Here is a 57,671-nt window from a genome sequence, read left to right as displayed (position 1 = left end):
ATCCGGCACCCCGAATTCGCGGGCGCGCAACAACAAGAACAAGCTGGACGGGAAGCCCAACGTGAACAAGCCCAGCACCAGCAAATAACGCCGGAACGCCAACGGAAACGTCCCGATCCGCCAATCGAACGGCACGGCGGGCCGCGCCTCGCGCTCCACATCCTTGAGGCACAGGGTCAGCGCCACCGTCAGCAAACCCGGCACGGCGGTCCATAGCAAGACCTGCCGCAAATCGGCTTTTTGCTCCAACAACCACGCCGCCATCAAGGGACCGGCCACCGCCCCGACATTGTCCATGGCGCGATGGAAACCGAAAGCCAGCCCACGCTGCCCAGGCGCGGCGGACAAGGCCAGCAGGGCATCGCGGGGCGATGAACGCAAGCCCTTCCCCATCCGGTCGGCCAAACGGAACCCCATCGCCACCGGCCAGGACTGGGCGAAAGCCAGCATGGGCCGCGACACCGCCGCGATGCCATAGCCCGCCACCACCCAGCCCTTGGCCGAACGGCTACGATCCGCCGCCCGCCCCGACACCAGTTGCAACAGGCTGTTCACCGCCAAGGCCGAACCCTCGATGAAACCGAAAATCCGGGGTTCGACCTGCAACACCACGGCGAAATAGATCGGCAGCAAGGGATAGACCAGTTCGCCGGCGGTATCGTTGAGAAAGCTGATGCAGCCCAACATCCAGACGGTGGCGGGCAATTGGAGGACGGCGCGGGGGATCATGGGGGGAATCGACTCGCAGGGAAGGCCGACGGGGCCGCGGGCGCGGAAACGGCGTGCCCGTGGCGGGCACGCCGGGCGGGCTCACAGGCGATCCAATTGCAGCTCGTTCTGGCGTTCGGGGGAACCGCGCTTCTGTTTTTCTTGCTGCTGTTGCTTCAGTTCCATCTCGTGTTCACGTTGCATGGCGGTCTTGCGCGGCATGCGTATCTCCGACCACGCGGTGAACGAACCCATGAACAACAACAACGCGATGGTAGTGGACCAGAGCCGGTCCGGTTCCTTCATCCAGAACAGGACCCATTTGGGCTTGATGAGGCCGACGATGAAGATCAGCGGCGCAACCACCACCGCCATGATTTGTAGGAAAAATGCCATGTCATGCTCCTTGGGGATAAGGCCGAATTTCGCCAGCGTTTGAGACAAAAGCCCCGCCGCGAACGTTCCCGCACCGGGCCGGTGCCCCGCATCGGGCCGCGATTAAACACGAAATCGGGCGGAGGGACCAGACGGCGCGGGGGACGATGGCGCGACCGGCGTCCAAAGCCGGCTTTGGACGCCAAAATAGTTTCAGGACGGACGCGGCGTCAAAGGCTCGGACTCGAACGCCACCCCGGCCCAGCCGTGCTTCATGAAGGCGCGGATGTTCTTGTGGCCCTCGCCGTCCGGGTTGGGCAAGACCTCGTCGCGGTAGTATTCGCCGAACAAGGCCAGGGTCGCGGCTTCGGGCAGGCCGTGGCGCCGGGCGAAAGCGAAGATTTTGCAGGAACCCTCGTTGATTCCCGGTTCGTTGGTCAGGCGCTCCGTCCCGAGGCCGTTGTGGAACCGCGCCGGGCGGTAGTCGTAATGGGCAGCGATCATGTCCAGGGTCTCCCGGAAGGCGACCGGCTGACCGGCGGCGACTTGGGCGAGGAAGGCTGCGAGTTCGGGGGGGGTGGCGGTGTTCACGGGCATCGGAATCCTGAAATAGCGGGTCGGAAAACGCTCCGGGCCGGTCCCCGCGGAAGCCGGGCCGGGCGAAGCGGGCGCATGATACTACGGTTTTAAACCGGCTCCGCCCCCCGAACCACTGGCGGGGCTTCCCGCAACTGGCTTATCCTTCCGCGCCCGCTGGCGTTCAAGGAATCACCCAAGCCCATGTCTTTCATCATTCTCGACCGCGACGGCGTCATCAACGAAGACTCCGACGCCTATATCAAATCCCCCGAGGAATGGATTCCCATCCCCGGCAGCCTCGAAGCCATCGCCCTCCTGAGCCGGAAGGGCTTCAGGCTCGTGGTCCTGACCAACCAATCCGGGCTGGCGCGCGGCTTGTTCGACGCCGCCGCCCTGGACCGCATCCACGCCAAGATGCTCGCGGCCATCGCCCAGGCGGGCGGGCGGCTGGAAGCCATCTTCCACTGCCCGCACGGCCCCGAGGACGGCTGCGCCTGCCGCAAGCCCAAACCCGGCCTGTTCCGGGCCTTCGCCGAGCGCTATGGCGTGGATTTGCACCAAGTCCCGGCGGTGGGCGATTCCTACCGCGACCTGGAGGCGGCCTGGGCGGTCGGGGCCACGCCCATCCTGCTGGAAACCGGCAAGGGCCAACGCACCCTGGCCCGCCATCCCGACTTGGACATACCCATCTTCCCCAACCTCTATGCAGCAGCCCAGCATCTCATCCATTACCATGCTTAGCGTTTATCTCCGTTCGTCCCTCTTTTTCGCCGGGCAATTCCTAGCCACCCTTTTGATCGGACCGGCCATGCTGATGCTGAAGCCGTTCCGTTTCGAGACCCGCTACGCCGCCGCCAACCTCTGGGTGCGGTTCTGCCTCTGGCTGTTGAAGACCGTGTGCGGCCTCCGCTACGAAGTCCATGGCCTGGAGAACATCCCGGCCCGCAACGGCGTCGTCATCTGCAAGCATCAATCGGCCTTCGAGACGATTGCCTTGCAGGCGATCTTCCCGCCGGTGGTGTTCATCCTGAAACAGGAACTGCTGCGCATCCCCATCTGGGGCTGGGCCATGGCGACCCAGGAACCCATCGCCATCGACCGCCAGGCCAAATCGCAGGCGCTCAAGCAAATCCTCCGGGATGGCGCGGCCCGCATCCAGGCGGGGCGCTGGGTGGTGTTGTTCCCGGAAGGCACCCGCGTCGCGCCCGGCCAGAAAGGCCAGTACGGCGGCAGCGGCGGGATGCTGGCCCACCGCGCCGCCTGCCCGGTGGTGCCGGTGGCGCACAACGCCGGGGAATACTGGGCCAAGAACGGCTTCTTGAAATTCCCCGGCGTGATCCAGGTCCGCATCGGCCCGGCCATCGACGCCGCCGAGGTAGGCGGCGGCGAGGTCAACCGCCGCGCCGAAGCCTGGATCGAAGCGCAAATGGCCGAAATCACCGGCTCCGGTCCCTATGCCCAAGCGGCATCGGCACCGCGGGAAACCACCGGATAAGCGCCGCTTCGACAGGGCGGGTTCCATCGCGACCGGAACGCGCCCTCCCCCCCGCGTCACCAGAGCTTCACGCTTCCTTGCGCCGCCCTTCACAATGGTCCACTAGCATCCTGCCCCGCTCCATGGCGGCGGCACGGCCAGCTTCCCCAACGCCAAACACCCGCGCCGCCACCCCGGACCCCACCGCAACGACAAAACCAAATCAAGGTAACTTCGCATGAACCCACGTCACATCGCATCGGCGGTCGCATTGATCCTGGCGGGCTGCGGGATCGGCCATGCCACCGGCACCGGCAACAAAGTCCACCTGAAAATCGTCGCCATCAACGACTTCCACGGCCAATTGGAATCCCCCGGTAATTTCCGCAACCTGCCGACCGACGCCAGCGCGACCATTCCGGTCGGTGGCATCGACTGGCTGGCCGGCTCCATCGCCGACCTCAAGGCCAAGAACCCCAACACCGTGGTGGTGTCGGCGGGCGACCTGATCGGGGCCACCCCGCTGCTGTCCGCGCTGTTCCACGACGAACCCACCATCGAGACCATGAACCGGGCCGGCCTCGAAATCAACGCCGTCGGCAACCACGAGTTCGACGAGGGCAAGGCCGAACTGCTGCGGATGCAGAACGGCGGCTGCCATCCGACCGACCCCAATAGCTGCCAAGGCGCGGCGGTGGGCACCCCGGTCCCGTTCGAGGGCGCCGCCTTCCAATTCCTGGCGGCGAACGTGGTCGAAAAAGCCACCCGCCAGACCATTTTTCCGGCCTACACCATCAAGCAATACGAAGGCGTCAAGGTCGGCTTCATCGGCGTGACCCTGAAGGAAACCCCGACCATCGTCACCCCCAGCGGCGTGGCCGGGCTCAAGTTCAAGGACGAGGCCCACACCATCAACCAAGCCAGCCGCGAATTGCTGGCGCAGGGCGCGAAGGCGGTGGTGGTGTTGATCCACCAGGGCGGCACCCTCCCCGTCACCCAGGCGGCGGCGACCATCAACACCTGCGACGGCAACCTGGACGGCTCCCCCATCAAGTCCATCGTCGCCGGACTCAACAACCGCATCGACCTGGTGATTTCCGGCCACACCCACCAAGCCTACAACTGTAGGCTGCCGAACCGGGTGGGCCGTTCGATCCCGGTCACCAGCGCCAACAGCCAGGGCCGGGTCTATACCGATATCGACATGGTCCTGAACAAGACCTCCGGCAACGTCATCAGCGTCAACGCCACCAACGTGGTCGTGGACCGCCGCAACGCCGCCATCACCCCCGACGCCGGCATCAAGCAGATCGTCGATGGCTACAAGTCGCTGGCCGGTCCCATCGCCAACCGCACCATCGGCAGCATCACCGCCGACCTGACCCGCGCCAACAGCGCGGGCGGCGAGAACGCCATGGGCGACGTGATCGCCGACGCCCAATGGGAAGCCACCCAGGCCCCCGGCTTCGGCGGCGCGGTGGCCGCGTTCATGAATCCGGGCGGCGTGCGGGCCGACCTCCTGTTCGCGGGCAGCGCCGCCGGCGAGGGCGATGGCAACGTGACCTTCGGCGAAGCCTTCACCGTGCAACCCTTCGGCAACAGCCTCGTGACCCTCACCCTGACCGGGGCGCAGATCGAAACCCTGCTGGAACAGCAATTCACCGGCTGCGCCAACAACCAGCCCTTCAACCGCATCCTGCTGCCCTCCGCCAGCGTCGGCTACGCCTGGAGCGCCAGCGGCCCGGCCTGCGACAAGGTCGATCCGGCCAGCATCAAGATCGGCGGCGTCGTGGTCGATCCCGCCGCCAGCTACCGCATCACCGTCAACAGCTTCCTGGCCGACGGCGGCGACAACTTCAGCGTGCTGACCCAGGGCACCAACCGCCTGGGCGGCGCTTTGGACAGCGACGCGCTGGAAGCCTATTTCCGGGCGCATTCGCCCATCGCCCCGCCGACGCTGGACCGCATCCAGCCCTTGCCGTAATCCCCGGCGCGGCCTGAACCACGGCGGATGGGGCCGGGCGCTCCCTCCGCCTTTTTCTTCAACGGCGGAACCGCCAAGCCTGGGCGCGGCCAGCGGAACCCAAGCCGATTGCTACAATGTCGGCAATCCCACCACCACCAGCCGCCGACGCCCATGCCGCCCAACCCCGAAGCCCTCCCCGCAGCCTTGCGCCCCCCCATCGCCCTGGCCTGGACCGAATACCTCGCCCGCGCCGGTGCCGCCGTACCGGATTTCCCGCCCGAGGTCGAAACCGCCCTGCCCCTGGTCTGGTCCGCCAGCCCCTTCGTGGCCCAGGAATGCGTGCGCCGTCCCGCCCTCCTGGCCGAGTTGCTCGAATCCGGGCGGCTGCTGCGCCCGAACCGCGAAGGCGAATACACCGAGCGCCTCGGCCAAAGGCTGGAAAAAGTCGCGGGCGAAACCGATCTCATGGCCGTCCTACGCCGCTTCCGCAACCTGGAGATGGTCCGCATCGCCTGGCGCGATATCGCGGGCTGGGCCGACCTGGACGAAACCTTGGGCGATATGTCGCTGCTGGCCGAAACCTGCGTCCGCCACAGCCTGGATTTCCTGTTCCAACAGGCGTGCGCGGCCCGTGGCACGCCGGTCAACGCCCAGGGCGAGCCGCAATCGCTGGTGGTGTTGGGAATGGGCAAGCTGGGGGCATGGGAACTCAATTTTTCCTCCGACATCGACCTGATCTTCGCCTACCGCGACGACGGCATCCTGCCCGACAAGAAAGCCACCCACTATTCCGAGTTCTACGCCCGGCTGGCGCGGAACCTGGTGAAAACCCTGGACGCCGTGACCGAGGACGGCTTCGTGTTCCGGGTCGATACCCGGCTGCGGCCCTTCGGCGAGAGCGGCCCGCCGGTCATGAGCTTCGCCGCGCTGGAAGCCTATTACCAAGGCCAGGCGCGGGAATGGGAGCGCTACGCCATGGTCAAGGCGCGGACCCTCGCCGGGGATTTGGCGGCGGGGGCGGAATTGGAAAGCTTCCTGCGCCCGTTCGTGTACCGGCGCTATCTCGACTACCGCGCCCTGGGCGAATTGCGCGACCTCAAGCAGAAGATTTCCCGCGAACTGGCCCGCAAGGACCGCCAGGACAATGTGAAGCTCGGCCCCGGCGGCATCCGCGAAATCGAATTCATCGGCCAAGCCTTCCAGTTGATCCGGGGCGGACAGGAACCGCGCTTGCGGGAACGGCGGATTTTGCGGGTGCTGGACAGCCTGGGCGAACTGCGGCTGTTGCCGCCGGAGGTGGTGGCGCGGTTGCGGGCGGCCTATCGCCATCTCCGCACGGTCGAGAACCGCTTGCAGCAATACGCCGACCGCCAGACCCACGACCTGCCCCACGATCCCCGGCAACGGCTCGCCATCGCCCATGCGCTGGGCCACGCCGATTGGGAGGGTTTCAAGCGGGAACTGGATGCGGTGCGGGCCGGGGTGGATGAAATCTTCCGCCAAGTCGTGACCGGCGGGCAGGCCGAGGCGGCGGAAACCTGGGCGCTCCACGCCGAACGGGAATCGCTGCGGGCCGCGCTGGCGAACCTGGGCTGGCAGAACCCGGAACCCGCCGCCCTGCATCTGGAGCGCTTCCGCGCCACCCACGCCGTCCGCCATCTCACCCAGCGCGGCGAGACCGAACTGCGCCGCCTCTTGCCCAAGCTGCTACGCGCCACCGCCACCACGGACCTGCCGGAAGCGGCCCTGGAACGGCTGCTGGGATTGTTGGAAGCCATCGCCAGCCGCAACGTCTACCTGACCCTGCTGGCGGAAAACCCGGAGGCTTTGGCGCAATTGGTGCGCTTGGCGGCGGGCAGCCCCTGGATCGTCAACCATATCGCCCGCCATCCCCTGTTGCTCGACGAACTGCTGGACCCGCGCAGCCTGTACACGCCGCTGTCCAAGGCCGAACTGGAACGCGACCTGGCCCGGCGGCTGGAAGCGGTGAACCCGGACGACCAGGAACACCTGATGATCGTCCTGCGCCAGTTCAAACAGGCCAATGTGCTGCGGGTGGCGGCGGCGGATTTGTCCGGGGCCATCCCGATCATGGTGGTGAGCGACTACCTCACCTATATCGCCGAAACCGTGCTGGCCGAAGCCCTCGCCCAGTCCTGGCGGATGACGGCGGCCAAGCACGGCCCGCCCCCCTGCGCCGGTTCCGACCGGGCCTGCGGCTTCGCGGTCGTCGCCTATGGCAAGCTGGGCGGCTTCGAACTGGGCTATGGCTCGGACCTGGACTTGGTGTTCCTCTACGACGGCCACGGCACCACGCCCACCACCGGCGCGAAACCCGTCACCAGCGCCGAGTTCTACGCCCGCGTCGGCAAGCGCATCATCCATCTGCTCACCACCAACACCCCGGCGGGCGTCCTGTACGAAGTGGATTTGCGGCTGCGGCCCTCGGGCAATTCGGGGCTTTTGGTCAGCAGCCTGGAAGCCTACGAGAACTACCAGATGGAAAGCGCCTGGACCTGGGAACAGCAAGCCCTGGTCAAGGCCCGCTGCGTGGCGGGCGATCCCAAGGTCGGGGAGAAATTCCGCGCCATCCGCGCCCAATCCCTGCGGCGGCCCCGCGACACCGACCGGCTCCGCGCCGAAGTCCGCGACATGCGCGAGAAGATGCGGGCCAATCTCGGCTCCAAGGAACCCGGTTTCTTCAATTTGAAACAAGATGCCGGCGGTATCGTCGATATCGAGTTTCTTGTACAATTCGGGGTTCTTTCGGGCGCCCACGACCGGGAATCCCTGACCGAATGGACCGATGTGGTGCGCCAACTCGACTCCCTCACGGCGGCGGGATTCCTGGATCAGGACGCCGCTGGACTGCTGCGGCGGGCCTATTGCCAATTCCGCGAGCGCATCCACCGCGCCGCGCTGCTGGACATCCCCACCCTGGCCCCCACGGACCAATATCCGGAACTCCGCGCGGAGGTCCAACGCCTTTGGCGGGACCATATGGAGCGCTGATTCCCCCTTCCACTACAAGCACTCGGAGAAAGACTGATGGCGATGGATGACAAAGACGGCGTCATCTGGCTCGACGGCGAATGGCTACCCTGGCGCGACGCCAAGGTGCATGTGTTGACCCATACCCTGCATTACGGCTGCGGCGTCTTCGAAGGACTCCGCGCCTACCAGACGGAACGCGGCGCGGCGATCTTCCGCCTGCGCGACCACACCGACCGGCTGTTCCGTTCCGCCCACATCATGAACATGGCGATGCCCTTCGACAAGGACACGCTCGACCAGGCCCAGCGCGAGGCCGTCAGCCGCAACCAGCTGGCCAGCGCCTATATCCGCCCGATGTGCTTCTTCGGTTCCGAGGGCATGGGCCTGCACGCCAAGAACATCAAGGTCCATGTCATGGTCGCCGCCTGGGAATGGGGCAGCTACCTGGGCCAGGAGAACATGGAACGCGGCATCAAGGTCCGCACCTCCTCCTATGTCCGCAACCACGTCAACAGCGTGATGTGCAAGGCCAAGGCCAACGGCAACTACCTGAATTCCATCCTGGCGGTGCGCGAAGCGGTCGAATGCGGCTGCGACGAGGCGCTGTTGCTGGACCACGAAGGCTATGTGGCGGAAGGCAGCGGCGAGAACATCTTCATCGTGCGCCGGGGCAAGCTCTACACCCCGGACCTGACCTCGGCCCTGGAAGGCATCACCCGCGAAACCATCTGCACCCTCGCGGCGGAGCAGGGTTTGGAAGTGGTCGAGAAGCGCATTACCCGCGACGAGGTCTATGTCGCCGACGAAGCCTTCTTCACCGGCACGGCGGCGGAAGTCACCCCGATCCGCGAACTCGATGGCCGGATCATCGGCGCGGGCGGGCGCGGCCCCATCACCGCCAAGCTGCAAACCCTGTACTTCGATTATGTGCATGGGCGGCGGGAAGACCATGGGGAATGGTTGAATTACGTGGATTGAGCGAATATCCGCGAGATTAAAAAAGGGGCTGGAAAGCCCCTTTTTTTGTGGTTGATGCTTTGAAAATTTGTATTACTCCCTTCCCGTCTAAAGAACGACTAAGCTTATAGGCAATCGAACTGGACTGGGAAAGGCACGATGAACCGCTGTATCCGCATCCAACGGCTGGCCCCGCAGGACCGTGAACGGTGGCAGGCGCTGTTCTACCGCCACCAGCAGCAAAGCCGACGGCGTAGGCTGCTGGCCTTGAAGGCCCTGTGGGACGGCGAGAGCATGGCCGGGGTCTGCCGCAGCCAGGGAGTCCAGCGCAAGACGCTGGAGAAGTGGCTGGACAGCTACCTGCATGGTGGCTTCGACGCCCTGCTGGCCCCGCAAAGGCGGCCCCGCCCGCAAGCCCTGAACCCGCAGCGGCGCAAGGTCCTGCGCTACATCCTGCTCCACAAGACGCCGGCGGACTATGGCATCGACAGTTACCAATGGACGGCGGCCCACGTCCAGGGTTTGCTCGTTGAGAAGTGGGGCCTGCCGCTGAGCGCCAACCGGCTTTACGAAATCTTCGACGAACTGGGCCTCTCCCACCAGCGCGCCCACCGCGACTACGGCCCCGCCCAGCCCGCCGAGCGGGCCGGCTTCGTGGAGGCGCTCGAAAAAAAACCGCCGAGGCCGACCCCGGCACCGCCCTCGTAGCCCTCGACGAGTTCGCGCTGCTGTCCACGACCTGCACCCACTACGCCTGGGCGGAGAAGAACACCGCCCCGGCGCCGCCGAGCAACGAGAAGCGGCGGGAGAAACTGAACGGTTTCCTGGCCCTGGACCTGGGCAGCGGCCAGACCACCGTGGACTTCCAACCCCAGGCCAAAACCCCGAACGCCGTTTACGTCATCGCCCTGATCGTCCTGCGCTACGCCAGCCTGGGCTTCCGCCAGACCCTGTGCATCCTCGACAACTGCTCCATCCACAACGACTCCATGAAGGCCGCTCTGGCCGAGTTGCTGGCGGAAATCCCCCTGGCCCAGGGCATCGCCGTGCACTTCCTCCACACCCCGGCCTACTCCCCCAAGTTCAACCCGGCCGAATACCTCATCCGCCTCGTCAGGAAGAACTCCCTCTACCACCTGCCCCATGCCATGACGGTCCAGCAGCGGGCCGAGCGCGTCCATCGGCACTTGGCCCAGGCCCCTCCCCAAACACCCCAGCAGGTCAAGAACATTCTCAGCCATATCTACCGCCTGCCAAAAAGTGGGGGGTCTTAGGGCGGGAAGGGAGTATATTTAAACGCATCTGGTCAACAGAACCTAAGTTACTTTCCCCTGCCCCCGGCTATTGCTCTTGGCGGCTGCTTCTTCACGGCGCTGTTTCTTGTAGCGCTCCAAATCAAAACCACTGATTTTCCCAAGCGGCATATCCCCGAAGAACGGTATAAGGTGCTGCTCTAAACGCTGGCGTTTCTTGGGAATATCTTTACCACTCTCCTCCGCCAATTTTTCCAAATATTTGACGGCGGCTTCGCGGAAAGTTAGGGCTATTTTCCGACCCTTGGGAAGCGCAAGCCGGTCATGCTTGGCATCCTGCCGAACTTTTTCTATGAACTCCTCCGCCTGGGTCCGGGTCGTGCCGTCCGACTCTCTGCCGAGCTATAACGGAAGTGGTGTACGGGTCTGGATTGAGGGAGGGCGGCGTACCCTGCTGAAATGGGATTGACGAGATCGCGTTTCAGACTGACGAAGAGGTACGCCGATGAAAAAGATACCGCAGGAGCCTGGGGCCAGCCAGGGGCAATGGGCGATTCGCTGACGAAATTGCTGCGCCGTGGTGCCCGTGGCTTGATCGAGAAGGCCGTGGAGGCGGAGTTGTCGTCGCTCACACAATGGCCGTTGACCTTCTCCAGAGTGGAGCAATCGAGTTCCCGCACCCAATCCTCATGCACGAAGCCGCGCAAGAGGTCCGCCACCATCTCGGCATGGGAGAACAGCAACTTGTGCTGCGGTCGTGATCCAAGACCTAATTGCCCCGCTTCAAGGCGCGGGCCAAGGCATCCGCCATCGCCCCTTGGAGCTTGGGTTCTTCCGGGCGCGGCTTGCGGGGCTTGTCGCCGCCCTTGCCCGCCGTCGGCGCGGGGCGCGGATTGGGCTTGCCCGCCATCGCGCCCGCTTCCGGCTTGGTGTCGCTCTTCATGGTCAGCGAAATGCGCTTGCGGGCCACATCCACTTCCAGCACCCGGACCTTGACCACCGCGCCGGTCTTCACCACCTCGGCGGGGTCTTTCACGAATTTATCGGCCAAGTGGGAAATATGCACCAGCCCATCCTGATGCACGCCGATATCCACGAACGCCCCGAAGTTGGTGACATTGGTCACCACGCCCTCCAGGGCCATGCCGGGTTTCAGGTCTTCCAGCTTATCGACGCCTTCCTTGAATTGGGCGGTCTTGAATTCGGGGCGGGGGTCGCGGCCCGGTTTTTCCAATTCCTTGAGGATATCGGTGACGGTGGGCAGGCCGAAGCGCTCATCGGTGTAGGTTTCGGCGTTGACGCTCCGCAGGAATTCGACATTGCCGATCAATTCGCCGATGCCCTTACCGGTGCGCTCGATCAGGCGCTCGACCACGGGATAGGCTTCCGGGTGGACGGCGGAGGCGTCGAGTGGATCGTCGCCACCCATGATGCGGAGGAAACCCGCCGCCTGCTCGAAGGTTTTTTCGCCGAGCCGCGTCACTTTCTTCAAATCGGTCCGGCATTTGAACGGACCGTTCTGGTTGCGGAATTCGACGATATTGCGGCTCAAGGTCGGCGACAGGCCGGAAACATAGCGCAAGAGCGAAGCCGACGCCGTGTTCACGTCCACCCCGACCGCGTTCACGCAATCCTCGACCACGGCGTCGAGGCTCCGCGCCAACTGGGTCTGGTTGACATCGTGCTGGTATTGGCCGACGCCGATGGCCTTGGGCTCGATCTTGACCAGTTCGGCCAAGGGGTCTTGCAGGCGGCGGGCGATGGACACGGCCCCGCGCAGCGAAACATCGAGCTTGGGGAATTCCTGCGCCCCCAGTTCCGAGGCCGAATACACCGACGCCCCGGCCTCCGACACCATGATCTTGGTCACGGCCACGAGGTTGTGGCGCTTGATGAGGTCGGCGGCGAGCTGGTCGGTTTCGCGGGAGGCGGTGCCGTTGCCGATGGCGATCAGGCTGACGCGGTGTTTCGCGACCAGCCCGGCCAGGGTGGCGATGGATTCGTCCCATTGGTTTTTGGGGACATGGGGATAGATGGTGGCGGTTTCCAGCAGCTTGCCGGTCTTGTCCACCACCGCCACCTTGACCCCGGTGCGGAGCCCCGGATCGAGCCCCAGGGTGACGCGGGGACCGGCGGGCGCGGCCAACAGCAAATCCTTGAGGTTCTTGGCGAACACCCGGATGGCTTCTTCCTCGGCGGCTTCCTTGAGGCGCTGGCGCAAATCGGTGTCGATGCGGGTCAGCAGCTTGACCTTCCAGGCGTGGCGCACGGTGTCCAGCAGCCAGCGGTCGGCGGGACGGCCCCGGTCGGCGATGCCGAAGGTCCGGCTGATCGCGCCCTCGGCGGCTTGGTGGCCGGCTTCCTCGTCCTCGGCGACTTTCAGGGTGAGGTTCAATACATTCTCGTTGCGTCCGCGCAGCAAGGCCAGGATACGGTGCGACGGGAGTTGGGTCAGCGGCTCGCGGTGGTCGAAATAATCGCGGAACTTGGCCCCGGCGTCTTCTTTACCTTCGGCCACGCTCGCCACCAATACGGCTTCGCCCCACACCTTCTCGCGCAATTCGCCGGTCAGCGCGGCGTTTTCGGCGAAGCGTTCCATCAGGATTTGCCGCGCCCCTTCCAAGGCCGCCGCCGCGTCTTCAACCCCTTGTTCGGGGTTGAGGAATTTGGCCGCCTCGGCTTCGGGGTCCAATTCGGGGTTTGCCAGGAGGTCGAGCGCCAAGGGTTCCAAGCCGGCCTCGCGGGCGATCTGGGCCTTGCTGCGGCGCTTGGGCTTGTAGGGAAGATAAAGGTCTTCCAGCAGGGTCTTGGTGTCGGCGGCGTGGATCGCCGCTTCCAGTTCGGGGGTGAGCTTGCCCTGCTCGCGGATGCTGTCGAGCACGGTGCCGCGCCGCTCCTCCAGTTCGCGCAAATAGCCGAGGCGGGTTTCCAGCGTCCGCAACTGGCCGTCGTCCAGTCCGCCCGTGGCTTCCTTGCGATAGCGGGCGATGAAGGGCACGGTCGAGCCCTCGTCCAGCAAATCCACCGTGGCTTTGACCTGTTGCGCTCTGACGCCGAGTTCTTCGGCGAGGCGGGCGATGATATCCATCAAGCATCCTCGAACTGTGAAACAAAAGAGGAGCGATTTTATCAGTAAACCCAGGGTGGTTCGGCCTCCGCAATAGGGTAGGCAGATTCACCGATTGCCGGACGGGTGGAGCGGATCGAGAATGCCGGTCCAGGGAATTCTCGACAAGGAGGCATCATGGATCATTCCGGTAATTCCGCTCGCCGCATCGACCGCCATGCCGGTGCCTGGATCGTGTTGCTATGGGCCGGGCTATTGTTTGGTTGCGGACAACGCAGCCCCGCGCCGCCGCCACCGCCCGCCGTACAAGCGCCGGGCCAGGACATATCCGCCCCGCCCGCCGCGGCCTTGCCCGTCCGCCCCCCCTTGCGCGGCCTGGATACCTATATGGCCGGTTTCCACGCCGCCAAGGACAATCCGGCCCTGCAAACCGAGGCCCACCATTACTGCCACCAGATGAACGAGGAATTCTCCCAGTGCGTGCTGTTCGACGGCGCTGGCGACCAGGCCCACCTGATCGGCATCGAGTACATCATTTCCGAGCGCCTGTTCGATGCGCTGCCGGAGACCGAACGCGGCTACTGGCATCCGCACAATTATGAAATCCTGTCCGGCCAGCTCATGGTGCCGGGGATGCCGGAAATCGCCGAAATGGCCTTGCTGAGCGGCAAGCTGAACAGCTATGGCAAGACTTGGCATCTGTGGAACGCGGCCCCGTTCGGCCTTCCGCCCGATGCCCTGCCCGTCGGCCCGCCCATGTTGGAATGGTCGTTCAACCACGATGGCGAGGCCTTGCCGGGTTTGGTGGAACAGCGGGATCGGCGGATGGGGGTGGATAACAGCCAGGAACGCAGCAAGCGGGCGCAACTGGTGTCCTCGGCCCGGCCCCAGGTTGGGGTGGAGGCGCTCAAAGGGAAGTTTGTCGGCGCGACCAACCCCATTCCCGGCGTGAGCGAGCGTAAGCCGGTGTTGGAAGCGCCCAAACCACCCCAAACCCTTCCCCCCAAGATCGCACCGTCGAAACACCCTCTTTGAGGAGGCCAACCCCCATGCCCAATCCCGACGAAACCGACCGTGTCCGCCGCCACACACCGGACGAAGTCAACGCCTGGATCGACGCCGAGACCCACACCCACCTCCGTTATTACGCCGGCCAACCGAAAGAAGCGATTGCCCGCCGCATCGACGCCCTGGACCGGGAATGGGATATCGAGCGCATCCTGGAAACCAATGCCGCCGCCCTGTCCCTACTGGGCCTGTTGTTCTCCAAAACCCGCAACCGCAATTGGTTGTTGTTATCCACGGGCGTGGTCGGCTTCCTGCTACAACACGCGCTACAGGGCTGGTGCCCACCGATAACGCTGTTGCGGCGGCTGGGCGTGCGGACCCGCCGGGAAATCGACCGCGAGAAATACGCGCTGCAAACCCTGCTCGACCTTCCCGCGGCCACGGCTCAGGGTGGCCTCCCTGCGCAAATCCGCAAAGCCTGAAAGTCTTCAGAAATACCGCGCATTCACCCAGAAATGCGCGGCCACGCTGGCGAAATACCCGAGCAAAATCACCGGGAACCAGCGCAGGTGGAACCCGAAGGTATAAACGCCCTTGATCTGCCCCAGCAAACCCACGCCGGGCGCCGAACCGATGGCGAGCAGGCTACCCCCCACGCCCAGGGTCAAGGTCAGGAGCAACCATTGGCCCTCGGAAATATCCGGGTGCATCGCCAACACCGCGAACATCAGGGTGCCGTTGTCCACGAAGGCCGAAGAGAGCCCGATCAGGATATTCGCCAAGGTCGGGCTGATCTGGCCGAACAGGAATTGGGCGATGGCGTCGAGATAACCGATGAAGCCCAAGGCCCCGATCAACATCATCGCCCCATAGAAAAACAGCAAGGTATCCCATTCCAGATTGCCGATCTTCTGGAAAATATCGTAATCGCGGTCGTCCAACCAGTTGACGGCCTTGGGATCGCCCAGGCGTTCGGAGCCGTCCGGTTCGGGAGCGGTCCGCAGCAGATAGAAACTGAAGAACTGCAACAAACCCAAACCCGCCATCATGCCGGCGGCGGGCGGCAGCTTCAGGAACACATCCGAAGCCACGGTGATCGCCAGGGTCAGCACGAACAAGGCGATGATCCGCTTGGCCCCCCGCCGCAACACCACCTGCCGCCGCGATACCACCGGGCATTCCCTGGGCACGAAAAAATGCATGACCAGGGCGGGCACCAGGAAATTCACCAAGCAAGGCACCGCCAGCCGGAAGAATTCGGCGAACTCGACGATGCCGCTCTGCCAGACGAACAAGGTGGAGATGCCGCCCAAGGGACAGAACGACCCCCCGGCATTGGTCGCCACCACGATATTGACGCAGGCCAGCGCCACGAACTTGGGTTCGTGCTTGCCGACCGCCGCCGCCACCGCGCCCATCAACAGCCCCACCGCCAAACCGCTGACGGCGGTGGAAATCACGAAAGCCAAGCCGCCGGTGATCCAGAACAACTGCCGGTAGCTGAATTCGCGGTTGAGCAGCCAGACCCGGAGCGCGTCGAAAATGCCCCGGTCCTCCATGGCGTTGAGATAGGTCATGGACACCAGGATGAACAGCAGCAATTCGGCATAGGCCAGGAGGTTGCTCTCGAAGGCGGTCACGGCCGGCTTGGGATCGCCGACCAGGGCGTATTGGATGCAGATGGCGAACCAGACCAGGGCCGCGCCCATCACCATGGGCTTGGATTTCCTAAGGTCGGTGGTTTCCTCGGTCATGGCGAGGATATAGGCCAGGACCGTGATGGCGATGGCGAGATAGCCGATGAAATGGTGGGTCAGGTCGATATGGGCAAGGGCGGGCGGGGGTTCTTGGATTTCGCCGGACGCCGCGGCCAGGGGGATGGACAACAGGAAACACAAAGCCAGCGTGCGCTTGGCCATACTGAAAGCTCCTCATTCACGAACCGAAATCGATGGATTCCGCGCCATTAAATACGAAGCGCGGTAAATTTTGCGTAAAAACACCATCGCCCCCCAACCACACTTGGGAATCCCGTCCCGTCGGCCGGGCTTGGGCGCGGGCAAAGAAAAAGGCCGCTGATGCGGCCTTTTCCATGGATATCGAACCCGCCTCAAGGACGGTTATCGACGGGCTGCCCCTTCTCCGGCAATAGCAAATCGGCCCGGCTCACACCCAATGCCAAGGCCACGGGACAGGCCACCAGCACCGACGAATAGATGCCGAACACGATGCCGATGGTCAGGGCCAGGGCGAAGTTGTGCAGCGCCTCGCCGCCCAAGAAGAACATCGCCAACACCATCAACTGGGTCATGCTGTGGGTGATGACGGTGCGCGACATGGTGGCGGTGATGGCGTTGTCGATGACCTCGGTCACGCTGGCGCGGCGCATCTTGCGGAAATTCTCGCGCACCCGGTCGAACACCACCACCGATTCATTCACCGAATAGCCCAGGATGGCGAGGATGCCGGCCAGGACGCTCAGGGTGAATTCCCATTGGAAGAAGGCGAACATGCCGAGGATGATCACGATATCGTGCATGTTGGCGATGATCGCCGCCACCGAGAAGCGCCAGGCGAACCGCAGCGACAAATAGGCCATGATGCCGAACGCCACCAGGAGCAGGGCCAACACCCCGCTCTCGTAGAGTTCCTGCCCGACCTGCGGACCCACGAACTCCACCCGGCGCAAGGTCGCCGAAGCGTCCTGGGCCTTGAGGCTGGACAGGACTTGCTCGCTCAGTTGCGGACCCTTCACGCCCTCTTTCAGCGGCAGGCGGATCAGCACTTCCTTGGAGGTGCCGAAATTCTGCACCGCCACCTCGCTCATTTCCTGCTTTTCCAGGGCGGTGCGGATGGCCTCGATATTGGCGGGCTGCGAATAACTGACCTCGATCAACATGCCGCCGGTGAAGTCGATCCCCAGGTTCAAGCCGCGGAAGACCAAGGCCAACACCGCCAGGATGAACGTCACCAAGGAGATGGCGGTGGTGACCTTCCCATAGCGCATGAACGGGATGTCATGCTTGATTTTGAAAAGCTCCATGGAACCGCCCCCTTAGATGGCTAGCTGGGTCAGCTTGCGGCGCTGACCATAGGTGAGATTGACCAGCGCCCGCGAAACCACCACGGCGCTGAAGATCGAGGTCAGGATGCCGATGCACAAGACCGCCGCGAACCCGCGTACCGGCCCCGAACCCAGCATGAACAAGGCGACACCGGCCACGAAGGTGGTCACGTTGGAATCGAGGATGGTGGCGAAGGCGCGTTCATAGCCGGCATAGATGGCGAGCTGCGGCGAGATGCCCAGGCGCAGTTCCTCGCGGATGCGCTCGTTGATGAGGACGTTGGCATCGATGGCCATGCCCACCGTGAGCGCGATACCGGCGAGGCCGGGCAGGGTCAAGGTCGCCTGCATCACCGACAACGTCGCGACCAGGAGCAAGACGTTGGAACCCAAGGCCAGGATCGAGAACAAGCCGAACACGCGGTAATACACGATCATGAATATCGCGATGGCGACGAAGCCATAGCCGTTGGAACTCACGCCGCGCTCGATGTTCTCCTTGCCCATGCTGGGACCGATGGTGCGTTCCTCGACGATATCGACCGGCGCGGCCAGGGCGCCGGCCCGCAGCAACAGGGCGAGGTTGCGGGCTTCCTCGGTGCTGTCCAGCCCGGAAATCTGGAAGCGCTTGCCCAGGCGGTCGCGGATGGTCGCCACGTTGATGACTTCCTCCACCTTGCGGTGCGTCGTCACCTTCTGGCCATCGACCTCCTTGGTCTCGGCCTTGTTCTCGATGTAGACCACGGCCATCGGCTTGCCGATGTTCTCGCGGCTGACATCGGCCATCTTACGGGAACCGGGACCGTTCAAGGTCACGAACACCGCCGCCGAACCGGATTGCTGTTCCAGGCCGGAAGAGGAATCGACGATCTGGTCGCCGGTGACGATGATCTTGCGTTGCAGCAGGAGGGGCCTGCCATTGCGGTCCTTGTAGAGCCGGGAACCGATGGGGGTCTTGCTTTCTTCGGTGGGGGTCGGGTGTTCGGTATCGACCAGCCGGAATTCCAAAGTCGCGGTCGCGCCCAGGATTTCCTTGGCGCGGGCGGTATCCTGCACGCCGGGCAACTGCACCACGATACGGTCCTCGCCCTGCTGTTGGATCAAGGGTTCGGCCACGCCCAGTTCGTTGACGCGGTTGCGCAGGGTGGTGATGTTCTGGGCCACGGCGAGGCGGCGGATTTCGCGTTGCTCGGGTTCGGTGAGGGTGCCGCGGATCACGGTGTCCTGGATGTCCAGGGCCAAGCCGCGCACTTCGCGCTTGATGATGTCCTTGGCTTGGCCCAGGGTGGCGAGGTCGGCGAATTTCACCACCACGGCCTTGCCATCGCGGTCCACCGATTGATAGCGGACCTTGCTTTCCCGCAGCAGGGAGCGGATGTCCTCGGCGTAGCGTTCCTCGGCCTGGGTCAGGGCGGCGTCGGTATCGACCTGCATCAGGAAATGCACGCCGCCCCGGAGGTCGAGGCCCAGGTACATGGGCTTGGCGCCCAAGGCGCGGAGCCAATCCGGGGTCGCGGGGGCGAGGTTGAGCGCCACCACGTAGTTGTCGCCCATGCCGGTTTGCAGGGCGTCGGCGGCCTTGATCTGGTTATCGGTCTGGGCGTAGCGGATCAACAAGCGCTTGTCCGCCAGTTCGACCGATTTGGGTTTCAGCCCGGCGTCGCCCAGGAGTTTTTCGACCTTCTCGACGGTGGTCTGGTCCAGCTTCGCGCCCCTGGACGGGGAAAGCTGGACCGAAGGGTCTTCGCCGAATAGGTTGGGCAGCGCGTAAATGACCGCGAGCGCCAGCACGGCGAGTATCAAAAGGTTTTTCCAAAGTGGAAAGCTGTTTCGCATGGTTGCTGCCTAATAGCGGGCGATGCCGGGGGAAGGCATCCGCGATGGAAGGACTCCCGTTTATTATTTTTCGGCCTTCTTCCTGGCCTTGTAGGTGCCCTTGGGAACCAGGGACGCGATGGCGTGGCGCTGCACGTAGATATGGACGTTGTCGGAAAGCTCGAGCTGGACGAAGCTGTCGTCGAGGTCGGAGACCTTGCCCAGGATACCGCCGGTGGTGACGACCTCCGCCCCCTTGCCGAGGCTGTCGAGCATCTTTTTCTGTTCCTTGTTGCGCTTTTGCTGGGGCATCACGAACAGGAAGTAGAACACCGCCAGGATGCCCAGCGGCAAGATCAAACCGGCCAGACCCGGTGCCTGCGCGGCCTGGGCGGGTGCCTCGGCCATTGCGTCGGAAATGAAGAAACCCATGATCGATCCTTTGCTTAGCGTTGGATAAAGCGCGGCATTATGGCACAAAATCCGCAACGATTTCTCTCCGCCGACGAAGCCGGAACCGGGTGGCGGCCACGGCCCTAAGCTTCGCCGTTCCGTTGCCGGGCGTAGAAATCGGCGACGAAGCCGTCCAGGTTCCCCGCCCCGATGGCCGCCCGCAATCCCGCCATCAGTTCCTGGTAATAGAACAGGTTGTGGATGGTATTGAGCCGGGCGCCCAAAATTTCCCCGCATTTGTCGAGGTGGCGCAGATAGGACCGGCTGTAATGGCGGCAGGTATAGCAGCCGCATTCCCCGTCCAGGGGCCGGGTATCGCGCTGGTATTGGCTATTACGGATACGGATCGCGCCGTTGCGGGTGAAGAGATGGCCGTTGCGGGCGTTGCGGGTGGGCATGACGCAATCGAACATATCGATGCCGACCCGCACCGCCTCGACGATATCCTCGGGCGTGCCCACGCCCATCAGATAGCGTGGCTTGTCCTGGGGCATCCGGGGCATCAGGGCGTCCAGCACCCGCGCCCGGTCTTCCTTGGGTTCGCCCACCGACAAGCCGCCGATGGCATAGCCGTCGAAGCCGATGGCCCGCAAGCCCTCGACCGATTCCAAGCGCAGCGCCTCGTATACGCCACCCTGCACGATACCGAACAAAGCCGCCGGGTTGTCGCCATGGGCCACGCGGCTGCGCCCGGCCCAGCGCAGGGAGAGCCGCATCGATTGCGCCGCCTGCTCGTAGGTGGCGGGATAGGGCGTGCATTCGTCGAAGATCATCACGATATCGGAACCCAGCTCGCGCTGCACCGCCATGGATTCCTCCGGTCCCAGGAACACCTCGCTCCCATCCACCGGCGAGCGGAAGCGCACCCCCGCCTCGCCGATCTTGCGCATAGCCCCGAGGCTGAACACCTGGAAGCCGCCGGAATCGGTGAGGATCGGCCCCTGCCAGTGCATGAAGCCGTGCAGATCGCCGTGCAACCGGATGATTTCGGTGCCGGGCCTGAGCATCAGGTGGAAGGTGTTGCCGAGGATGATATCGGCCCCGAGGCCGGCGAGTTCCTCCGGCGTCATCGCCTTGACGGTGCCGTAGGTGCCCACCGGCATGAAGGCCGGGGTGCGCACCCGGCCCCTGGGAAACACCAGTTCCCCCTGGCGGGCCGCGCCGCAAGTGCTGCTTATGTTGAATTCCATGGGATTTTTCCGGGGTCGGAAACGAAATCGGCCCACCGGATGGGTGGGCCGAATCGTAAGCGGGTTGCTTAGTGTTGGTGCCGATGGTCGGATTTGAACCGACACGACTTGCGTCACCACCCCCTCAAGATGGCGTGTCTACCAATTTCACCACATCGGCAGCTAGACAGGCTGGGCTAAGAAAAGGACTTATTGCGCTGGCGGCGCGGGAGGGGTGTCGGTGGCCGCCGGTACATCGGATTTCTTAGCGGGTTCCTCGACGATGGGAGGAAGGTCGCGCTGGGCTGGATTTTCCGTCTGCGGAACATCCATGATGTCATGCCCCTTATTATCGAGGTTCCCGGCCATGTATGCAAGGCTTAAGCTGGTCAGGAAGAAAATGGTTCCCAGGATCGCCGTGGTGCGCGACAGGAAGGAGGCCGCGCCACGGGCACCGAACAACGTGTTGGAACCGCCGCCGAAACCGACGCCCGCGTCGGCACCGCGCCCTTGCTGCAACATCACCAAGCCGATGACCGCCGCCGCCACCAAGACATGAAGAATCGTTAAGACCTGATACATAACCGGAAATCTACCTAATTAAGCCGCGAGGCAAATTGCGAGGAAGGATTTGGCATCCAAGGAAGCGCCGCCGACCAAGCCACCATCCACATCGGGCATCCCGAACAGTGCTTCGGCGTTATCGGCCTTGACGCTGCCACCGTAGAGGATTTGGAGACCTTCCGCCACGTCCGCGTCGAGCTTGGCGATTTGGCCGCGGATATAGGCGTGGACTTCCTGGGCTTGCTCGGTGGTGGCGGTGCGGCCGGTGCCGATGGCCCACACGGGTTCGTAGGCGATGACGGCTTTGGACAGGGAAGCCACGCCGCACAGGTCGAGGACGGCCTGCAATTGTTCGTCGATCACGGCGAAGGTCTTATCCTGTTCGCGTTCTTCCAGGGTTTCGCCGACACAGAAGATGGGGGTGATGCCGTGTTCGATGGCCTTGGCGTAGCGGGCGGCGACCAGGGCGTTGGTTTCGCCGTAGACCAGGCGGCGCTCGGAATGGCCGACGATGGCATAGGCGCAACCGAATTCCTTGAGCATGGACGCGGAGATTTCGCCGGTGAAAGCGCCTTGGTCCTGGTCGGCCACGTTCTGGGCACCGAGGGCGATGGATTGACCGGCCAGCATCGCGCCGAGTTCGGGGATGAACACATAGGCGGGACAAACACCCACCTGGGCCTTGGCGTCGGCGGGCAAGCCCGCGAGCAGGTCCGCCAATAACTGCTGCGCGGTCGCGCGGGTGCAGTTCATTTTCCAGTTTCCAACCACCAAGGGACGGCGCGCCATAGCTAGCTCCTGAGTTGAGTAAATCGCGGAAGCTTACTGAGTTAAACAGCGCATTTCAAGCTAAGAGCGCATCGGGCCGGGTAGCTGGGCGTGAAACTCCGTTTTCCCCACATCCGACCCGCCCGCAGCGGGCCTAGATGGCATGTCAAATGGATGGGATCGCTGTTAATCCAGATTTATGATAAGGAGAATCATGCCAACTATGGCTTGATCTGGACAAGCCGGGCCCGATTAGCGCTATCAAGAACCACGCCCACCACAATAAAGCCACACATTCTAGCCAATCCACAAGCAGCATTTCAACGTAAATAAGTCACTGAATTTTGCTGCAATCGGGCTTAGGCTTGGCTGTGACTTATTGGGGTTGCTTTCCGGGCGGAACCGCCCTGGCAGCCTACCGGCCAAGCCGAGGCCCGCCGAGCCCCTTCCCAATCCCCCCAACCTCCAACCAATACACGAATCCATAACCTCTAAAGCCATAGGTGAAAACAAATCCCAGAAACCCAGGAATCCCCATGATCCCCTACTACCTCGCCATCTACGCCATCGGCACCGCGATCATCCTCTATTTCGCCCGCGAAACCAAAAGCTTCCTGGCCAGCCATGCCAGCATCGACCACCCGGACGGGCTCGAAGCCTTCAAACGCCTCGCCCGGCGCAATATGACCATGGCCCTGCCCTATGGCTTGTTCATGATCGTCGGCGTCGCGCTCGGCCTGCATATCGTGCTACAGGACAACCTCGCCGGATTCAGCCTGTTCGCCGCCGCCAATATCCCGTTCATGGCGGCGGCCCTGGCCCTGCGTAGGCTGGAAATCCAAGCGCGGGAACTCCCCTGTACCGATCCCGTTTTCATCGTCGAATACAACCGGGTTTCGCGCTCCTGGCTGCAAGACCTCTGGCCCAAGTTCTGAAATACCCGGCCAGGACGGCTTTCCCGCCCGTCCTGGCTCCCTGTCCCGCCGTGGCATAATAGGGGCCATCCGCCCATCCACCAGCCCCCCATGCCCCCGACCTCCGAACCGCGCATCACCCGCGCCCGCATCCTCGCCCTGGCCCAGGAGTTCGGCTTCCAGAACATCGGCATCGCCGGCATCGAACTCGCCCAGGCCGAACAACGGCTGGCGGATTGGCTCAAGGCCGGATTCCACGGCGCGATGGACTACATGGAACGCCACGGCAGCAAGCGCGGCCGCCCCGCCGAACTGGTGCCCGGCACCGTGAGCGTCATCAGCGCCCGCATGGACTACCTGCCGGAACCCCGCGCCCAAATGTGGCAAAGACTGGAAGACCCGGACAGCGCCTACATTGCCCGCTACGCCCTGGGCCGCGACTACCACAAGCTTTTGCGGAAACGCCTGCAACAACTGGCCGAACACATCGCCCAGGAAATCGGTCCCTACGGCTACCGCGTCTTCACCGACAGCGCCCCCGTGCTGGAAAAACCCCTGGCCGCCCAGGCCGGACTCGGCTGGATCGGCAAGCACACCAACCTCATCGACCGCAAGGCCGGTTCCTTTTTCTTCCTGGGGGAAATCTACACCGACCTGCGTCTGCCGCCCGACGCGGAGACCACGGCCCATTGCGGCAGTTGCGCGGCCTGCCTCGCTATCTGCCCCACAAAAGCCATCGTCGCGCCCTACCAATTGGATGCCCGCCGCTGCATTTCCTATCTCACCATCGAGTGGCGCGGCCCCATTCCCTTGGAATTCCGGGAAGCCCTGGGCAACCGCGTCTACGGCTGCGACGATTGCCAATTGGTCTGCCCTTGGAACCGCTATGCCCAACCGACCCAGGAGCCCGGTTTCCTGCCCCGGCACGGGCTGGAGACGGCGGGCCTCGTTGAATTATTCGGCTGGGACGAGGCCGAATTCCTGCGGAAGACCGAAGGCTCGGCCATCCGCCGCATCGGCTACGAATGCTGGCTGCGGAATCTCGCGGTGGGATTGGGCAACGCGCCCCAGGGACCGGAAGTCCGTGCCGCGCTACGGGCGCGGACGGAACATCCTTCGGAACTGGTGCGGGAACATGTGGCCTGGGCCTTGGAACGGCAGGGCGGTTTTTAACCCGCCCTTCAATTCATATTCCGCTGGTTCCACAAATTCTCGATGAACACCAAACGGCCATTCTCGAAGCGCAGCAGTTTGGGTACGTTGCCATGGCCGGCGTCGGAGTAATACCACTCCTCGACCTCGACCGGCACCGTGCTTTGCACCGGCACCTGCACGCAGAACGTCCGGGGCTGGTTCACCACCCTCATGCCGCCCTGGCCGTCCGGCATCCTGATGGACTCGAACTGGGTCTGGCAATTGGGCACGAAATTGGTGACCAGCCGCCACTCGGTGCGGCGGTCGCCGGATTGCGGATCGCCGCATTTTTGATCGACATCGAACTTGGTCTGGCCTTCCTCGATGATCCAGCCGTTGCAGCGCCAAGCCCAGGCCTGGGCGCTCATCCCCAACAACAGCAAGCCTATGAATAAACGTCGCATGGGAAACCTCCACGGCATCGGGGCGACTCGGGTTGGCATTAGAATTTGGCGGCGGAACCCGCCTCCCAAACCCCCACCGCCGGCAAGCGGCGATCACACTGTCATCATAAAGCGGCCATGTCCACGGTAAAAATACGCAGCAGACAACAGGACGGCTCCACCCTGGTCCATGTCCTCATCGAGCATCCCATGGAAACCGGACGCCGCCGCGACGAAACCACCGGCGAGTTAATCCCGGCCCATTTCATCGAACAAGTCCTGTTCGAGCATAACGGCCGGCGGGTCGCCTTGTGCGCCCTCAGCACGGCGGTCTCGCAAAACCCCTATCTTTCGATCCGCTTCCGGGGCGGGAAATCCGGGGACAAAATCCGGGTGAGCTGGTCCGACAACCTGGGCCGACACGGCAGCGCCGAAACCACCGTGGCCTGACGCCTCAAGTTCCGCCCATCCCGGACATGGCGTAGAATCCGCGATTCGCCCCCCATCACCTTAGCATTCAGGAGCTTACCATCCATGAACCCCCCGGTCCGCGCCGCCCTCATCGGAGCCTTGCTCGCCTTCGCCGCCACCGCCCACGCCGAGGAAGGCACCTGGGAACCCTCGACCCTCAGCCCCGCCACCCTGGATAAGGTCCAAGCCAGCCTCAAGGTCTACCAGCAATGCGTCAACGACGAGACCCGCGCCCATCTGAACGACAAGATGGATTCGCGCCAGGTCGCCGACTTGATCCTGCGCAATTGCGAGGACAAGCTGAACGGCATCAAGACCGCCTTCGACGCCGAGAAGGTGCCCGCCCCGATTTCCGAGCGCTATATGCGTAGCAAGCGCTCCATGGCCGCCCAGCAAATCCTCCGTGTGGTCATGGCCCACCAGGCCATGCAATCCACCCAGGCCGCCCAATGAGCCGGGCGAGCTTAATTTTCCCCATCTGAACGCCCGCTGAACCGCCGCCCACGGTTGAATTAGGGCGCGGAAAGACCCATTTCCGGGGACTGGCGGGCATCCCGGCCCGGCCACCCTCCCGCGACGAAGGGAATCCACACAAGAACCTAGAGGTCCAGAATGCCGCCTATCGATCCCAATCTACTCCCAGCCACCCTAGACGCCGTCCATTTGGGACTGGCCGCCCTGGTGCTGGTCCAATTCATCCTCATCCTGGTCCTGCTGACGGCGGGCATCGCCGCCCTGCTGCGGCGCGACAAGCCCGTCACCGTGATGCTGGAGCGCGTCCCCGCCGAAATGCTGCCCGCGCCCTACCCCGAACCCATCCGCATCGCCATCGAGCGGGTGCCGCAAGAAATGATCCCCAAGGCCACCCCGGCTCCCGCGCCCGCGCCTACGCCCAAAACGGTGGAAATCCCCAAGCCCGAGCCGGTCATCGTCAAGGAAGCCACCCCGGAAGCCGCCCTGCAACTGCTGGGACTCCTGCAAAAGGAAGCCCGCTTCCTGGATTTCGTGCAGGAGGAAGTCGCGGGCTACAGCGACGCCGAGATCGGCGCGGCCTCCCGCGTGGTCCACGAAGGCTGCCGCCGGGTGCTGCGCCAGCATTTCGACCTGGAGCCGGTCCGCAAGGAGCAGGAAGGCCAGCGCATCACCCTGCCCAAGGGGTTCGATGCCGCCGCCGTGCGTCCCACCGGCAACATCGTCGGCGAACCGCCCTTCAACGGCACCCTGGTCCACCGGGGTTGGCGCGCCGCCCAGGTGAAACTGCCGAAAATCGCCGAAGGCCATAACGTCAACATCATCGCCCCCGCCGAGGTGGAACTGTGAGCAAGTATTCCGTAGATATTAATTCGGTCGCGACTCAAGAGGTGGAACTGTGAGCAGATACTCTGTCGGAATCGACCTGGGCACGACCAACAGCGTCGTGTCGTTCGTGGACCTGGACCAGACCGATGGCGAAAAAGCCCCGCTCGAAGTCCTCGAAATCCCGCAATTGACCTCGCCCGGCAGCGTGGGCGACAAGAAGCAATTGCCCTCCTTCATGTACCAAGCCCACGAGGCCGAAATCGCCCCCGGCGATATCGTGCTGCCCTGGAACGCCCAGCCCGAGGCCATCGTCGGCGAAATCGCCCGCCAACTGGGCGGCAAAAGCCCGATCCGGCTGGTCGCCAGCGGCAAAAGCTGGCTGTCCCACAGCGGCGTGGACCGGCGCTCGGCCTTGCTGCCGCTGCAATCGCCGGAGGAGGTCAAGCGGGTGTCGCCGCTGCAAACCGCCGTCGAATACCTCCGGCATATGCGCGACGCCTGGAACGCCCGTTTCCCGGACCAGCCCTTGGACCAGCAGGATTTGGTCATCACCGTCCCCGCCTCGTTCGACCCGGCGGCGCGGGAACTCACCGTCGAAGCCGCCCATGCCGTGGGACTCAAACAGGCGGTGCTGTTGGAAGAACCGCAATCGGCGCTGTATAGCTGGATTCAACAAAGCGAAGGCAAGTGGCGCGAACAGGTCAAGCCCGGCGATATCATCCTGGTGGTGGACGTGGGCGGCGGCACCACCGACCTGTCCCTGATCGCGGTCACCGAGGACCAGGGCAACCTGGTCCTGAACCGGGTGGCCATCGGCGACCATATCCTGCTGGGCGGCGACAACATGGACCTGGCCCTGGCCTATGTGCTGAAGGCCAAGCTCCAGGCCGAAGGCAAGCGCCTGGAACCCTGGCAGATCCAAGCCCTCACCCACGGCTGCCGCGATGCCAAGGAAAAGCTCCTGACCGGCGACGACACCCAGGAAGCCGCCGTGGTGGTGCCGAGCCGGGGTTCGTCCCTGATCGGCGGCACCCTGCGCACCAGCCTGACCCGCGCCGAGGTGGACCGCACCCTGGTCGAAGGCTTCTTCCCCAAGGTCGATCTCACCGAACGCCCGCTGGCCCAGGCCCGCACCGGCCTGACCACGCTGGGCCTGCCCTATGCCAAGGATGCCCGCATCACCTGCCATCTGGCGGCCTTCCTCGGGCGGCAGATCGGAGCCACCAGCGAATTGCAGGGCTTCGAGCCCAAGGACGGCGCCAGGATGCTCCACCCCACCGCCCTGCTGCTCAATGGCGGTGTATTCAAGGCCGAAGCCCTGGAAAAGCGCCTGCTGGACGTGCTGAATAGCTGGCTGGAAGCCGACGGCGCTCCCGCGGCCCGTTTGCTGCACGGGGCCGATTTGGACTTGGCGGTGGCGCGGGGCGCGGCCTATTACGGCTATGTCCGCAAGGGCAAGGGTGTCAGGATCAAGGGCGGCACCGGCGCGGCCTACTATGTCGGCGTCGAAAGCGCCATGCCCGCCGTGCCCGGCTTCGAGCCGCCCATCGAGGCCCTGTGCATCGCGCCCTTCGGCATGGAGGAAGGCACCGAGGCCGATCTGCCGCCCTACGAATTCGGCGTGGTGGTGGGCGAGCCGGTGCATTTCCGGTTTTTCTCGTCCAATGTACGGCGCGACGACGGGGTCGGCATCCGCTTGGATTGGTGGCCCGAGGGCGAGATCGAGGAGTTGGAAGCCATCGAAATCACCCTGACGGCCGAGAAACACCGTCCCGGCGAAGTCGTGCCGGTGCATCTGGCGGCGCGGGTGACGGAAGTCGGCACGCTGCAATTGGAAGCCGTGGCCAGGGACGGCGGCGAGCGCTGGAAGGTGGAATTCGACGTGAGGGCCAGCGGCCAGCCCGCGCCCAAGGAAGACGCCGACGCCGCGCCGGAAGCGCCGATCCTGGGTGTCGAGGCCGAACCTGCCGCCGACCCCGCGCCGGAAGAACCGCAGGAAACGGCATCCGTCGAGGAAGCCCCGGCCACCGAGTCCGAAGAAGCCTCCGGGGAAACCGCGCAAGAAGAATCCGGTGGCAAGCAGAAGGGCGGCAAGAAGAACTTCTGGGCTTCGTTCAAGGTATGAAGGGCAAGGCGCGGGATGGACTGGGTCCGTTCCGCGCCGGACCCCACGCAGGAAACCGGAGCCTTAGCAGGGCCATCGGCGGGACTCCGGGGTCGAACCCGGCCCCGGATCAAATCCCGGCCAGGGCATTGAGCTTATCTTCGTGATAAACCAGCTTGCCCTCCTCCACAGTCACCACCCCCCGCCGCCGCAAAGCCTCGAACAAGGCTTCGGCCTGGACATCCGGCTGCTTGCCGAAATGGGCGTTCAGGCTATTGAGCAGGGTTTCCCCCTTGCCCGGACGGGTTTTGGGGTGGGCCAGCAATAATCCGCAATATTCCTTCAAGCGCTGGTCGGGTTCCATGGCGGACGCCGCCACCGGCTTGGCTTCCTTCTTCGTGCCGACCCGCTCCGCCATCCGGCCCTGGCTTTTGAGAAGGCCCACCGCATGGTCCAAATCGGTATCCTCGGACACCTCATCACCTATCAATTTTCGGGTAGGCTTGAAGGCCGGAACGAATTTCGACTGACGAAGCGATGGGAACTGTAAAGAAACTGGCCGAGGAAGTAGGGCGTGGGCTGGAACAGGCCCTTCCTGGACTGCGCAAGACGGTGGTCGGGAAGCTGGCGCTGGCGGTGGGGGCGATGATCGAGGGGCGGACGCCGAACACGGTGGAGTTGGCGAACCTGCTGCCCTTGCCGACGGAGAGGCAGGACATGCGCGAGCAATGGCTGAGGCGCTTGTTGAAGAATCCGCTGCTGGGGTCGGCGGTGGTGATGGAGCCGTTCGCGCGGGCCGAACTCGCCCGGGCCGCGCGGAACGGCCAGACCGTGCAGTTGAGCCTGGACCAGACCGACCTCGGGGACCGGATGGCGGTGCTGATGGTGGGCGTGCGGGTCGGCGACCGGGCGCTGCCCTTGGCCTGGGTGGCGGAAGAGGGGCCGGCCAATATCGGTTTCGAGGGCCAGGAGCGGGTGTTGGAGCGGGTCCTGGCCTGGCTGCCGCCGGGGGCGGACGTATTGCTCTCGGCGGACCGGTTCTACCCCTCGGTGGCCTTGTTCGATTGGCTGGGCGCGCGGGGCTGGGGCTATCGGCTGCGGTTGAAAGGCAATGTGCTGGCGGACACCGGCGAAGGGGAGGAAACCACCACGGGCGGACTGGCGCGGGGCGCGGAGGAACGCTATCTGCCGGGAGTGCGGCTGTTCGCGCACGGGGTGATGACCCACGTGGGCATCCTCCACGAACCCGGCCATCCCGAGCCCTGGATCATCGCGATGGACTGCGCCCCCACGCGGGCGGCGGTGTTGGACTACGCGGCGCGCTGGTCCATCGAGCCCATGTTCTCGGATTTCAAGGGCCGGGGCTTCGGGTTGGAGGATTCGCAACTGGAACACGCCGACCGTTTGGAACGCCTGATCCTCGTCATGTCGCTGGCCATGTGGTGGTGCGTCCAGGTCGGGCGGGACGACGCCTCGGACCGTCCAACGCCGCTCGAAAAAAAGCCTGGTCGCAAACCGATGCCGGACACTGGAGCTTCAGGAAGCTCCGCCGCAGCTTGGTTTCCTGGTTCACCCGGGGCTTGCGCTACCTAAAGCGACGCCTACAAAACGACATGCCTTTGCCCGCCTTTTGCGCGGCCATGCGAAATTGATAGGTGATGAGCCTCGGACACGATGACGAAGCCTGTATCCTCGGGCAATTGCGCCATCAGCACGCCCGCCCAGAAGGTGATGCCGAAATCGGCGGCGTTCTTGCCATTGCCCGGCGTCTTGACGATCCTCAAACGGTTGGCGTTCACCACGGCGGTCAAATCGACGATCCAATCGATGGGCACCCTGGCCCCGCTTTGGGCGTAGCAAATCACCACCTGGGAATATTGCTCCAGGCTTTTCATCAGGTGGTTGATTTGGTTGGGGCAGTTTTCCAGGTCGATCAACAAGACCCGGCCCGGCGGGACTCCGGCAGCCTCGTCCGACATAGGGCGCTCCGTTGTTTTTTTAGGTCTTTGCAGAGAGCGGCGGGCCGCGACCCGCCCTACACCATCGGAAACCCCTTATGCCAATTCAAAATCCCCTCCGGGTCGAACTGGCGCTTGATGGCGTGCATCAACCGCAAGGACGCGGCATCGAGTTCCCGGTCCACATAATCCCGCTTCTCGATGCCGACGCCATGCTCGCCCGACAGCGTGCCGCGCAGACGCAAAACCAAGCCGAACATCTCGTCCAGGCAAGCATGGGCCTTGTCGTCCTCGCCCGGCTTGCCCGGATCGTAGAGCAGGTTGACATGGATATTGCCATTGCCCGCGTGGCCGAAATTGACGATGGGCAGGCCATATCGCGCCGACAGTTCGTTCAGCCCCGCGATCAATACCGGCAGTTCGGTCACCGGCACCACCACATCCTCGTTGATCTTCTTGGGCGCGATCTTCCGCAAGGTGGGCGAAAGCGCCTTGCGGGTCTGCCATAGGGCTTCGACTTCCTCTTTCGTCTCGGCCACGCGGAATTCCAACAGCCCGGCATTCTCCGCCGCGGCGCGGATGCTGTCGATCTGCGGGGCCATGGCCTCCCGGAACCCATCGACCTCGATCATCAGCAAAGCCCCAGCCTGTTCCGGCAAGCCCGCCGTCGAATAGCGCCGCACCATGTCGATGGCGTTGCCGTCGATGAATTCCAGGGCGCAGGGCACGGCGGGCTGGGCCATGATCTTGGCGATGGCCTGGGCCGCCGCGCCCACGTCGCGGTAGACCGCCCGCAGCGTGCGCTGGGTTTCCGGCAGGGGCGTGAGTTTCAGCGTGGCTTCGGTGATGAGCGCCAGCGTCCCCTCGGAACCGATCAGCAAGCGGGTCAGGTCGTAGCCGACCACGCCCTTGGTGGTGTAGACCCCGGTGCGAATTTCCTCGCCCGCGCCGGTGATGGCGCGGAGGCCCAGGGTGTTGTCGCGGGGCGTGCCGTATTTGACGGCCCTCGGCCCGGCGGAGTTATAGGCGAGGTTGCCCCCCACGCTGCAAAACGCCGCGCTGGTGGGATCGGGCGGCCAGAAGAAGCCATGCGGCTTCACATAATCCTGGATCGCCTGGTTGGTAATGCCGGGCTCGACCACGATGTAGCGGTTGTCCGGCGAGAATTCCAACACCTGGTCCATGCGCTCGAACGAGGCCACCACCCCGCCGAACAAGGGCACGGTCGCGCCGGTGGTGCCGGTGCCACGGCCACGGGCGGTCAGCGGGATTTTGTATCCGTGGCAGGCGCGGACCAGGGCGGCGGCTTGTTCATGGCTCGTGGGAAACACCACGGCCTCGGGCAGGACTTGCCGCTTGCTGTTGTCGTAGCCATAGACCCAGCAATCGGCGGGCTCGGTGAACAGGGAACCCGCGGGAAAGATTTCCTTGAGCCGGGCCAGGAAAGGAGCGGGCAGGGACATGGGTTTTACTCCTCGCCGAACAGTTGTTGGTCGATCAAATCGCACAGGCAATGGGTGATGAGCAGATGCGCCTCCTGGATGCGGGCGGTCACTTCGGCGGGAACGCGCAGCTCCAGGTCGGTTTCCCGCAGCAAGGGGGCCAGCGCCCCGCCATCGCGCCCGTTCAGGGCCAGGACGCTCATATCGCGGTCGTGGGCGGCGGTCACGGCACCCAGGATGCTGGCGGAATTGCCGCTGGTGGTATAGACCACCAGGATATCGTCGGCATGGCCCAGCGCCCGGATTTGCTTGGCGAACACCTCGTCGAAGCGGTAGTCGTTGGCAATCGAGGTCAAGGCGCTGCTGTCGGTGGTCAGCGAAATCGCGGGCAGACCGGGCCGGTCGCGCTCGTAGCGGTTGATGAGTTCGGAGGTGAAATGCTGCGCTTGCGCCGCCGAGCCGCCATTGCCGCAGGCCAGGATCTTGCCGTCGTTGAGCAGGCAATGGGCCAGCCGCGAACCGGCGGCTTCGATCAAATCGCCGAGCCGCATGAGGGTGTCGTGGTTGGTTTCGGCGTTGGCGGTGAATTGGAGGAGGACGCGGTCTTGAAGGCTCATGGTGATTGGGCTTGGATAGGGAACTATGCCGCTGGGCGCGGCCCAGGAGGGTTGGTTTTGAAGAAAATCACGCCGGCGGGATGCGGGTCTCCTACCCCGCCTGGAAGGCATCTCTGACCCATCGTACCTCGAATCCTCCCGCCGCGGGCGACAGCGCCGCCACATCGAACCGGGCGGGCCGGTCGCAGCGCCGTTCCTGGAGGAAGCAGGTCGCCGTGGTCAACAACTTGGCCTGTTTGCGGCGGTCCACGCTTTCCAGGGCACCGCCGAATTTCTGGCTGGCGCGGTAACGGACTTCCACGAACACCAAGGTCGCGCCCTCCTCCATGATGAGATCGACCTCGCCATAGCGGCAACGGTAATTGCGTTCGACCAAGCGCAGGCCCTGTTCCTGCAAAAAAGCCAGCGCCCGGTCTTCCGCCCTGCGGCCTTGGGTTTGCGCGGGCGGCTTCGCGGTCACGGAGCGGCCGGTGCCGGCGCGGCGGGCCGCATCACCGGGGCGATGCCGCGGGGTTCCGGGTTGCCGTTCTGGAATTGGGCGCATTCCAATTGGCGTTGGAGCTTGTTGCCCGCGCCCAGGGACAACACGCCCGTGGCCCCGGCGTAGCGGTATTGCGGATCGAGCTTGAGCCGGTCCAGTTCGGGCAGCAGGCGGTAGGCGTCCAGCCCCAGCGCGATCAGCTTGGTGTAGTCCGGCGGGGTTTTGTCGATCTGGGATTGCAGGGCCTGGGCCGACAAGGCATCGCCCTGGTCAGGGTTCAACAGCCAAGGCACATCGCAGAAGATGAGTCCGTTCAAATCCTGGTCGGCCTGGGGATCGGGCTTGCCGCTATGCACATGCGACGTCGAATAGACCGGAATCCCCGCGCCCTGCCCGGTGACGAGTTGGGGCAGGATCGAGCGGGCATCGGCGGCATCGGCGATCAGGAAGACGAAATCCGCCGTGGCGGGCGCGGCGGCCTCCGGCGCGGCGGGCGCGACCCCCGCCAGCAAATCCTTGACGGCGGCGGAATAGTCCTGGCCGTGCTGGGTGTATTTCTTGGTCGCCCCGACCTTGCCGCCGAGGCCGCGCCAATAGCGGTTGAAATGGTTGACCATGCGCTGCCCGAACGGCGTCGAGGGGGCCAGCACCCAGGCATTCTGCTTGCCGTCGAACCAAGCGCTACCCGCCGCCTGCTCGACTTCCTGCTCGGGCGACAGGCCGAACTGGTACAGCCGGTCGTTGGCCGCGTCGCCCGCTTGGTTGAGTCCCAGCACCGGCACCGGCAATTCGCCACCACGGGCAAGGGTGGCGACCTGCTCTTTGATCAAGGGACCGACCACGCTGGTGGCCCCCTCGTCCACCAGCTTGCGATAGGCCGCGCCGATATCGCCAGCTTCCGAATTGACGAAGCGCAGCGGCAGCTTGGCGGGATTGGGGTCGGCGAAATGGGCGGCGATCATCCCGGCACGGACGGCCTCGGCGGCGGGGGCGTAAGGCCCGGTCAAGGGCAATAACACGCCGACGAAAGGGCCGGTCGGCGGTGGCGGGGCCGGTTGCGCTTCGGGGGCCGGCGCGGGTTCGGCGTTTGGAGCCAGGGGCGGGGTCGGCGACACCGCCGGTTTCTGGCCCAGGGGCGTGACCCGCACGCCGCGCCCGGCATCGCCCGCCATCTTTTGCAGGAACGCCCCGGCGGCGGGATGGTCGGGATAACGGGTTTCCCACTCGCTCAAGGCGGAACCCAGGCCGCTGGGCGGGATGCTTTTGAGGATGCGGGTCAAGGCCATCCAGCCCCCCAGCACATCCGGCCAGGGCGGTTGCCTCTGGGCCAGGACGCTATCCGGCAGGCGCGATAGCGCGTCGTAGATGGCCTCGTTGTTCTTGTCGATGGCCTCGGTTTGGCTGAGCATCGGCCCGAGTTCCACCCGCTCGCGGGCGCTGGCCAGCATATCGCCCAACTGGTTGTAGGCCGAAGCCCGCAGTGTGTGATAATTCTGCGCCTGGCCGCTGGTGAGCTGGTCGGCGGCGACCGTATCCAGCTTGGCCATGGCTTCCCTGGCCCGGCCCGCGTTGAGGTCCAAGCGGCTTTGCAGCAACAGGAATTGGTTGCGGTCCACCCGGTCCAATTCGCGGGGATTGACCAGGTTGGCGAGTTGCCGGGCGCTGCCACCATCGCCCGCCCGTAGCGCCGCGTCGGCGGCCCGCATCAGGTAATAATCGGCATCCCCGGAAGTCTGCGCCAGATAACGGTAGCGTCGCATCGCGCCCTCGTAGTCGCCGGAACGGAACAGGCTCTCGGCCTGGGGGTCGGGTTCGGGAGCGCCGCCCAGGCCGGGCAGCGACCGGCCCGCGCATCCGGCCAGGGCCAGGACCAGCGGCAACACGGCAAACGGGCGGAAGTCTGGGCGCATCGGCGGCATTCCCTGAAGGTAAATCAAGATTTGAAAAGAGAGGCGGGCAAGTGGCGGAAATCGAGCGGGGCATACTATACCTAGTGGCGACACCCATCGGCAATCTGGCGGATTTTGGCTTCCGCGCCGTGGAAACCCTGAAAAAAGCCGACGCCATCGCCTGCGAAGACACCCGCCACAGCCGTCCCCTGCTCGACCGCTACGGCATCGACCGCCCCCTGTTGGCCCTGCACGAACACAACGAGGACGCCCAAGCCCGGCGTTTGGTCGAACGGCTCATGCGCGGCGAAACCCTCGCCCTCATCTCCGACGCCGGCACGCCCCTCATCAACGATCCGGGTTTCCCCCTGGTGCGGCTGGCCCGCGAAGCCGGGCTCCGGGTGGTGCCCATCCCCGGTCCCTGCGCCTTGATCGCCGCCCTCTCGGCCTCGGGGCTGGCCACCGACCGCTTCGCCTTCGAGGGCTTCCCGCCGCGCAAAGGCCCGGCCCGGCTGGCCTTGTTCGGGTCGCTCGCGGACGATCCCCACACCTTGATTTTCTACGAATCCTCGCACCGGGTCGAAGCGACCTTGCGCGACCTCGCCCAAACCTTCCCGCCCGGACGCCGCCTCGTCATCGCCCGCGAACTGACCAAGCTCTACGAAACCCTGGCCATGACCACGGTGGACGCGGCCCCCGCCCTCCTGGAACGGGAACCCGACATGCGCAAAGGCGAATTCGTGCTGGTGCTGGAAGGCGCTCCGCCCGCGCCGCCGGACGGCGGCGAACTCGACGCGGAACAGACGCGCATCCTCAAACTGCTGCTGGCGGAATGCTCGGTGAAGACGGCGGTGGGCTTGGCGGTGAAGATCACCGGAGCGCGGCGCGAGAAGCTATACCGGGCGGCGCTCCAATGGTCGGGGGAACAGGCGGACGCGGCTTCAAGCGCGGGATAAATGGCCGGGACGGGGGCTATTCCGGGCGTCCCTCGCGGGAATAATTCCGCAAAGGCGCCTCCTCGGGTTCGCTGGGCTTGACGGTTTTCCTATGGCCGTCGTCGGTCAGCTTGGCGACCATATCCTCCCAGGACGTGTATTTCTTGAATTCCGGGTCGCCGGCGGCGATCTTCACGGTGACTTCCTGCTTGGCCAGCGCGATGACCTCCTCGGGGGTTTTGCCGTCCACCGCCGCGACGAAGGCATCCGGTCCCGCCTCCTGGGTTTTGATCTTGTCGATGATGCCCATCGAGGTATCGAACAACACCCGCTCGTCGGTGGGCATATAGCGCTTGACCTTGACCGCCGACTTGTAAAGGGCGACCCGGTTCTTGCCGCTGACCTCGTCCGTCCTCGAAGTGAAGGCGGGCAAGAAATAAATGACCGCGAACAGCGCCATGACGGCGGCTAGGATTTTCATTGATGTTCTCCGCTGGTGTTTTTGGTGTGCGGGCGCATTATAGCCCGGATGTCGCGGGGACCGGCCAGGAACGCCCGGCACGGTCGGGACCCCGACGCGCTTGGACAACGCGATGCGTCCCCGGTTCGCCCAGGACGGCGGACCGCGCCCACCAAGCCCGGCGACGACCGATGCCGCGCCTTAGCAAAACCCGGCAACCCGCCGCACTCCGCCCATCGCGGCCGCCAAACAAACCCTTCACCCACCGCAAAACCCCATATTATCTTGGCCGATCCCAACCCCACCATCGGACTGGATTGCCATCCAGCCGACCGCTTGGCCCACCCCCCTGCCTGGGCGGTATTGTTATGGTTGCTCCTGTGGCTTCCCCCGGCGTTCGCGCAACCGGATGACACCCCTTTGGAAAAGGTGGTCCTACAACTCAAATGGTTCCACCAATTCCAATTCGCCGGGTATTATGCCGCCAGGGAACAAGGCTATTATGCGGCAGAAGGACTGGACGTGGATATCCAGGAGCGCATGCCGGAAGAAAGCCCCATCCAGCGCGTCGTCTCGGGCGCGGCCGATTATGGCGTCGGCGACTCCAATATCGTCGCCCAATATGCCAATGGCGTACCCGTCACCGCTTTGGCCGCCATTTTCCAGCACGATCCCTTGGTGTTCATTAGCAAGCGCAGCTCCGGGATCATCAGCCCTTATGAAATGGTCGGCAAGCGCATCATGTTCGATAATACCGGAGGCAATGAGGCCCCGCTGCGGGCGCTGCTGGAGCATAGCGGTATCACATCGGACAGATATACTTTTATAAAATATAACTTCGACAACGCGGCGCTACTCCTGGACCAAGCGGACGTGATGCCCGCCTACCTGACCAACGAGGTCTATTATTTCGAGCAGGAAAAAGGCATCAAGCTCAATATCATCAACCCGCAAAGCTATGGGCTCGATTTCTACGGCGATATCCTTTTCACCAGCCAGCGGGAAATCGCCCAACACCCAGGCCGCGCCGCCCGCTTCCTCCGCGCCTCGCTCAAAGGGTGGCAATATGCCCTGGCCCATCCCGAGGCGGTGATCCAAACCATCAAAACCCATTACCACAGCCGACACGGCCTGGAACAATTACGGTTCGAGGCCCGCCAATGCCGCAAGCAAATCCTGCCGGATGCCATCCCCCTGGGCCGGCTCGATATCGAGCGCCTGCGCGGTATCGCCAATATCTTCCACGGACTCGGGCTGGCCCAGTCGATGGGCGAAACCAAACTGCGCGAATTCGTCCACGGCCCCCCCAGCGCCCTGGAATTGAGCGCCGAGGAACACGCCTGGCTGGGGCGGCACCCGGTCATCCGGCTCGGTATCGACCGTGATTTCGCCCCCTACGAATGGATCGACGGCAACGGCCAATATACGGGCATGGCGGCCGATTTCATGGCCGCGATAGAAAAACGGCTGGGCGTGAAATTCGCGCTCGTCAAGGACAAGCCCTGGCACGAAATCCTGGAGATGGCCCGGCATGGGGAGGTGGACATGCTCAGCGAGGCGGTCAGCACCCCGGACCGGGAACGCTACCTCAGTTTCACCCAGCCCTATGTCACCAACCCGGTCATCATTATCAACGATAACCGCCATGGTTATATCGGCAGCCTGGATCGCCTAGTCGGCAAACGGGTATCGATACAACAGGGCTATTTCGTGCAGGAGCGCCTGGACCGGGATTATCCCTTCATTGAATTGGTGGCCGCCGATAACGTCAGGCAAGCCCTGGAATGGGTTTTGGAAGGCAAGGCCGACGCCTATATCGGAGATGCCGCCTCCGCCAGCTATACCATCAAGCAACAGGGGTTTTTGAACCTGAGCTTCGCGGGACAAACCCCTTATCAAAACGCCAATAGCATCGCGGTGGTGAAATCCCAGCCCCAATTGAAATCGATCATGGAGAAAACCCTGGCCGATATTTCCCACAGCGACCGGGCCGAAATCATCAATCATTGGATGGGCCTGCGGATCGAACAAGGCATCAGGGCGGAAACCGTGCTGAAATACGGCATCGCCCTGGCCGCGCTATTCCTGCTGTTCGCCTATTGGGTTTCGCGCTTGCGCCAGGAAGTGGCGGCGCGGCGGGAAAGCGAATCCCGCCTAGTATCGCTCTATACCCATATGCCGCTGGGTTTCGCCCTGCACGAGATCGTGCGCGATGGGCAGGGAGACGTGGTGGATTACCGCTTCCTGGAAGTGAATCCGGCCTTCGAGCGGATCACCGGGATACCCCGCGAACGCTGGATAGGCCACCGGGTCCGGGAAGTCTGGCCGGAGATCGGGGAATCCTGGATCGAATCCTGCCGGGAAATCACGGCCTCGGGCCGTTCCCAACACGGGGAAATCTTCATCCCCGGCAACCAGCGCTGGTATTCCGCCTACAGCTACAGCCCGGCCCCCGGACAGTTCGTCGCCTTGATCCAGGATATCACCGGGCGCATCGAAGCCCAGGCCGCCTTGAAGGAATCCCACAACCTGTTGCAAACCGTGCTGGAAACCCTGCCGATGCGGGTCTTCTGGAAGGACCGGCTTTCCCGCTTCATCGGTTGCAACACCTTGTTCGCCCAGGACGCCGGGCTGGACTCCCCCGCCGACCTGGTCGGCAAGGACGATACCCAACTGGGATGGCGCGAACAGGCGGAGCGCTATGTCGCCGACGACCGGCAGGTGATGGAATCCGGCGTGGCCAAGCTGCTGTACGAGGAACCCCAGCCCGACGACGCGGGCGGCATGACCTGGATACGCACCTCGAAAGCCCCGCTCCGCAACGCGGCGGGGGACATCATCGGCGTGTTGGGGGTGTACGAGGATATCACCGAGCGCAAGGAGGCCGAGGACCGCTTGCTCAAATTATCGCTGGCGGTGCGGCAAAGCCCGGAAAGCATCGTCATCACCGACCTCGGAGGCCGGATCGAATATGTCAACGCCGGCTTCGAGTCCATGACCGGCTACGTGGCGGCGGAGGTCATGGGCCGCGATATCCGCTTCCTGGGCGCGGACCCGGCCCAGGACGACAGCGCCGTGTGGGCCGTCCTCGAGCGCGGCGAGACCTGGAACGGCATCTTCCGCAACCGCCGCAAGGATGGCGTGGAATATGTCGAATCCGCCCATATCAGCCCGATCCGCCAGCCGGATGGACGCATCACCCATTATCTGGGGATCAAGGAGGATATCACCGAGAAGATGCGCGACGCCCAGGAATTGGAACGCCACCGCCACCACCTGGAGGAACTGGTGGCGAGCCGCACCGCCGAACTGACCGCCACCCGCAACGCCGCCGAAGCCGCCAACCGCGCCAAGAGCGCCTTCCTGGCCAATATGAGCCACGAGATCCGCACCCCCATGAACGCCATCCTGGGATTGACCCACCTGATCCGGCACGACCGGCCCACGGCGGAGCAACTGGACCGCCTCGACAAGATCGACGCGGCCTCCCGCCATCTGCTGGCCGTCCTCAACGATATCCTGGACCTCTCCAAGATCGACGCCGGACGCTTGGAACTGGAGGTGGTGGATTTTCCCCTGGCCTCGGTGCTGGAACAGGTCGGGGCGCTGATTTCCAGCCAGGCGGCGGAAAAGGGCCTGCGCCTGACGGTGGACGCCGGCGATGTGCCGGACTGGCTGCGGGGCGATCCGACCCGGCTGCGCCAAGCCCTGCTCAACTACGCGGGCAACGCCGTGAAATTCACCGAGCGGGGCGGCATCGGCCTCGGCGCCCATCTCGTGGCGACGCGGGAGGACGGCGGCCTGCTGGTGCGCTTCGAGGCGCGGGACACCGGCATCGGCATCGCGGCCGACCAGCTCGGCCACCTGTTCAAGGATTTCGAGCAGGCCGACAGTTCCACCACCCGGAAATACGGCGGCACCGGGCTGGGGCTGGCGATCACCCGCCGCCTGGCCCGGCTCATGGGCGGCGAGGCGGGCGTGGAGAACCGTCCTGGCGGGGGCAGCGTGTTCTGGTTCACGGCCTGGCTGGAACGGGGGCGGGAATCCAGGCCCGGCCCCCGCCATCCCAGGGCGTCCCAAGCCGAAACCTTGCGCCAACGGCATGGCGGAGCGCGGGTGCTGCTGGCGGAAGACCACGATATCAACCGGGAAGTCGCGGTGGAATTGCTGCGCGTGGCGGGGCTCGCGGTGGACACGGCGGCGCATGGCGGCGAGGCCGTGCGGAAGGCCGGGACCACCGGCTACGACCTGATCCTGATGGATGTGCGGATGCCGGAGATGGACGGCCTGGAAGCCACCCGCTCGATCCGGGCCTTGCCGGACCGGGCCGGGACGCCCATCCTGGCGATGACCGCCAACGCCTTCGCCGAGGACCGGGAAGCCTGCCGCTTGGCGGGCATGGACGATTTCATCGCCAAGCCGGTGGAACCGGAAACGCTGTACACCGCCTTGCTGCATTGGCTACCGCCCCGCAACGCGCCGGACCCCGTCCCGCCGCCGCCCGGCCCGGCCCAGTGCGATATGGAATGGGCACGGCGCTTGGCCGCCGTGCCGGGCCTGGATATCGGCACGGGCCTTGAAAATCTGCTGGGCAACAGGGAGCTGTACCTGCACCTGCTGGGGATGTTCCTGGAACAGTACGGGACAGCGCCGGAACGGTTGGCACAGCATTGGGCGGCGGGGGAATCCGGGGAAATCCAGCATATGGCCCACCGGCTCAAGGGTTCGGTCGGCAGCCTGGGCGCGCTCGGGGTGCAGGCCGCCGCCGAAAACCTGCTGGCCGCCCTCCGGCAGGGGGAAGGCGCGGAGCGGGTCGCCCCGCTGGTGGAAGCCTTGACCGCCGAACTGGCGGCGCTGCGGGATGGACTGAACGCCGCGCTGGGCCGGACCCCACAAGGGCCGGGCAGCCGCCCCTAGCCACCCAGGCCGGACCCGGCGTCCCCATCGAGCCATTCGGGGTGCTCGGCGCAGGCCGAGCGCAACAAGGCCAGCGCCGCCTCATAATCGTATAGGGTCAGCAACTGCTTGAGTTCGGCCGTCTTCCGGCCCAGGACGGCGTTCAGCAGCGGCTCCGCCTCCTGGAACACCCCGCCCGCCCGCATATCGTCCTCGGCCAGCAAACGGTACAGCCGGGCGATGACCCATCCCGCCCGGTTCCCATCCGGGGCCACCGCCACCCGCGCCTGGGGCTGCTCGGGTATCGCGCGGATCGCCTCGACCAAGACCCGGTGTTCCTGTTCCAAGGGGGCGGCCAAACCCAGGAGGACGTCCATGGGCCGGGCTTCGCGCAGGGCGGTTTCCAGGTCCAGGGCCAGGCCGCGCACCCGTTCCGCGCCAATGGTGCCCGCCGCGCCCTTGAGCGAATGCACCACCAACCGGGCGGCGGTGAATTGGCCGGTTCCGAGCAACGCGCCGAGCTTGGCGGTATCCTCGGCATGGACCTGGGCGAACAAGCGCAGCAGGCGCAGATAGCTGTCGCGCTGGCCCAGGACCCCGCGCAAACCCAATTGCGCGTCCACACCGGGCAGGGCGTTCCAAGGCTCGGCGGCGGGTTCGGACCGCGCCGGCGGATCGGCGGGTTCCGGCACCGCCCCGCCGGATTCCGGGGCGGCGCGGGAGGGCAGCCATTTCGAGACGGTGGCGAACAAGGCCTCGGGTTCCACCGGCTTGCCGATATGGTCGTTCATGCCCGCCGCGAGGCAGCGGGTGCGGTCCTCCTCGAAGGCGTTGGCCGTCATGGCCAGGATCGGCGTCCCGGCCCGGCCCGGTAAGGCCCGGATCGAACGGGTGGCCTCCAGGCCGTCCATCTCCGGCATTTGCACGTCCATCAGGATCAAATCGTAGGCATTGCGCCCGGCGAGTTCGACCGCCTGCACGCCGTTCCCGGCCAAATCCACCGAGAACCCCAAGCGGCGCAGCAGCTCCGAAGCCACTTCCTGGTTGATGGGGTTGTCCTCGGCCAGCAAGAGACGCGCGCCTCGGAATTTACGCACCATGATATCCCGCTCCTGATGGGGGACGGGAGCCGCGCGCGCGCGGTCCCCGCCGTTGAAAACCTTCACCAGCACATCATACAGGCTGGACGGCGTGACCGGCTTGGACAACACCGCCTCGAACCCGGCCTCGGCCATCGCGCGCTCCGGCGGGAATTGGGTGAAGGCGGTACACAGCACGGGGGCCGGGGGCCGGGCCAGCGGCATCTCCCGCAGCCGCCGGGCGGTGGCGAGGCCGTCGAGTCCGGGCATCCGCCAATCCAGCACCAGCACTTCGTAAGCCTCGGACCGCCGGTCGGCCGCGACCACGGCGGCCAGCGCCTCCTCGCCGCCCGCGGCCATGTCCACCCGCATCCCCATTTGGCGCAGCAAATCGGCCAAGGCTTCGCGGGCTTCCGGCAAATCGTCCACCACCAAGGCCCGCCTGTCCTTGACCCGGCCATTCAAGCGCTTGGGCTGGGACGTGCCCTTGCCCAGCCGCACCGTGAACCAGAAGGTGCTGCCCACGCCGGGTTGGCTGAGGATGCCGACCTCGCCGCCCATCATCTCGACCAGGCGGCGACTGATCGCCAACCCCAGCCCGGTGCCGCCATAGCGCCGGGTGGTGGAACCGTCGGCCTGCTCGAACGCCTTGAACAGGCGGGCCTGATGCTCGGGCTCGATGCCCACCCCGGTGTCGCGGACCTCGAAGCGCACCTGGATATCGTGTTCGGTCTCCTCGATGGCCTGGGCGCTGACCATGACGAAGCCCTGTTCGGTGAACTTGACCGCGTTGCCGGTGAAGTTCAAGAGGATTTGGCCCAGCCTGAGCGGGTCGCCCTTGAGCAGGCCCGCGAGCCTGGGCGATTCGCGGAACACGAGTTCCAAACCCTTGGCCTCGGCCTTCTCGCGCACCAAATCGCAGACCTTGTCCAGCACCCGGTCGAGTTCGAAATCGGTGTTTTCCAGCACCAGCCGGTTGGATTCGATCTTGGAGATATCGAGGATATCGTTGATGATCGCCAGGAGGTGCTGGGCGGCGTCGTTGATCTTGCCGAGATAGCCCTGCTGGCGCACCCCCTGGGCATCGCGCCGGAGCAAATGGGTGAGGCCGATGATGGCGTTCATCGGCGTGCGGATTTCATGGCTCATATTGGCGAGGAACACGCTCTTGGCGCGGCTGGCCTGCTCGGCCACATCCTTGGCGGTGGCCAACTGGGTCTCGGCGCGGCGGCGCAACAGGATGCGCCAGAGGTCGTCGCCGACCAATTGCAGTTCGTGCATATCCGACTCGTCGTAATCGGCGGGCTTGTTGCCCACGCCCAACAGCAAATGGACCTGGCCGTCGCCCATCACCGGCACGGCCATATGGCGCTGGACCGGGCCATCGGCCAGGACGTCGCCCGGCCCGTCCTGGGGGTAGGCGTTGTGGATGCACGGGCGGCGGATACGCACCGGATCGGCCCAAGGCCCGGCCTGGACCAGGGAGCGGTCCGCGGCCGGCGGCTCCAGGCCGGCCCCCACCCAGGCTTGCAGCGCGAGGCCGGCACCGTCCTCGCCCACGGCGTACAGATAGCCGAAGGCGCTGCCGGTCAACCGCGCCGCCTCGGCCACGCCCTGCCCGAGCAGGTCGGCCTCATCCAGCCCGGCGGCTTTCTGGCTCAGGGCGAACATGGCCTTGAGCCGGGCGTCGCTGGTCAGGAGGCGGCGGTTGGCGGTTTCCAGCTCGGCGGTGCGCTCCGCCACCAGGTCCTCCAGGTGCTTGCGGTAATGTTCCAGCTCGCGCTCCACCGCCTTGCGCCCGGTGATATCCTCCTTGACCGCGAGGTAATGGGTGACCCGGCCATCGGGCTGGCGGATCGGCGAGATGCGGGCGAACTCGGTATAGAACCCGCCATCCTTGCGGCGGTTGACGAATTCGCCTTCCCAGGGCAGGCCCTGGGCGAGGCTGGCCCACAGCGCCTCGTAGGTGGATTTGGGGGTGTGTTCGGAATTCAGGATGCGGGGGGTCTGCCCCAGCGCCTCGGCCCGGCCATAGCCGGTGATGCGGGTGAAGGCGTCGTTGACGTATTCGATGCGGGCTTCGAGGTCGGTGATGACGATGCTGTTGAGGCTCTGCTCCACCGCCAGCGACAGCTTGCGCAATTCTTCCTCGGCCCGCACCCGCTCGGTCACATCGTGCATGACCGCCAGGATCGCGGCCTCGTCGCCCTGGCCCGGAATAGCGATGGTATGGATTTGCACGGTGCGGTGCCCGCCGTCCTTGCGGCGGATGGTCCATTCCTCGCCCACCAAAGGCTCGCCCCGGCACATCCGCTCCATGCGCTGGCGGGCCGCTTCCGGGGCCTCGGATTCGGCGCAGACGGTCCGGTACCAGCCCAGTTGGTTGATCTCGTCCAGGCTGTAGCCGGTCAGGTTGCGCATGGCGCGGTTCCACACGGTGAAGCGGGCGTGGAGCGGCCCGGCCTGGGCATGGCAGACCGCGATGCCATCGACCTCGGCGTCGATCACCGATTGGGTGAAGGCCACCTGCCGTTCCAGGCGCAGTTGCAGCGCCTTGCGCTCGGTAATATCGCGGACGATGGCCTGTAGGTACACCGCGCCCCCCATCTCGACCCGGCCCAGGGCGATCTCGACATCGAACAGGCCGCCATCCGCCCGCCGGGAACGCCACTCGAAGAACTGCGGCCCCTCGGCCAGCGCGGCCTGGGTTTTCTCGCGGGCCACCGCCTCCGAAAACCGTCCGTCGGGTTGCCGTTCCGGGGAAAAATCAATCGGGCCGCGGCCGACCACCTCCGGGCGCGGCAGGCCTAACATGGCGGCCCCCTTCTCGTTGCAGTCCAGGAAGCCGGTCGCGTCCTGCAGGAAGATGCCATCGTTGGCCATCTCGAACAGCAGCCGGTATTTGGCCTCGCTGTCGCGCAGTTCGCGCTCGGCCCGCTTGCGCTCGGTGATATCGCGCACGATGGCGGCGAAATAATGGCGACCCCTGAGGTTCACCAACCGGTTGCTGACATAGACATCGCGCACCCCGCCGTTCTTGTGGCGGTGCTGGTTCTCGAAATCGGCCCCGCCGGTGGCGAAAATCTCCCGCGTCTTCTCCGCGATCACGGCGCCGGTATGCCCCTGCCCGCCCTGGAGGTCGGGGATGCGGAGCCGGGCGAACTCCTCGCGGGTGTAGCCCAGGTCGCGGCAGGCGGCATCGTTGAATTCGACGAAGCGCAGGGTCTCGGCATCCACCAGGAGGATGCCGTCCCCGGCCTGGCTGACGATGGCCCGGTAGAGTTCCTCGCTGTCCCTGAGGGCGCGTTGGCGGGCCTCGCGCTCGATGGCGATCCCGGCCAGATAGGCGGCGGCGGTGATGCGCCCCAGATCGTCGGCGCCGGGCGCGCCGGGCACGCCGCGGTAGATGGCGAAAGTCCCCAACACCTGCCCCCGCTCGCCCCGGATCGGCTCCGACCAACAGGACGCGAGGCCGGCCGCGGTGGCGGCGTCCCGGAACCCGACCCAGAACGGATGGGTTTGGAGGTTCTCGGCGACCACCCGCCGGTTTTCGTGCGCCGCGGTCCCGCAACAACCCACCCCCGGCCCGATTTCGACGCCATCGCAGAAACGGTTGTAGGCTTCCGGCAGGCTGGGTCCGGCCCCATGGCGCAGACGGCGCGATTCCGGGTCCAGCACCAGGATCGAGCAGAGGGTGCCGGGGGCTTCGGCCTCGACAGCGCGGGCGATGCCATCCAACACCCCGGCCAGGGGCACGCCCCCGGCGATCCGCTCCAGGATGTCCATCCGCGCCCGTTCCCGGCGCTCCAGGCGCTTGCGCCCGGAGATATCGCGGCAGACGCAGAAGGCCAGCATCCGCCCGTCGATCTCCGCGCCCGAACAACTGACCTCCACATCGATCTCCGTGCCATCCTTGCGGCGATGGCGGGTCTCGAAGCACGTCCCCTCGGGTCCGGCCCGCCGCAACATCGCCTCCAGCTCAAGGCGGCCCCAACGCATGTCCCAATCCCAGACATGCAAGCTTAGGATTTCGGCGGCGGAATAGCCCAGCATCTCGCAATAGCGCCGGTTGGCTTCGCAAACCCCGCCCTCCGCGTCGATGACCACGATGCCGTCGGAGGATTGCTCGAACAATACGCGCCGCCGGACGGCTTCCCCGGCGATGGACCGCGCCGCCCGCTTCTGCTCGGTGATATCGCGCACCACGCCCTGGTGCATGACCTTGCCGTCGATCTCGAACGCCGTCAGCCGCACCTCGGCGTCGAACTCGGTGCCGTCCAGCCGCCGATGCCGCCATTCGAAGAACTGGGGATGGCCGCTGGACGCCAGCCCGATCCGCTCGGCTGCGGCGGTGGAATCGCGGCCATCCGGCTGCGTGGGCGGCGAAAACCGCTCCGCCGTGGCCCCGATCAGGTCGGCGCGGGCGCAGCCGAAGACTTCCAGCGCCTTGGGGTTGCAATCCACGAACACCGGCCCGTCCGAGACCAGGATGGCGTCGGCGGCGGTCTCGAACAGGGCGCGGAAACGGGCCTCGCTGTCGCGCAGGGCATCCTCGGCCCCGCGCAGCGCCGTGATATCGCGGGCGATGCCCAGGACGCCGATCAAACCGCGCTCCGGCTCGAACAAAGGCGTCTTGACGGTCTGGAACAAGCCGCGGTAGCCGTCGGCGGCGAATTCCAGCCATTCCTCGTTGACGCAGGGCCGGCCCGCCGCCGCCGCCGCCCGGTCGTTGTCGCGGAAGAAATCGGCCAGTCCGGCGGGAACGAAATCGTAGTCGGTCTTGCCGACGATATCCGGCCCGGCGGCCCCGAAGAAGCGCTCGAAACTGGGATTGCAGGCCAGATAGACGCCTTCCGGGTCTTTGAGCCACAGCGGGTCGGGGATGGCGTTGAACAAGGTCCGCAACAGGGCACGCTCGCTCTCCAATTCGCGCTGCGCCCGCCGGGTCGCGGTGGCGTCGCGGAACGACCAGAGCCGCGCCCGTTGCCCCGACCATTCGATGGGACGGGTGAAACGCTCGAACACCCGGCCATCCGTGAAATCCAGCGTGTCCCACCGCTCCTCGTCGCTGGCGTAGAGCCGCTCCACCTCGCGCCGGAAGCCTACGGGGTCTTGCAACTGGCCCAGCACATTCTCCAACAAGCCGCGGTCGCGGCCCTCGGCCAGGAGCGCGTCGGGCACGCCCCATAGCGCCTGGAAGCGCCGGTTGCACGCCAGCACCGCGCCGTCCTGGCCGATCACCAACAACCCGTCGGCGGTGGAATCGAGGATGGCCCGCAACATCGCCTCGCCCCGGCGCAGGGCTTGCCTGCTCAGCACCGTCTCGGTGATATCGCGGGAAATCGCGAAGATGGCGGGCTTCCCGTTCCAATGGCCCAGGGAAATGCGGGTATCGGCCTCGATCCAAGCCCCATCGGCCCGCACCAGGGGCAAAGGGCAGTTTTTGCGCTCCCCGGCGATCATTTCGGCCAACATGCGCCGGGCCTCTTCCCGGACCGGCCCGGGATGGGCCGCGAGCGCCGGTTGTCCCAACAAGGACGGCCCATAACCCAGGCCGTCGGCCACGGCGTGGTTGTAATGCAGGATGCGGCCATCGGCGGCGTCCACCACGAACACGAAATCGTCCATCGCCCCGAACAGGCCGTCGAGGTTCTGGCGTTGATGGGCCGCTTGTTCCTGGTCGTGCCAGCGGCGCAGGGCTTGGCCGAACTGATGGGCCAGGGTTTCCAGGGCGGCCAGGGTGTTGGTGCCGAATCGTCCGCCCCGCTTGCGGGCCAGGTTGAGGCAGGCCACCGCCTCGCCCCCGACCAGGATCGGCAGCACCAAGAGCGCCCTGATGCCTTCCCGCGCCACGTCCTCGCCCTGGATCAGGTCGTGGTCGGAGCAGTGCGGGCCGGGATCGGCGCAAGCGCAGCGCATCCGGCCTTCGCGGATGATCCCGGCCCTGGGGGAGTCGGCGGGGACCCGCTCCACCTGCGCGACGAAGGCGTCGGACAGGCCGCGGTGGACCTCGAGTTCATAATCGCCCGCCGCCCGCCGCCAATAGAGTCCGCCGCCGTCGATTTCCGGCAGGGCCAGGGCGCTGTCCAGGATCGCCGCCAGCAAACTGTCGCGGTCCGGCTCGCCGTTCAGGAACCGGGCGAATCCGAGCTGGGTCTGGAGCAGCAGTTCGGAGTGCTTGCGCCCGGAAATATCGGCCAGGGTGCCGACCGTGTGCAAGGGCCGCCCCCCGGCGTCGTATTCCACCACCCGCGCCCGTTCGTGGACCCAGAGCCAAGCGCCATCGGCCCGGCGGATACGGTATTCCATCTCGGACAAGGGATGGGCGGCGGACAAGGCCACCTCGATCTGGTCCAGGACGCGGGGCCGGTCCGCAGGGTGGACCCACTCCAGCCAATCGTCCAGGCTACGCGGCGCGGCGGCGGGGTCGCCCCCCAACAAGGCCAGGGCTTCGGGACTCCATTCATGGCGGTCGGCGCGGTGGTCGTATTCCCAGATGCCCAGCCCGGTGGTTTCCAGCGCCAGGCGCAGGCGGTGTTCGGCCCGGTTTTTCTCTTCGTGCAGGGCTTGGCCTTGGCGCCAGCTCTCGTCGAGCAATTGGATGCCGAGCTTCTCCAGCAAACGGTGTTGGCTGACCACCCCGGCCAAGCGCCCGTCCGCCTCGACCACCGGCATTTGCCGCACCCGGTGCCGCGCCATGAGTTGCGCCGCCTCCGCCACATCGGTTCCCAGTCCCAGGCAATGCAGGGGATGGCTCATGACTTCGGCCAGGCGGATGCGGGCGGGATCGGCATGGCGCACCAGGAGTCCGGGCATGTCGCGCTCGGTGAGGATGCCGACGGGCCGCCCATCCTCTACCACCAAGAGATGCTCCCGGCGTTCCTGTAACATGCGCGCCAAGGCCTCGGCCAGGGAAGCCTCCGGGGCCATCGTGCCCAGGTCCCGTTCCATGACGCTACGCAAATCCTCGATCTTGCGGAAGATATCGAGGCCCAGGTGGGTGCGGAAATCGGTGCTGGACACGACGCCCACCGCGCGGCCCTGGCCATCCACCGCCACCAGGTGGCGGACACGGTGGCGTTGCAGCAAGGTGTAGGCGGCGCGGAATTCCAGGTCCGGCGGGGCCGTCACCAAGGGCGCGCTCATGAAGCCGGACACCGGCGTTTCCAGCGGCATCCGCTCGCACAGCAGCCGCACCATGTCGCGCTCGGTGAGGATGCCCAGGGGCCGGTCGCCCTCGACCACCAGCAGCGACGAAACCCTGGCTTCGCTCATGCGGCGGGCCGCCGCCTCCAAGGAACACTCGGGCGGCACGCCCAGCACCCGTGCGCTCATGATGTCGGATAGTTTGAGATGGGCGATGGCGTTCATAGGGACATTGGCCGGGCAGGATGGCGGGCGGTGTGGGGCGGCGGCTCATCCCTCTTGGGACGGCTCGCACGGTTCCGGTTCCGGTTCGGCATGGCGCTGGGCGATCCGTTGGAACTCATCGAACACCTCCAGGAAGGCATCGACCATGTCGGGATCGAAATGGCGGCCCCGCTCCCTGGCGATCACTTCGCGGGCCTCGGCGAAGGGCAGGCCGGCCTTGTAGACCCGGTCGCTGATCAAGGCGTCGAACACATCGGCCAAGGCGATCAAGCGGGCCGAGACCGGAATCGCTTCGCCGGCCAGCCCGTCGGGATAGCCGCCGCCATCCCATTGCTCGTGGTGGTGGCGGGCGATCTCCTGGGCCAAGCCCAGGAATTCCAACGAGCGCTTGGCCCGGCCCAGCACCTCGCCGATGGCATCGCCGCCCAGGCTGCTGTGGGTCCGCATGACGGCCTGCTCCTCCGGGGTCAGCCGGCCCGGCTTGAACAAAATATGGTCGGGGATGCCGACCTTGCCGATATCGTGCAACAGGGCGGATTTCGCCATCACCTCGATGACGCGCTCATCCAGGACCCCCGCGAACCGGGGATGGCCCAGCAAACGCCGCGCCAGTACCCGCACATATTCCTGGGTGCGGCGCAGATGCGCCCCGGTCTCCTGGTCGCGGATTTCCACCAGCCGCGCCAAGGCCTGGATGCCCGCCTCCTGGACCACTTGGTTCTCGCTGAGGCAGCGGGCCACCTGGGATTCGAGGTAGGCCGTCTGGTCGCGCAGGCCGTCCCGCGCCCGTTTGAGTTCCAGATGGGCGCGGACCCGCGCCAGGACCACGGGAGGGCGCAGGGGCTTGGTGATATAGTCCACCGCGCCCAGCGCCAGGCCGCGCGCCTCGTCCTCCGGCGTGTCCAGGGCCGTGACGAAGATCACCGGGATATCGCGGAAGCGGGGGTCGTCGCGGAGCCGGGCCAGCACGGTATAGCCATCCATGCCGGGCATCATGATATCGAGGAGGATGAGGTCGGGGGCGGGGGGGGTCGTGACCACGGCCAGGGCGCGCTGGCCGGAATTGGCGACCCTGACACGGTAGAACGGCCTGAGCAAATCGCCCATCACCGTGAGGTTTTCCGGCCCGTCGTCCACCACGAGGAGGGTGGCATCGAAACAATCTGGCGTGCGCTGCTTATCCAAAATCCAACCTCTCACGGAACCCGGTGCCAGACCGGCCCGCGCTTTTTGAAATGCGTTATCGCGCCCCTCTCCCCGGACCGGAGGGCGCCTCTTTCCCGCGGTATGGTCGGAAAACTTCTTATCAAGCTTAAACCGCCATGTTAATACAAAAGCGGCCACAGGCTCATGACCGGGTATCCACGGCTGCGAGAAAAACCGGGACAGGCCGCCCCGCCGGGAAGCGGTCCGGGAAAGGACGAAGGACGGACAGGAGGCTTGGCAACCGGGGAAAGGATGGTATCCAAGGTGGCGGGCACCCCCCGCCAAGCGCGGGGCGGTTTATTCGGACGATTCCGCGGCCTCGACCCGCTGTTCGAGCAGGTCGATGGCGATACGCAGCAAGGCGTATTCCAAGGCGGTCTTGGCGTTGTAGAGGTGGCCGCGCTCGCCGCGCTGCAACACCGGGAGGCGTTCGGCGTTCTCGATGGCCACGATGGCATCGCGCAGGATGGCGGCTTCCCGGCTCGCCTCCTCGTAGGAGATTGTCCGCGCCATCGCCCCTGGCTACTCCTGAAGCCAAGCCAACGCCGCGTCCCGGTCGCTGAATATCCGCACCGCCAGCCCCCGGTTGAGGCAGGCGGTTTCCCAGAATTCCACGCCATCGACCCAGTCCCGCCCCGCGCCCGGCATCAGCAAGGCTTCCCTGAAGCTGGACGGAACGCCGGAATCCTGGAGGAAATCCACCAGGGCGTAGAGGTCGAACAGCGAATGCCCGCCTTGCAACTCCAGGCAATCGGCCAGCACCAGGAAGCTCGCGTGCCGCCGGGCCGTATCGATTGTGGTCTCGACCGCCGCCCTGAGTTCCTCGGGGGTCAGTTCCCCGCCGAACACCGCTTCGACGACGCCGGTGCCGGAATGGTAGGTTACTCGCCACATCGTACCACCGCCCGCTTGACTTATACTTTGATCCGGTATCCCGGTCCGCCCGGAACAGGTCCGGGCCGCGATTGTGCTGGAATTCGGCGGTGCCCGCAATCGTCCGCCCCGGCCAAGGAGCGCCGGTTCCACCGGCCCCCGTTCTTCACCCCCCCGGAGGCAACCCGCCTATGAAATCGCTCCTACGCCGGTTCAAATGGCCGTTCCGAACCCAGGCGGCGACCGCGCCGGAACCCCTGCCCGAACCCAGGTTCGAGCCCACCCCGGCACCGGCCCGCCGTGCCTCCGCCCTCGAATTACAGACCTTGCAGCAACTCTTCCCCTTGCGCACCCTGGACGAAGATACCCTCAAAACCTTCGTGCTGGACCGCGAGGCCGACATTTATCCCGAGGGTTCCATCCTGTTCCGCCCAGGCGAACCGGCACATTCGGTGCACTACCTGCTGCAAGGCCGCGTGGCCCTGACCACCGCCGAGGGCGCTTGCTACGAAATCCAGGCGGGTTCGGCCCAGGCGCGGTTTCCGCTCTACGCGGGCCGGCAGTACAACGCCACCGCCGAGGCCAAGACCGAAATCCAGGTGCTGCGGGTCAACGCCCAAATCATGGCCCATGGCGAACCCGGCGCGGTGGCCCTGGGCACCGACACCGACCCGCTCGACCGCGAACTACCCGACGCCGTGCGCGACCACCCGGTTTTCCAAGCCTTCCAGAGGCATTACCTCGACACCGGCCTGGAATTGCCCCCCCTGCCCACGGTGGCGGCCAAGCTCGGGCAGGCCATCGAGCGCGATTGCCATCTGCGCGAACTGGCGGGACATGTCCAGCTCGATCCGGTCATCGGTTCGCGCTTGGTGGGCGTCGCCAACAGCCCCTTGTACCATGCCGGGGAGCCGGTCAATTCCTGCCACGACGCCATCGCCGTTTTGGGGATGGCCGCCACCCGCAACCTGGTCCTCGGCCTGTGCCTAAAACGGGTGTTCGAGTCCAAGGAACCCAGGCTCAACGCCCTGTTGCACGCGCAATGGAAACAAAGCCTCCAACTCTCGGCCCTGTGCTACGTGCTGGCCGGGGAGAACGGCGGGATCGACCGGGAGGAGGCTTTGCTGGCCGGCTTGATCGCCGATATCGGCGCCCTGCCCTTCCTGTACTTCCTGGCGCGGCCTTCGGGGGTGGCCTGGTCGGAAGAAGATATCCAAACCCTGCTGCCCCATATACGCGGGCCTTTGGGCGCCCATCTGCTGGGCCGCTGGCATTTCCCGGCGGAATTGGCGCGTATCCCGCTCTTGGCGGAAAGCTGGTACCACGATGGCGGTGCCGGGCTGGACCTCGCCGATATCGTGATCCTGTCCAAGCTGCACGCCTATATCGGCACGCCGCGCCGGGCCGACCTGCCCGCCATCAACGCCATCCCGGCCTTCTCCAAGCTCAAGGCGGGCAAGCTGTCGCCGGAGCTGTCGCTGGACATCCTGGCCAAGGCCAAGCACAAGATCAACCAAGCCCTGAAGGTGTTCGCGGGCTAATCCAAATCCTTCACGCCGCGCTCGACCTCGCCGTGCTTGCGCAATTGGCGCTTGAGGATTTTGCCGGCGGCGTTGCGCGGCAAGGCTTCGACCAGTTCGAAGCGCTTCGGCACCTGATGCCGCCCCAGATGCTCGCGGCAGAACGCCCGCAAACCAGCCTGGGTCTCGCCGTCGGCCCCGTCCACCGCGACATAGGCCACCGGCACCTCGCCGTGCAACTCGTTGAGTTCGCCTACCACCGCCGCTTCGCGCAAGCCCGGATAGCGGTGCAGCACTTCCTCGATCATGCGCGGATAGACGTTCATGCCGTTGACGATGATGAGATCCTTCTTGCGGTCCACAATGCTGAAATAACCGTCCTCGTCGCAGGTGCCGAGATCGCCGGTCAGGAGCCAGCCGTCCCGCATCACCTCGCGGGTTTCCTCGGGCCGGTTCCAATAGCCCTTCATGACATTGGCGCCGCGCACGGCGATTTCGCCCACCAGGCCCCGCGGCAGCTCGTTGCCCATATCGTCCACGATCCGCATCTCCACCCCCGGTATCGGCAGGCCCACCGTGCCGGGCTTGGCTAGGCCGCCGATGGGATTGACGCAGGTGACGGGCGAACATTCGGTCGGACCGTCGCCCTCGTAGATATTCACGCCGAACTTGGCCTCGAAGCGGCGCAACACCTCCACCGGCAAAGCCGCCCCGCCCGAAACACAAAACCGCAACGTGCGGAAGCACGGCACCCGCTCGTCCCTCAGCCGCAACAGTACGCCATACATACTGGGCACGCCCAGGAACACCGTGACGGCCTGGGCCGCGATGGCCTCGGCCACGGCCTCCGGCTCGAACCGCGGCAGCGGCACGAAGGCGCAGCCATTGGTCAGCGGCGTCAACATCCCCACGGTGGCGGCGAAGGCATGGAACATCGGCAACACCACCAACACCCGGTCCTCGCCCGGACGCCAGTGCATGGCCTCGCGCACGCTCTGGGTGTTGGCGTACAGGTTGCCGTGGGTGAGCATCGCGCCCTTGGGGAAGCCGGTGGTGCCGGAGGTGTAGAGGATGGCGGCGACCGCGTCCGCCGGGTCCAATTCGGGTTCGGGCACCGGGCCGTCCCCGGCCAGGAGGTCTTCCCAAGCCACGGCGCCCGCCGCCGCCCCGCCGATCAGCACGCCTAAGTCCGGCTTAAACCCGGTCTCCAGCACCCGCTCCACGGTCGGGGCCAGGGCGGCGTGGTAGACCAGCGCCTTGACCCCGGCATCGCCCAGGATATAGGCGATTTCCTCGACATTGATGAGCAGGTTGATCGGCACCACCGTGGCCCCGGCCTTGACGATACCGGCGTAGGCCAGGGCGAACTCCGGCGAATTGGGGCAATACAAGGCCACGCGCTCCCCCGGCGCGACGCCCCGCGCCGCCAATCCCGCCGCGACCCGGTCGGACAACTCGCCGAAGCGCCGGTGGTCCAGCGCCGTGGCCCCGGCGATGATGGCGGGACGGTCGGGATAGAAGCGGGCGCTTTCGCGCAGGGCGTGGATCAAGGTAGGCATGGGGCAGGCTCCTGGGAGGGGGTTGACAACGCGCCGCCCCAAGGTCCGGGCAAAAATAATCCCGCCGGGCGGCGCCACGGCGGGATTATACGGAGGCCGGGAATCAGTTGACGACGTTGTGGCCGCGGTTGCGCATACAGTTGATGAAGGCGCGTTTGTAGGCTTCGTCGCCGGACACGCCCTGCTGGGCACCGCCACCGATACCGCCCGCCGCCGCGCCGATGGCCGCGCCCGCGCCGGGATTGCCGGCCACGGCCCCAATCGCCGCGCCCGCCGCCGCGCCCAACAAACCGCCCGCGACCACGCCCTTGGCGGCTTCCGAGCCGGTGCTGCCCGCCTGCTTGGCGAGCATCTTACATTCCTCGGTATCCTGGGGGATCGCCTGCGGGTTGCGGTCGTTGTAGCTATCGACCGTGGGCTGCCAGCCGCTATAGGTGGCGCAGCCGCTGGCCACGACCAACAGGGGGATCACGATCATGCAGACTTTCTTGCTCATCATAAAAAACCGCCTTTCTCAATCGATAAAACAAAGCACTCGCTTCGGCAATCCATTATAGAAGCCTTCATGCGAACGCTCTAACCGCTATGGACGATACCCGCCCAGGTTTGCGGGCTACACGCTTGGGGCGCTAGCCGACGATGGCCTCGCCACGGGCCAGCTTGGGCAGGCGTCCGCCCAATCCCATGGCGTAGCGCATCGCCAGTTGCTTGGCCGGCTTGAAGCGCTCGGCCAAGCCCAGCCCCAGGTTCCGCGCCAACCGCAAGGGCGGGTTGGCGTTGCCGAACACCCGGTAGAACATATCCATGGTGGTCATCATCAGGAGATTGTTGCTGCGGCGCATGTCCTCGTAGCCATTCAAGACCGGGGCCGAGCCGAGGTCGCGGCCCAGCCGGTGGGCGTCCATCAAGGTCTGCGCCAGGGCGGCGGCGTCCAATAGGCCGATGTTGACGCCCTGCCCGGCCAAGGGATGGATCATATGGGCGGCGTCGCCGATCAAGGCCACGCCCGCCTTGGTATAGCTCAGCGCGTGCTGGCGCTTGAGCGGGAAACTGCCCCTGGCGCTGATGGATTCGATATCGCCCAGGCAATCGGGGAAGGTCTGGCGCAATTCGCGCATCAAGTCGGCATCGGGCAGGGCTTTCAGGCGTTTGACCTGCTCCGGGGTCTCGTACCAAACCAGGGAAGCGTGGGGTCCGTCCAGCGGCAGGAAGGCTTGCGGTCCCGCCGGGACGAAGCGCTGCCAAGTGATATCCTGCTGGCCGTAGGCGGTATCCACCGTCAGTACCAGGGCGTGCTGTTCGTAATCCCAACCGCTGACGCCCATCCCCGCCGCCTGCCGCACCCGCGAATAGCCACCGTCGGCGGCGATCAGCAAGCGGCCCTTGAGTACCCGGCCATCCTCCAATTCCACGGTCGAACCCTGGGGCGTGTAATCGATCTTGCGGGTCTTGACCGGGCACAGCAGTTCGACATTGGCGAAAGCCTTGAGGCGGTCCAGCACCGCCCATTGGATCACCCGGTTCTCGACGATATAGCCCAGCACCGGCTCGTTGATATCCTCGCTGCGGAATTCCACATCGCCCGCGCCTTCCCAGACCCGCATCCGCCGGAACGGGCAGAACCGCCGCCCGGTCACGCCCGGCCACGCGCCGACGGTCTTGAGGATGCTGGCCGAGGCCACGCTGACCGCCGACACCCGGAGATCGTGGGGCTGCTCCGGGGAGAATTCCCGCGGCGGCGCATCTTCCAGCACGGCCACCCGCAACCGGCTCCCGCCCAGGGCGCAGCCCAAGGTCGCCCCGACCATGCCGCCGCCGACTATCAACACATCGTATTCGTCTTTCATCGCTTTCTTGCCTCCCGCGCTGGAACGGCGGATTGTGGGTTTTATTACAAGCCGGACAGCATACCGCAAAAACCGCCCTGGCCGGGCGGTCCACGGATGGGCCGTGGCACGGGCCGCGCCCCCGCCCGCCCACGGCCCAGATATCCCCTTACTTGGGCGCTCCCGGATGGCCCGGCCCGCCGCGCCGCCCCCGCGGGGCGCGTTCGCCCATCGGGGACAGGTCGTCGAACACCTTGCGTTGCCCGGGACTCAAAGTGGCGTAGAAGGTCCGGGTCGCCGCCAGCACATCCTCCAACATCGTCTGCCGCGCCTTGTTGAGATCGATCAACTTTTGCAGGCGTTCGGGGGCCGGAAGTTGCTTCATCGCCTCCATATCGGGATGGACCTTCTGCGCCCGCGCCCGCTCGATCTTGTCGGAGAAGGTTTTCCAGTCCGCCTCCTGGGCCGGGGTGAGCTTGAGCTCGGTATGTATCTGGGCCAGCCGCTCGTTGACGTATTGCTCGCGATGGGCGGCCCAGGGTCCGCCGTCCATGCCGTCCGGGCCTTGGGCCGATGCGGCCCCGGCCAGTCCCAGATTGAGCAGGAGCGCGCCGATCAGCCATGATTCGCGGTAAATATTCATCGTGGGTTCCTCTTGCGACGAGATTGGATGGACGGCGGGATTCCCATCCCGCCGGAGACGCTCCCCAGCCAGGGGCGCGGCCCCGGCTTGGTATCCTTGTGTGTGCCTGTGCCACCAGGATACACGGAGATACAAAAGCCGGTGACGCCCCCGGCCCGACACGGTAAAACATGCCCATGGACAACGCCCATATCTTAGTCGTCGATGACGACCGCGAAATCCGCCTCCTGGTCGGGGATTACCTGAAAAAAAACGGCTACCGCATCACCCTGGCCGCCGATGGCCGCCAGATGCGGGAAGTCCTGGCCGCCAGCGGCATCGACCTGGTGATCCTCGA

The 57,671-nt window shown here is 65.3% G+C and carries 48 protein-coding genes and 1 tRNA gene (2 of these 49 running past the window's edge); 20 read left to right on the top strand and 29 right to left on the bottom strand.

What is annotated here, in order from left to right:
* From K5658_RS09905 to K5658_RS09895, 3 genes are all read right to left on the bottom strand, one after another.
* Positions 1–729 carry the 5' portion of an MFS transporter gene (locus tag K5658_RS09905; protein ID WP_221066765.1) on the bottom strand. It extends 456 nt beyond the left edge of the window, so 729 of the gene's 1,185 nt are visible here — the first part of the coding sequence; its start codon is at positions 727–729; the stop codon falls past the left edge of the window.
* 81 nt (positions 730–810) lie between these two features.
* Positions 811–1,104, bottom strand: a complete 294-nt coding sequence (locus K5658_RS09900) for a hypothetical protein (protein ID WP_221066764.1) — start codon at positions 1,102–1,104, stop codon at positions 811–813.
* A gap of 192 nt (positions 1,105–1,296) precedes the next feature.
* On the bottom strand, positions 1,297–1,674 hold the full coding sequence (locus K5658_RS09895) for a HopJ type III effector protein (protein ID WP_246628609.1): 378 nt from the start codon (positions 1,672–1,674) through the stop codon (positions 1,297–1,299).
* 189 nt (positions 1,675–1,863) lie between these two features.
* Here K5658_RS09895 and gmhB point away from each other — a divergent pair, with 189 nt between their 5' ends.
* From gmhB to K5658_RS09860, 7 genes are all read left to right on the top strand, one after another.
* Positions 1,864–2,403, top strand: a complete 540-nt coding sequence (gene gmhB / locus K5658_RS09890) for a D-glycero-beta-D-manno-heptose 1,7-bisphosphate 7-phosphatase (RefSeq protein ID WP_221066762.1) — start codon at positions 1,864–1,866, stop codon at positions 2,401–2,403.
* A gap of 67 nt (positions 2,404–2,470) precedes the next feature.
* On the top strand, positions 2,471–3,157 hold the full coding sequence (locus K5658_RS09885; protein WP_246628608.1) for a lysophospholipid acyltransferase family protein: 687 nt from the start codon (positions 2,471–2,473) through the stop codon (positions 3,155–3,157).
* Between the two features lie 217 nt (positions 3,158–3,374).
* Positions 3,375–5,120, top strand: coding sequence for a bifunctional metallophosphatase/5'-nucleotidase (locus K5658_RS09880; RefSeq protein ID WP_221066760.1), 1,746 nt, complete (start codon positions 3,375–3,377; stop codon positions 5,118–5,120).
* 153 nt (positions 5,121–5,273) lie between these two features.
* Positions 5,274–8,114 carry a bifunctional [glutamate--ammonia ligase]-adenylyl-L-tyrosine phosphorylase/[glutamate--ammonia-ligase] adenylyltransferase gene (gene glnE, locus K5658_RS09875; protein WP_221066759.1) on the top strand — a complete coding sequence of 947 codons (2,841 nt, stop codon included), beginning with the start codon at positions 5,274–5,276 and terminating at the stop codon, positions 8,112–8,114.
* A 36-nt stretch (positions 8,115–8,150) separates the two neighbouring features.
* Positions 8,151–9,074: a branched-chain amino acid transaminase gene (locus K5658_RS09870; RefSeq protein ID WP_221066758.1), complete on the top strand. Its 924-nt coding sequence runs from the start codon at positions 8,151–8,153 to the stop codon at positions 9,072–9,074.
* A gap of 138 nt (positions 9,075–9,212) precedes the next feature.
* Positions 9,213–9,761, top strand: a complete 549-nt coding sequence (locus tag K5658_RS09865; protein WP_221066757.1) for a helix-turn-helix domain-containing protein — start codon at positions 9,213–9,215, stop codon at positions 9,759–9,761.
* A 17-nt stretch (positions 9,762–9,778) separates the two neighbouring features.
* Positions 9,779–10,327 (top strand): transposase, encoded by a 549-nt coding sequence (locus K5658_RS09860; protein ID WP_246628638.1) that lies wholly within the window; start codon positions 9,779–9,781, stop codon positions 10,325–10,327.
* Between the two features lie 42 nt (positions 10,328–10,369).
* On the opposite strand, the gene K5658_RS09855 is transcribed toward K5658_RS09860, so the two are convergent.
* Together K5658_RS09855 and K5658_RS09850 are read right to left on the bottom strand one after the other, a co-directional pair.
* On the bottom strand, positions 10,370–10,564 hold the full coding sequence (locus K5658_RS09855; protein ID WP_221066756.1) for a hypothetical protein: 195 nt from the start codon (positions 10,562–10,564) through the stop codon (positions 10,370–10,372).
* A 511-nt stretch (positions 10,565–11,075) separates the two neighbouring features.
* Positions 11,076–13,394: a Tex family protein gene (locus K5658_RS09850; RefSeq protein WP_221066755.1), complete on the bottom strand. Its 2,319-nt coding sequence runs from the start codon at positions 13,392–13,394 to the stop codon at positions 11,076–11,078.
* 156 nt (positions 13,395–13,550) lie between these two features.
* Here K5658_RS09850 and K5658_RS09845 point away from each other — a divergent pair, with 156 nt between their 5' ends.
* Positions 13,551–14,408, top strand: a complete 858-nt coding sequence (locus K5658_RS09845) for an OBAP family protein (RefSeq protein WP_221066754.1) — start codon at positions 13,551–13,553, stop codon at positions 14,406–14,408.
* Between the two features lie 14 nt (positions 14,409–14,422).
* Positions 14,423–14,863, top strand: coding sequence for a hypothetical protein (locus tag K5658_RS09840; protein WP_221066753.1), 441 nt, complete (start codon positions 14,423–14,425; stop codon positions 14,861–14,863).
* 6 nt (positions 14,864–14,869) lie between these two features.
* Here the strand turns inward: K5658_RS09840 and nhaD are convergent, their stop codons facing one another.
* The 8 genes from nhaD to tpiA all read right to left on the bottom strand — a co-directional run bounded on the left by nhaD (position 14,870) and on the right by tpiA (position 22,235).
* Entirely contained in the window at positions 14,870–16,300 is a 1,431-nt protein-coding gene (gene nhaD / locus K5658_RS09835) for a sodium:proton antiporter NhaD (RefSeq protein ID WP_221066752.1), read from the bottom strand.
* 191 nt (positions 16,301–16,491) lie between these two features.
* Positions 16,492–17,424, bottom strand: a complete 933-nt coding sequence (gene secF / locus K5658_RS09830) for a protein translocase subunit SecF (RefSeq protein WP_221066751.1) — start codon at positions 17,422–17,424, stop codon at positions 16,492–16,494.
* Positions 17,425–17,436: 12 nt separating this feature from the next.
* Positions 17,437–19,281, bottom strand: a complete 1,845-nt coding sequence (secD, locus tag K5658_RS09825) for a protein translocase subunit SecD (RefSeq protein ID WP_221066750.1) — start codon at positions 19,279–19,281, stop codon at positions 17,437–17,439.
* 63 nt (positions 19,282–19,344) lie between these two features.
* Complete coding sequence (gene yajC, locus K5658_RS09820; protein WP_221066749.1) at positions 19,345–19,692, bottom strand: preprotein translocase subunit YajC; 348 nt, start codon at positions 19,690–19,692, stop codon at positions 19,345–19,347.
* 104 nt (positions 19,693–19,796) lie between these two features.
* On the bottom strand, positions 19,797–20,903 hold the full coding sequence (gene tgt / locus K5658_RS09815; protein WP_221066748.1) for a tRNA guanosine(34) transglycosylase Tgt: 1,107 nt from the start codon (positions 20,901–20,903) through the stop codon (positions 19,797–19,799).
* 75 nt (positions 20,904–20,978) lie between these two features.
* Positions 20,979–21,063 (bottom strand) — tRNA-Leu (locus tag K5658_RS09810).
* A gap of 29 nt (positions 21,064–21,092) precedes the next feature.
* The gene (gene secG, locus K5658_RS09805) at positions 21,093–21,464 is read right to left on the bottom strand and encodes a preprotein translocase subunit SecG (RefSeq protein WP_221066747.1); all 372 of its coding nucleotides are present in this window, start codon (positions 21,462–21,464) and stop codon (positions 21,093–21,095) included.
* An 18-nt stretch (positions 21,465–21,482) separates the two neighbouring features.
* Positions 21,483–22,235, bottom strand: a complete 753-nt coding sequence (gene tpiA, locus K5658_RS09800) for a triose-phosphate isomerase (RefSeq protein ID WP_221066746.1) — start codon at positions 22,233–22,235, stop codon at positions 21,483–21,485.
* A 515-nt stretch (positions 22,236–22,750) separates the two neighbouring features.
* On the opposite strand from tpiA, the gene K5658_RS09795 reads away from it, so the two are divergent.
* Complete coding sequence (locus K5658_RS09795; RefSeq protein WP_221066745.1) at positions 22,751–23,149, top strand: hypothetical protein; 399 nt, start codon at positions 22,751–22,753, stop codon at positions 23,147–23,149.
* Positions 23,150–23,239: 90 nt separating this feature from the next.
* Positions 23,240–24,301 carry a tRNA epoxyqueuosine(34) reductase QueG gene (gene queG, locus K5658_RS09790; RefSeq protein ID WP_221066744.1) on the top strand — a complete coding sequence of 354 codons (1,062 nt, stop codon included), beginning with the start codon at positions 23,240–23,242 and terminating at the stop codon, positions 24,299–24,301.
* Between the two features lie 8 nt (positions 24,302–24,309).
* Here queG and K5658_RS09785 read toward each other — a convergent pair whose 3' ends face one another.
* Positions 24,310–24,726, bottom strand: a complete 417-nt coding sequence (locus K5658_RS09785; protein ID WP_221066743.1) for a DUF2845 domain-containing protein — start codon at positions 24,724–24,726, stop codon at positions 24,310–24,312.
* A gap of 117 nt (positions 24,727–24,843) precedes the next feature.
* Here K5658_RS09785 and soxZ point away from each other — a divergent pair, with 117 nt between their 5' ends.
* The 4 genes from soxZ to K5658_RS09765 all read left to right on the top strand — a co-directional run bounded on the left by soxZ (position 24,844) and on the right by K5658_RS09765 (position 28,600).
* Positions 24,844–25,155, top strand: coding sequence for a thiosulfate oxidation carrier complex protein SoxZ (soxZ, locus tag K5658_RS09780; protein WP_221066742.1), 312 nt, complete (start codon positions 24,844–24,846; stop codon positions 25,153–25,155).
* Positions 25,156–25,239: 84 nt separating this feature from the next.
* The gene (locus K5658_RS09775) at positions 25,240–25,629 is read left to right on the top strand and encodes a hypothetical protein (RefSeq protein ID WP_221066741.1); all 390 of its coding nucleotides are present in this window, start codon (positions 25,240–25,242) and stop codon (positions 25,627–25,629) included.
* A gap of 159 nt (positions 25,630–25,788) precedes the next feature.
* Entirely contained in the window at positions 25,789–26,496 is a 708-nt protein-coding gene (locus K5658_RS09770) for a DUF2760 domain-containing protein (RefSeq protein ID WP_221066740.1), read from the top strand.
* 49 nt (positions 26,497–26,545) lie between these two features.
* Positions 26,546–28,600 carry an Hsp70 family protein gene (locus K5658_RS09765; protein WP_221066739.1) on the top strand — a complete coding sequence of 685 codons (2,055 nt, stop codon included), beginning with the start codon at positions 26,546–26,548 and terminating at the stop codon, positions 28,598–28,600.
* 109 nt (positions 28,601–28,709) lie between these two features.
* Here the strand turns inward: K5658_RS09765 and K5658_RS09760 are convergent, their stop codons facing one another.
* A complete protein-coding gene (locus tag K5658_RS09760; protein WP_221066738.1) occupies positions 28,710–29,054 on the bottom strand; it encodes a hypothetical protein in 345 nt (114 codons plus the stop codon).
* A 62-nt stretch (positions 29,055–29,116) separates the two neighbouring features.
* Between K5658_RS09760 and K5658_RS09755 the strand changes: the two genes are divergently transcribed.
* Entirely contained in the window at positions 29,117–30,172 is a 1,056-nt protein-coding gene (locus K5658_RS09755; protein ID WP_221063840.1) for a transposase, read from the top strand.
* An 8-nt stretch (positions 30,173–30,180) separates the two neighbouring features.
* On the opposite strand, the gene K5658_RS09750 is transcribed toward K5658_RS09755, so the two are convergent.
* The 5 genes from K5658_RS09750 to K5658_RS09730 all read right to left on the bottom strand — a co-directional run bounded on the left by K5658_RS09750 (position 30,181) and on the right by K5658_RS09730 (position 34,987).
* Positions 30,181–30,558: a PIN domain-containing protein gene (locus tag K5658_RS09750; protein ID WP_221066737.1), complete on the bottom strand. Its 378-nt coding sequence runs from the start codon at positions 30,556–30,558 to the stop codon at positions 30,181–30,183.
* Positions 30,559–30,614: 56 nt separating this feature from the next.
* Entirely contained in the window at positions 30,615–32,000 is a 1,386-nt protein-coding gene (locus K5658_RS09745) for an FAD-binding oxidoreductase (RefSeq protein ID WP_221066736.1), read from the bottom strand.
* A 5-nt stretch (positions 32,001–32,005) separates the two neighbouring features.
* Positions 32,006–32,596, bottom strand: coding sequence for a phosphoheptose isomerase (locus K5658_RS09740; RefSeq protein ID WP_221066735.1), 591 nt, complete (start codon positions 32,594–32,596; stop codon positions 32,006–32,008).
* Positions 32,597–32,687: 91 nt separating this feature from the next.
* The gene (locus K5658_RS09735; protein ID WP_246628607.1) at positions 32,688–33,056 is read right to left on the bottom strand and encodes a YraN family protein; all 369 of its coding nucleotides are present in this window, start codon (positions 33,054–33,056) and stop codon (positions 32,688–32,690) included.
* Positions 33,053–34,987: a penicillin-binding protein activator gene (locus tag K5658_RS09730; protein WP_221066733.1), complete on the bottom strand. Its 1,935-nt coding sequence runs from the start codon at positions 34,985–34,987 to the stop codon at positions 33,053–33,055. The genes K5658_RS09735 and K5658_RS09730 overlap by 4 nt, the downstream gene beginning before the upstream one ends.
* Before the next feature lie 83 nt (positions 34,988–35,070).
* On the opposite strand from K5658_RS09730, the gene rsmI reads away from it, so the two are divergent.
* Positions 35,071–35,922 carry a 16S rRNA (cytidine(1402)-2'-O)-methyltransferase gene (rsmI, locus tag K5658_RS09725; protein WP_246628606.1) on the top strand — a complete coding sequence of 284 codons (852 nt, stop codon included), beginning with the start codon at positions 35,071–35,073 and terminating at the stop codon, positions 35,920–35,922.
* Positions 35,923–35,938: 16 nt separating this feature from the next.
* Here rsmI and K5658_RS09720 read toward each other — a convergent pair whose 3' ends face one another.
* Positions 35,939–36,382, bottom strand: coding sequence for a hypothetical protein (locus tag K5658_RS09720; protein ID WP_221066732.1), 444 nt, complete (start codon positions 36,380–36,382; stop codon positions 35,939–35,941).
* 408 nt (positions 36,383–36,790) lie between these two features.
* Here K5658_RS09720 and K5658_RS09715 point away from each other — a divergent pair, with 408 nt between their 5' ends.
* Positions 36,791–41,278 carry an ABC transporter substrate-binding protein gene (locus K5658_RS09715; protein WP_246628637.1) on the top strand — a complete coding sequence of 1,496 codons (4,488 nt, stop codon included), beginning with the start codon at positions 36,791–36,793 and terminating at the stop codon, positions 41,276–41,278.
* Here the strand turns inward: K5658_RS09715 and K5658_RS09710 are convergent.
* The 4 genes from K5658_RS09710 to K5658_RS09695 all read right to left on the bottom strand — a co-directional run bounded on the left by K5658_RS09710 (position 41,275) and on the right by K5658_RS09695 (position 51,807).
* The gene (locus K5658_RS09710) at positions 41,275–49,707 is read right to left on the bottom strand and encodes a PAS domain S-box protein (RefSeq protein ID WP_221066730.1); all 8,433 of its coding nucleotides are present in this window, start codon (positions 49,705–49,707) and stop codon (positions 41,275–41,277) included. The two genes, K5658_RS09715 and K5658_RS09710, sit on opposite strands and share 4 nt — an antisense overlap.
* A gap of 45 nt (positions 49,708–49,752) precedes the next feature.
* Positions 49,753–50,892, bottom strand: coding sequence for an HD-GYP domain-containing protein (locus tag K5658_RS09705; RefSeq protein WP_246628605.1), 1,140 nt, complete (start codon positions 50,890–50,892; stop codon positions 49,753–49,755).
* Positions 50,893–51,210: 318 nt separating this feature from the next.
* Complete coding sequence (locus tag K5658_RS09700) at positions 51,211–51,426, bottom strand: hypothetical protein (protein WP_221066729.1); 216 nt, start codon at positions 51,424–51,426, stop codon at positions 51,211–51,213.
* 9 nt (positions 51,427–51,435) lie between these two features.
* Positions 51,436–51,807 (bottom strand): STAS/SEC14 domain-containing protein, encoded by a 372-nt coding sequence (locus K5658_RS09695; protein WP_221066728.1) that lies wholly within the window; start codon positions 51,805–51,807, stop codon positions 51,436–51,438.
* A gap of 170 nt (positions 51,808–51,977) precedes the next feature.
* On the opposite strand from K5658_RS09695, the gene K5658_RS09690 reads away from it, so the two are divergent.
* A complete protein-coding gene (locus K5658_RS09690; RefSeq protein WP_221066727.1) occupies positions 51,978–53,327 on the top strand; it encodes an HDOD domain-containing protein in 1,350 nt (449 codons plus the stop codon).
* On the opposite strand, the gene K5658_RS09685 is transcribed toward K5658_RS09690, so the two are convergent.
* From K5658_RS09685 to K5658_RS09670, 4 genes are all read right to left on the bottom strand, one after another.
* Entirely contained in the window at positions 53,324–54,865 is a 1,542-nt protein-coding gene (locus K5658_RS09685; protein WP_221066726.1) for a long-chain-fatty-acid--CoA ligase, read from the bottom strand. The genes K5658_RS09690 and K5658_RS09685 overlap by 4 nt on opposite strands.
* Before the next feature lie 103 nt (positions 54,866–54,968).
* Entirely contained in the window at positions 54,969–55,364 is a 396-nt protein-coding gene (locus tag K5658_RS09680) for a glycine zipper family protein (protein WP_343223312.1), read from the bottom strand.
* A 130-nt stretch (positions 55,365–55,494) separates the two neighbouring features.
* Positions 55,495–56,712, bottom strand: coding sequence for a UbiH/UbiF/VisC/COQ6 family ubiquinone biosynthesis hydroxylase (locus K5658_RS09675; protein WP_221066725.1), 1,218 nt, complete (start codon positions 56,710–56,712; stop codon positions 55,495–55,497).
* Between the two features lie 148 nt (positions 56,713–56,860).
* The gene (locus K5658_RS09670; RefSeq protein WP_221066724.1) at positions 56,861–57,334 is read right to left on the bottom strand and encodes a Spy/CpxP family protein refolding chaperone; all 474 of its coding nucleotides are present in this window, start codon (positions 57,332–57,334) and stop codon (positions 56,861–56,863) included.
* A 176-nt stretch (positions 57,335–57,510) separates the two neighbouring features.
* Here K5658_RS09670 and K5658_RS09665 point away from each other — a divergent pair, with 176 nt between their 5' ends.
* Positions 57,511–57,671, top strand: the 5' end (the start) of a protein-coding gene (locus tag K5658_RS09665) for a response regulator (protein WP_221066723.1). The gene runs 556 nt beyond the window's last position; only the first 161 of its 717 coding nucleotides appear in the window; it begins with the start codon at positions 57,511–57,513; its stop codon lies off the right edge, out of view.

It is taken from the genome of Methylomagnum ishizawai (assembly GCF_019670005.1).
GTDB classification, from domain to species: domain Bacteria; phylum Pseudomonadota; class Gammaproteobacteria; order Methylococcales; family Methylococcaceae; genus Methylomagnum; species Methylomagnum ishizawai.
Note: the sequence above shows the minus strand (reverse complement) of the source record. Positions and strands in the feature narration are given on the sequence as shown.

Coding starts and splice junctions, on each gene's coding strand:
- K5658_RS09770 (WP_221066740.1), top strand. CDS start 25,789: ATGCCGCCTATCGATCCCAATCTACTCCCAGCCACCCTAGACGCCGTC.
- K5658_RS09840 (WP_221066753.1), top strand. CDS start 14,423: ATGCCCAATCCCGACGAAACCGACCGTGTCCGCCGCCACACACCGGAC.
- secF (WP_221066751.1), bottom strand. CDS start 17,424: ATGGAGCTTTTCAAAATCAAGCATGACATCCCGTTCATGCGCTATGGG.
- K5658_RS09850 (WP_221066755.1), bottom strand. CDS start 13,394: ATGGATATCATCGCCCGCCTCGCCGAAGAACTCGGCGTCAGAGCGCAA.
- K5658_RS09670 (WP_221066724.1), bottom strand. CDS start 57,334: ATGAATATTTACCGCGAATCATGGCTGATCGGCGCGCTCCTGCTCAAT.
- K5658_RS09865 (WP_221066757.1), top strand. CDS start 9,213: ATGAACCGCTGTATCCGCATCCAACGGCTGGCCCCGCAGGACCGTGAA.
- tpiA (WP_221066746.1), bottom strand. CDS start 22,235: ATGGCGCGCCGTCCCTTGGTGGTTGGAAACTGGAAAATGAACTGCACC.
- K5658_RS09880 (WP_221066760.1), top strand. CDS start 3,375: ATGAACCCACGTCACATCGCATCGGCGGTCGCATTGATCCTGGCGGGC.
- K5658_RS09720 (WP_221066732.1), bottom strand. CDS start 36,382: ATGAAAATCCTAGCCGCCGTCATGGCGCTGTTCGCGGTCATTTATTTC.
- soxZ (WP_221066742.1), top strand. CDS start 24,844: ATGTCCACGGTAAAAATACGCAGCAGACAACAGGACGGCTCCACCCTG.
- secD (WP_221066750.1), bottom strand. CDS start 19,281: ATGCGAAACAGCTTTCCACTTTGGAAAAACCTTTTGATACTCGCCGTG.
- K5658_RS09775 (WP_221066741.1), top strand. CDS start 25,240: ATGAACCCCCCGGTCCGCGCCGCCCTCATCGGAGCCTTGCTCGCCTTC.
- tgt (WP_221066748.1), bottom strand. CDS start 20,903: ATGGAATTCAACATAAGCAGCACTTGCGGCGCGGCCCGCCAGGGGGAA.
- glnE (WP_221066759.1), top strand. CDS start 5,274: ATGCCGCCCAACCCCGAAGCCCTCCCCGCAGCCTTGCGCCCCCCCATC.
- queG (WP_221066744.1), top strand. CDS start 23,240: ATGCCCCCGACCTCCGAACCGCGCATCACCCGCGCCCGCATCCTCGCC.
- K5658_RS09900 (WP_221066764.1), bottom strand. CDS start 1,104: ATGGCATTTTTCCTACAAATCATGGCGGTGGTGGTTGCGCCGCTGATC.
- yajC (WP_221066749.1), bottom strand. CDS start 19,692: ATGGGTTTCTTCATTTCCGACGCAATGGCCGAGGCACCCGCCCAGGCC.
- K5658_RS09695 (WP_221066728.1), bottom strand. CDS start 51,807: ATGTGGCGAGTAACCTACCATTCCGGCACCGGCGTCGTCGAAGCGGTG.
- K5658_RS09845 (WP_221066754.1), top strand. CDS start 13,551: ATGGATCATTCCGGTAATTCCGCTCGCCGCATCGACCGCCATGCCGGT.
- secG (WP_221066747.1), bottom strand. CDS start 21,464: ATGTATCAGGTCTTAACGATTCTTCATGTCTTGGTGGCGGCGGCGGTC.
- K5658_RS09750 (WP_221066737.1), bottom strand. CDS start 30,558: ATGTCGGACGAGGCTGCCGGAGTCCCGCCGGGCCGGGTCTTGTTGATC.
- gmhB (WP_221066762.1), top strand. CDS start 1,864: ATGTCTTTCATCATTCTCGACCGCGACGGCGTCATCAACGAAGACTCC.
- K5658_RS09680 (WP_343223312.1), bottom strand. CDS start 55,364: ATGATGAGCAAGAAAGTCTGCATGATCGTGATCCCCCTGTTGGTCGTG.
- K5658_RS09885 (WP_246628608.1), top strand. CDS start 2,471: ATGCTGATGCTGAAGCCGTTCCGTTTCGAGACCCGCTACGCCGCCGCC.
- K5658_RS09675 (WP_221066725.1), bottom strand. CDS start 56,712: ATGAAAGACGAATACGATGTGTTGATAGTCGGCGGCGGCATGGTCGGG.
- K5658_RS09740 (WP_221066735.1), bottom strand. CDS start 32,596: ATGAGCCTTCAAGACCGCGTCCTCCTCCAATTCACCGCCAACGCCGAA.
- K5658_RS09690 (WP_221066727.1), top strand. CDS start 51,978: ATGAAATCGCTCCTACGCCGGTTCAAATGGCCGTTCCGAACCCAGGCG.
- K5658_RS09730 (WP_221066733.1), bottom strand. CDS start 34,987: ATGCGCCCAGACTTCCGCCCGTTTGCCGTGTTGCCGCTGGTCCTGGCC.
- K5658_RS09745 (WP_221066736.1), bottom strand. CDS start 32,000: ATGTCCCTGCCCGCTCCTTTCCTGGCCCGGCTCAAGGAAATCTTTCCC.
- K5658_RS09700 (WP_221066729.1), bottom strand. CDS start 51,426: ATGGCGCGGACAATCTCCTACGAGGAGGCGAGCCGGGAAGCCGCCATC.
- K5658_RS09685 (WP_221066726.1), bottom strand. CDS start 54,865: ATGCCTACCTTGATCCACGCCCTGCGCGAAAGCGCCCGCTTCTATCCC.
- K5658_RS09710 (WP_221066730.1), bottom strand. CDS start 49,707: ATGAACGCCATCGCCCATCTCAAACTATCCGACATCATGAGCGCACGG.
- nhaD (WP_221066752.1), bottom strand. CDS start 16,300: ATGGCCAAGCGCACGCTGGCTTTGTGTTTCCTGTTGTCCATCCCCCTG.
- K5658_RS09795 (WP_221066745.1), top strand. CDS start 22,751: ATGATCCCCTACTACCTCGCCATCTACGCCATCGGCACCGCGATCATC.
- K5658_RS09755 (WP_221063840.1), top strand. CDS start 29,117: ATGGGAACTGTAAAGAAACTGGCCGAGGAAGTAGGGCGTGGGCTGGAA.
- K5658_RS09870 (WP_221066758.1), top strand. CDS start 8,151: ATGGCGATGGATGACAAAGACGGCGTCATCTGGCTCGACGGCGAATGG.
- K5658_RS09785 (WP_221066743.1), bottom strand. CDS start 24,726: ATGCGACGTTTATTCATAGGCTTGCTGTTGTTGGGGATGAGCGCCCAG.